The organism is Variovorax sp. GW821-FHT09A10 (assembly GCF_059418385.1).
Map to the genome: position 1 here is coordinate 452,742 of NZ_JBWKPT010000003.1, position 54,787 is coordinate 507,528.

Here is a 54,787-nt window from a genome sequence, read left to right on the forward strand (position 1 = left end):
GCTCCTTCGTGCACATCGGCTCGGCCGGCGAGGTGGTCTGGCCGGCGCGGGACGGCCTGTCGGTCATCCCCAAGGCCGCGAACGAGGCGGTGGTGCGCGGCGTGGCGCGTGAAGAGGGACGCTTCAACATCCGGGCCAACTCGGTGCTGGTCGGCGTCATCGACGCGGGCATGCACCTGGAGCTGCAACGGCGCGGCGTTTTCGATGCACAGTGGGAACGCAACACGATCGATGCGGTGCCGCTCAAGCGCATCGGCAAGGCCGAGGACATCGCCCATGCCGCGGTGTTCCTGGCCTCGGACCGCGCCAGCTACATCACCGGCCACCAGCTCCCGGTGGCCGGCGGCTTCGGTGTCTGACCACAACCGGCGCATCGGGCCACACCCCAACGAAGAGACCGAGAGAGCGAGTACGACATGAATCCGAATCAAGAGCTTGCAGGCAAGGTGGTGCTGGTCACCGGTGGCGCACAGGGCGTGGGCCGGGGCATCAGCGAGCGCTTCATGGACGCCGGCGCCACGGTGATCGTGTGCGGCCGCAAGACGCCCGCCTCGCTGCCGCAGTCGGACGGCCGCAGCGCGCAGTTCCACACCTGCGATGTGGTCGACACCGATGCCACGGCGGCGCTGGTCGCGGCCATCGTCGCGGACCACGGGCGGCTCGACGTGCTGGTGAACAACGCGGGCGGCACGCCCTTTGCCTATGCCAGCGATGGGTCGCCGCGCTTTCACCAGTCCATCCTGCGGCTGAACCTGATGGCGCCGCTGACGCTGGCGATCCAGGCCAATGCCGTGATGCAGCAACAGGCCGAAGGCGGCGTCATCGAGTTCATCGGCAGCGTTGCCGCCACGCGCGCGCAGCCGGGCACCGCGACCTACGCCGCGGCCAAGGCCGGCATCCTCAGCCTGACCAGTTCGCTGGCCATCGAATGGGCGCCCAAGGTCCGCGTCGTGGCGGTCAGCCCCGGGCTGGTGGAGACAGAGCAGTCGGCGCTGCACTACGGCGATGCCGCCGGCATTGCGGCCGTTGCCGCGACCATTCCGGCGCAGCGGCTGGCGCAGCCGCAGGACATCGGCGACGCCTGCGTCTTCCTTGCCGGCCCGCGCGCCAGCTATGTCTCGGGCACGAGCCTGCTGGTGCATGGCGGCGGCGAACGGCCGGGCTTCCTGACGGCGGCCAACGTCAACCAGGGCTGAGCAAACCCGCGTCGACTTCACGCACTGCGAGCAGTCGATGGCTGCTCGCGGTGCGTGAAGCGGCGCATGCGTGAACGAGCCCTGCGGCCGTTGCGCCTTTGCGCCTTTGCGCCCTTTCGTCTTCGCGCGTGCACAGCGTTCACCACCAGTCACTCCTAGTCCCGATGGACGATGCATGCACCGATCCCGCCCGGAAGAATGGCCCACACCAGCCATCAACCAGTACGTGACGGAGACCCAGTGACTGAAGCCTATCTTGTCGACGCCTTGCGCACCCCCACGGGCAAACGCCGTGGCGCGCTGTCCGGTGTTCACCCCGCCGACCTCGGCGCCCATGTCCTCAAGGCGCTGGTCGAGCGCAACGCCGTGCCGGCGGAAGACTACGAAGACGTGATCTTCGGCTGCGTCGATGCGGTCGGGCCCAATGCCGGTGTCATCAGCCGCACCTCGTGGCTGGCCGCCGGCCTGCCGATGCATGTGCCCGGCACCGTGATCGACCGGGCCTGCGGCTCGTCGCAGCAGGCGCTGCATTTCGCCGCGCAGGCGGTGATGAGCGGCACGCAGGACGTCATCGCCGTCGGCGGCGTGCAGAACATGAGCATGGTGCCCATCGCCTACGCCATGAGCGCGGGCCAGGCACTCGGCTACACCGACCCCTTCTCGGGCAGCCAGGGCTGGACGGCCCGCTTCGGCAACCAGCCGGTCAACCAGTTCTATGCGGCGCAGATCATTGCCGACAAGTGGCAGTGCTCGCGCCAGGACATGGAGGTCTACGCGCTGGAAAGCCATGCACGCGCGCGCCGCGCCATCGCCGAAGGCCGCTTCACGCGCGAGATCGTGCCGCTCGCGGGCCTTGCCATGGACGAGACGGCGCGGGAAACCTCGCTCGAAAAGATGGCGACGCTGGAGCCGGTCGCGCCCGAGTACCCGGGCATCACCGCCGGCGTGTCGAGCCAGACCTGCGACGGTGCGGCGGCCCTGCTGGTCGTGTCCGAGCGCGCGCTGAAGCGCTACGGCCTCACGCCGCGCGCGCGCATCCATCACATGAGCGTGCTGGCCGACGACCCCATCTGGCACCTCACCGCGCCCATTCCGGCAACGGCTGCGGCGATGAAGAAGTGCGGCCTGCGGCTGGAAGACATCGACCGCGTCGAGATCAACGAAGCCTTCGCATCGGTGGTCATGGCCTGGCACAAGGAGACCGGCTACCCGGCGGAACGCACCAACGTGAACGGCGGCGCCATCGCGCTGGGCCACCCCCTGGGCGCGACCGGCGCCAAGCTGATGACCACGCTGCTGCACGAACTCGAGCGCAGCAGCGGCCGCTACGGACTGCAGGTCATGTGCGAAGGCGGCGGGCAGGCCAACGTCACCATCATCGAACGCCTGGGTTGAGGAGCCGCCTGCCATGAAGATTTGCGAACAGCGAACCGTCATCATCACCGGCGCCGGCGGCGGCCTGGGCCGTGCCTATGCACTGGCCTTTGCCGAGGCCGGCGCACAGGTCGTGGTCAACGACATCCGCCTCGAGGCGGCACAGGAGGTTGCCGACACCATCGCCGCGGCCGGAGGCCAGGCGCTGGCCAACAGCGACGACATCGCCACGATGCGGGGCGCGCAGGACATCGTCGCGCAGGCCATCGCGCGTTTCGGCGACGTGCATGTCCTCGTCAACAACGCAGGCAATCTGCGCGACCGCATGTTCGTCAGCATGAGCGACGAGGACTGGGACGAGGTCATGCGCGTTCACCTGCGCGGCCACTTCTGCCTGTCCAACACGCTGGCACGCCACTGGCGAGACCGCAAGAAGGCCGGTGCATCCGTGGATGCACGCATCATCAACACCAGCTCGGGCGCGGGCCTGCAGGGCTCGGTGGGCCAATCGAACTACAGCTGCGCCAAGGCCGGCATTGCGGCGCTGACGCTGGTGCAGGCCGCCGAGCTGCGGCGCTACGACATCAGCGTGAACGCCCTGGCGCCCGCGGCCCGCACCGCGATGACCCAGAGCACGCAAGAGATGGCCGCCAGGGTGCGGGTTCCCACCGACGACAGCTTCGACTTCTGGGACCCGGCCAACGTCGCCTCGCTGGTGGTGTTCCTGGGCAGCCCGCTGTCCGCGCACATCACGGGACGCGTCTTCGAGGCTTCGGGCGGGCAGGTGTCGCTGTCCGACGGGTGGCGCGTGGGTGCGCTGCGCGACAAGGGCGCGCGATGGGAACCGGCCGAGCTGGGGCCGGTGATCGACGCGCTGATCGCCGAGGCGGCCACGCCGCAACCGGTGTACGGCGCATGAGCGGTTATGTCGACTTCAGCCTGAGCGCGGACCAACGCATGATCCGCGACGCCGCCGCCGACTTCCTGGCAGCGCAAAGCCCGTCGGGTGCCGTGCGACAGGCCATGGAATCCGAACGCGGCTTCGATCCCGCGCTGTGGACGCGCATGGGCGTGGAAATGGGCTGGTGCGCCCTGCCCATCGCCGAAGATTGCGGCGGCCTGGCGCTGTCCTGGGTCGAGGTGGCGCTGCTGCTCGAACAGATGGGCCGCCGCCTGGTCTGCTCGCCCTACTTCGCCACCGTGTGCCTGGCCGCGACCGCGTTGCAGCAAAGCGGCAACCCCGCGGCCTGCGAAGCCTGGCTGCCACGCATCGCGGACGGCACCCTGCGCGCCACACTGGCCTTCGGCGAAACCGGCATTAGCTGGGACCCTGCGCGCGTGACCGCCATCGCCCGGCGCACGGACAGCGGCTTCGTGCTGGAGGGGAGCTTTCGCCACGTGCCCGACGGCGCGCAGGCCGAGCTGCTGCTGGTCACGGCCCTGCTCGACCAGGCACCTGCGCTGTTCGCCGTGCCGGCCGGCACGCCCGGCCTGCGCGCCACGGAACACCGGGGCATGGACCTCACGCGCCGCACCGCCGAGGTGGTGCTGCCCGAAGTCCAGTTGCCGCCCGAGGCGCTGGTCGCCGAGGGTGCCCGGGTTGCCACGGCGCTGCAGCGCACCGAGGCGCTGGCGGCCATCGCGCTGGCCGCCGAGCAACTGGGCGGCGCGCAGCAGTGCCTGGACCTCACGCTGGCCTATGTCGCCGAACGCGTTCAGTTCGGCCGCACGCTCGCCTCGTTCCAGGCGGTGAAGCACCGCTGCGCCGAGATGATGGTGCGCATCGAGTCGACCCGCTCCGCGGTGACCGGTGCCGCACGCGCGGCCTCCGAAGCAGACGTGACGACCGCCGGACTCCTGCTGGAGGCGGCGTGCGCCAAGTCCTTTGCGTCCGATGCCTTCTTCTTCTGCGCGCAGGAAGCCATCCAGCTGCACGGCGGCGTCGGCTTCACCTGGGAATACGACCCGCAGCTGTACTTCAAGCGCGCACAGGCCGGCGCCCAATGGCTGGGCACCCCCGACCTCCTGCGCGAACGCGCGGCCGCCACCTTGCTGGGCGACGCCCGAAACCTTTCTTGCACACCATGACCCTTGCAACGACCGACACCGACGAGGCGTTCCGCGCCGAAGTGGCGCAATGGATGCAGACCCACCTCGTGGGCCGCTTCGCGTGCCTGCGCCACCGCGGCGGCCCTGGCGACGAAGACGCCTATCCCGAGCTGCGCAAGGCGTGGGAACAACTGCTGGCCGCCGGCCGCTGGACCTGCATCGGCTGGCCGCGCGCGCATGGCGGGCGCGAACTCTCCGTCGCGCGCCAGATCATCTTTCACGAAGAGTACGCACGCGCCGGTGGCCCCGGCCGCATGGGCCACCTGGGTGAAACCTTGCTGGGGCCGACGCTCATCGCCCATGGCAGTGCCGAGCAGCAACGCCGCTTCCTGCCCGGCATCGTGGCCGGCACCGACTACTGGTGCCAGGGCTATTCCGAACCCGGCGCGGGGTCCGACCTGGCCAACGTGCAGACCCGCGCCCGGCTCGATGCCGACACCGGCGAATGGGTGATCGACGGGCAGAAGGTCTGGACCTCGCTGGCGCAGGACTCGCAATGGATCTTCGTGCTGGCCCGCTGCGAGGCCGGCTCGCGCGGGCACTCGGGCCTGGTGTTCCTGCTGGTCGCGCTGGACCAGCCGGGCATCGAAGTCCGCCCGATCCGGCAGATCACCGGCACGTGCGAATTCAACGAGGTGTTCTTCGACGGTGCGCGCACACCGGCGGCGCACGCCGTGGGCGCACCGGGCGAGGGCTGGAAAGTGGCGATGGCCCTGCTGGGCTTCGAGCGCGGCCTGTCGTGGATCGACCAGCAGATGCACTTCGAGCACCAGCTGGCCCTGGTGTGCGACGCGGCCCGTGCCAACGGTGCCGATCAGGAACCCGCGCTGCGCGCGCGCATCGGCCACGCGGCGCTGGGCCTGAAGGTGATGCACTACAACACGCTGCGCACGATGTCCGCGCAATTGAGCGGCGAGCTCTCGCGCGAGGCCTACATCAACAAGCACTACTGGTCGCACTGGCACCGCGACCTCGGCAAGCTGGCCATGGACGTGCTCGGCCTGGAAGGCGACATCCTCATCGACGACTTCTCGCGCACGCGCTTGCAGCAGATCTTTCTGTTCAGCCGCTCGGACACCATCGTCGCCGGCACCAGCGAGATCCAGCTCAACATCATTGCCGAACGCGCCCTGGGCATGCCCAAGGAACCGCGCCCGGCGCGCTGAGGCCGACCGCCGGTTTCCGCACTCTCCCTTCACGCCCCATCCACAGCAGGAGCCCCCGTGGTCCCCCTTTCTCCTCCCCCCTACCCCACCACCGCACACGGCCTGGCCAAGGGCAAGTCCGTGCTGATCACCGCCGCGGCCGGTGCCGGCATCGGCTACGCGGCGGCACGCCGCTTCGCAGAAGAAGGCTGCCGCGCGCTGATGATCTCGGACATCCATCCGCGCCGGCTCGAGGAAGCCGCCGAAAAACTGCGTGCCGAAACCGGCCACGGCCACATCCACACCCAGTTGTGCGACGTGACGCAGGAAGACCAGGTGCAGGCCCTGGTCGCGGCGGCCGAAGACAAGCTCGGCGGCACCGACGTGCTGATCAACAACGCAGGCCTGGGCGGCTCCCGGCGCGTGGTCGACATGAGCGACCCCGAATGGCAGCAGGTGCTGGACGTCACGCTGACCGGCACCTTCCGCATGACCCGCGCCATGCTGGGGCCCATGCAGGCCCGCCGCAGCGGCGCCATCGTCAACAACGCCTCCGTGGTCGGCTGGCGTGCGCAGAAAGAACAGGCGCACTACGCCGCCGCCAAGGCCGGTGTGATGGCCCTCACCCGCTGCAGCGCGCTCGAGGCCGCCGAGTACGGCGTGCGCATCAACGCCATCGCGCCGAGCATCGCCATGCACGACTTCCTGCGCAAGGTGGCGCCGGCGGACATGCTCGAGAGGCTGGCGCAGAACGAAGCGTTCGGCCGCCCCGCAGAGGTCTGGGAGATGGCCAACGTCATGGTCTTCCTGGCCAGCGACTACGCCAGCTACCTGGTCGGCGAAGTCCTTTCCGCGAGCAGCCAGCATGCATGACGCCCAGGGCCTGAACGCTTCCGGCGAGGCACCGCCACGCCCCGTCTTCGCCTCGGCACAGGCGCTGGTCGCGGCGGCGGGCCATCCCCTGGGATGCAGCGACTGGCTGCGCATCACGCAGGAGCGCATCGACCAGTTCGCCGCCGCCACCGGCGACCACCAGTGGATCCACGTCGACCCGCAGCGGGCCGCCGCCGGGCCGTATGGCGCCACCATCGCGCACGGCTACCTGACCCTGTCGCTCGCCAACCTCTTCATGCCGCAGATCCTGCAGGTCGACATGCGCATGGGCCTGAACTACGGCAGCGACCGCGTGCGCTTTCCGGCGCCGGTGCGGGTCGGCTCGCGCCTGCGCGGCAGCGGGAAGATGCTCACCGTCACGCCACTGGGGGACGGCGGCGTGCAGTGCGTCATCCAGGTCACCGTCGAACTCGAAGGCAGCGAGCGGCCGGCCTGCGTCGTGGACAGCCTCAACCGCTACTACTTCTGAGGCGCCCAAGCCCATGATCGAGCCCGGCGTTCGCGAAGGAAACAGGGGCGTTGCCGAATGAACCCCGGCACCGGAAATGCCCCCGTGCTCGAACAGCCGCACCCGGTTTCGTGTTTCAAGAGACGGTAGATCGAGGCCCCATGAACACCCTCCACGCACAAGCCCGCCCCCTGCCGGACGATCGCTTTATCGAAACCTTTCGAACTACATTGGAACGGCAGGCGCCTGTAAAATTTTCACCTTCGCTCGCCCTGATTCGTACCAACCGAGGCTTGAAAGTGGAAGAAAACGACAAGCCTGTGCAGGCGCCGGTGGGCACGGGCGCTGCCATTCCTCTTTCGCTGTCGGAATTCAGCGAACTGGTGCGCCTGGTCTATCACGGCTCGACCGAAACCGTGCCCTGGCAGAGCCTGCTCAGCGAGGTCGGGCGCCTGCTGGACGCCAACTGGGTCACCCTGGTCCTGCGCCGGCCGGTCATCGACCGCTACGGGCTGGTGCTGGTGTGGAAGCAGGGTTTTCCGGTCCGCATCGCCACCGCCTACGACCAGTACGCCTGCGCCATCGACCCCTTCGTGAACCTGCCGCTGGACCGCGTGCTCAGCCTCGATGAAGTGATCAACGAGGCCGACCTCAAGGCCTGCGAGTTCTACAAGCAGTTCCTGGAGCCGGAGAACATCGGCCAGATGCTGGGCTTCGACTTCCATGCCTCCGGGCACACCCAGCCTCACACCCTGCCCCACGACGGCGGCATCCTGGATTGCCACTTCCGGATCTGCCGCTCGGACACGCAGGCGCGCTTCTCGGGCACCGATCGCGAACTCCTCAAGATCCTGCTGCCGCACCTGAAGCTCGCGGTGCATCTGCATTCGCAGGGGGACGTGCTGGAGACCGAGCGCGAGCTCTACGCGGGCACGGTCGACCGCATGCAACTGGGCATGGTGATCCTGGACGAGGCCGGCAAGCTCCTGAAGATGACGACGATCGCCTCGGAGATCCTCAAGGAGAACGACGGCCTCGGCATGTCGCAAGGCGCCATCAAGGCCGACTACCGCCAGGGGGACCGCGAGCTGCAGCAGCTGATCACCGAGGCGCTGTCGACCGCGACCAAGTGGAAGCCCGCCGTCGCCGCGGCCCTGGCCATCACTCGGCCGTCAGGTCGCGCCAAGCTCGGCGTGATCGTGCGTGCGATCCCGCTGAACGCCTGGTCCGAAGGCAAGCGCCGCCCCTCGGTCGCCGTGATGATCCGCGACCCGGAGCGCAAGTCCGAGGCCTCGCACGAGATCATGCGCAACCTCTTCGACCTCACGCCCGCCGAAGCCGCGCTGGCCATGCAGCTGGCCAACGGCCAGACGCTGGAAGAGGCCTCCGAAGAACTCGGCATCCGCAAGAACACCGCGCGCGCGCACCTGCGCTCCATCTTCTCGAAGACCGGCGTGACCCGACAGACCATGCTGGTGCGGTTGATTCTCAGCAGCCTGTCGATGGGATGAAACGCCGCGTTGCCAACGCGGTCCCTCGGGCTCGAGCACAGGCACACCTCACCGGGCCGGCTGCCGCGACACGCATGTCCAACGTCAGGTCGAAGGGAAAGCCGGCGTCGGGCACAAGGCACTTGAACGACTGCAGCTGGTGCTGGATTCAACCGGTCGCTGCAACGCATTCGCCAAACGTCTCCGCCGGTGTCTGAAGCCAGGCGTCTGGCGCGGCTTCTCATTCAATTGGCTCGCCATCGCGTTGAGCTGAAGTTGCGGGTACCGCCTTGACAGTGCCTGGTTCGGCCGAGGCGCCATACGCAAGCAGTGGGCTCTCGCACATGCGCTGAAACTCTCAGGATGAGCTTTCGCGCGACGTCCCTCCCCCTCCCCTCTCCGTCGAAGCAGGCAACAGAAAAGGAGAGACCACCACGGCCACCGTTGCGCTCGTTGGCAACCCGGCGTTCCCATTCGGCGCGTCCCTTACGGATCTCCGCGAGGTTTTCGTAACCGACGGTGCGGCCTTGGAACGCCACTGTCTTGCCAAGGAGGATGTCGGCTTCGGCGGCCAAGTAGGCTGCAAGCATGTCGGTGGAGGTACTCATAGCCCCAAAGCTATCGGCGATTCAGTCCGGTTTCTAGGGGAAATTCCGGACTAAGTGGCGCGCCCCGCCCTGCGGCATTCAGTTACGAAAACGTGACAATCAGTACAACCACTCAATTTCTTGGAAACAACATGCTGCGTTTGATCATAAAAATTGTCTCCTCGGCTGCTTTTCTTGCATCCTGCATTTGGCTTTGGGGAAATCGCTCGATGGAGCCCGTGATTGCTGCGTTCGGATCGCTTGCTGCTTTGCTAGGAAGCTTTTTAGTCCCCTCCAAAGAGGAAAAACCAAAAGAACAAACTCAACACATCAGCGGAAATGGCATAGGCATTCAGTCAAAAGGCGACGTCAATATTCGTGACTTCAACGGTCAAAACAAGAAATAAAGATGCTGAGCAAACCAAATCAAGATCAAGTAGTTGACGGCGGGGGAACTGCAATTCAATCTCACGGAAGCGTCACAATAACAACAAATGGACTTTCCTACACGGACGCTCGCACAGTCGCGCTCGATGTATTCGAAGCAAATTTCTATCGCTTAGCCAAAGTTGCCGCCGAAACTGCAAAAGAAAGAGCAAAAGAGATCACAGACGAATACTTCACACAGCTAGAGAAAGAAAATCCTGCTGGCCCAAACAACGCGGATGATCCAGACCTTCAGTTCACACTTCTATCGGCACAACGTGATTTCGCTCGTTCCGGAGAAAAGGATTTAAAGGATACACTGGTTAAGCTCTTGGTAGCAAGATCGCACCATGAGAAACGAGACCTTGTACAAATGGTTTTGAATGAAGCGATTGCGACCGCCCCCAAACTCACAAGCGGTCAGATCGCAGTTCTTGCTCTTATATTCGTTGTCAGATATTGCACGCTTCGTCACATTGGAAATCACCAAAAGCTTCGCGAGGAATTCTTAGAGCTTTACCTTGCTCCATTGCTCCCGCAACTACCCAACAACCGAGGTACGTTTCAGCATATGGAGTTTGCTGGCTGTGGCACAGTGACGGTTCTCGAAAATGGGTTTCAAAATTTCTTTGGAAAGTACTACTACGGCCTATTCTCAAAAGGATTTGATGCAAATGAATTAACAAGCATCACACTTAGTCCGCGTCTAAAGCAAAAATATTTCGTTCAATGCTTAAATGACACATCAAAAATGCAAGTCAAGATTTTGAACGAGGATCAGCTGGACGAGCAATTTAAATTAGACAACATATCCGAAGCCGATGGCGCTGTGATTCGATCCTTGTTTTCAAAAAATCAAATGAACAGCGAGGAATTATCCAATCTACTTATCTCAATGACCCCCAGCATGAAAGGAATCATGGAATTTTGGGATACTAGTGCGGCCAAAGCTTTTACTCTCACAAGCGTCGGAGTCGCAATAGCTCACGCAAAAATCCGCTCGATGAACTCCGATTTTTTCAACTTGGACGACTGGATCAATTAGCGACAGCGCGCACTTATTTGGATCCGACAATTTCATAAATTCGGGTTCTACTCAGGTTATGAGCTCTCATCAACGCCTCCAAGTTGGCACCATTAAATTCACGGCGAATCGCAGCATCGCGCTCTGACCGATTCGGCGAGGGGATGTAAACCTCTTGACCGCCCAAACGTTTTCGCATTCCGCGAACGAGGGCTTGCGCGAAGATTGTGGCGATCTCCCCGTGCATGCCGATCTCTTCGCGGACGATTTCAACGAGGTCATTTTCAAGTTGCACGGCGGCATCCTCACTTTGTCCAAGCGACAAGAAATCAAACGGTTGTGTCAAAGTCTTGAACTCCATTCATCAGACGCAAAAGAAGAAGGCGCCGACCTCGCCTGGCGCCGGAGGATAGTCGCGGGCGCTGGGGCAGTGGCCGCATGCGGCTCGACGGCCGCGACTGGGTCGTGTGCACCAGCGCGAGCCTGAAGGCGCTCCGCGGCACGTTGCCAGTCGGCACCGGTCCAACGATGGAGGCGCAATTCCTGATGGTGTGTGGCCGCATAGGCATAGCCCCACGTGTCGAGTGGCTCGTTTCGCGCACCGCGCCGCTTGACGAAGGCATTCTTTCGAGGGTCGTAGGTTTCGCTCACGAGGCCCGCGAAATAGCTTAGCTCCAGCTCATCGCTGAAGTGCGTGAGGCGCTGCTCGACGGTGCGGTCGGCATCGGTAGACAGCCGGCCGAACAGCCAGTGCTTGATGGCGACCGTGCCCACCTGGTAAATCATCACGCCCCGCTCGTCGCTGCGGCCACGCCAGTCCACGTCCGAGAGCTTCCCCTTGCCCATCACCGGCGCGTTGTTGTGCTTCGCGCCGTAAATGGCCATGGGTCGCCGGATCTGTCGGCGACGCGCATAGTCCTTCACCGCCTCGGTGCGGTGGCCCATCATGTCGATGGCGACCGCTTCCACACGCATCGTGGCAGCGCAGTCGTGCGCGATCGGCTTGTTGAGTAGCTCGGTGAGGCTGACCCACACGGCGTCGTCGGCAGGGTCGCCCATGAGCTCGATGTAGTCGATGACCCAGAAGGCTATGCCACGGCCCCAGCCAACGATCTGCACCGCGAGCCGGTTGTCCTGTGTATCCACGCCCGCTGTGATGAGCAGCACGCCGGCGGGTGCGAAGCGCAGCCGGTAGGGCTCGGCGCGCTCCGCGATGGCGTTCTGCTTGACCGAGCGCATGGCCGGGTCTTCCCAGGCTTCGGCGCGGCGGTCGTTCATGAAGGTCTTGATCGCCGCGATGTCGCCCTGCACATCGACCCACACCTGGGCCATCTCGGCCCAGCGCGGGCCGAGGGCGAATCGGTAGTAAAGGAAGCTCGCGCGGTACCCGCGGATGCTGCGCTCCGGGAAACGTGCAACCCACTCACCGCGGTCCGCCGCCCACAGCCATGGCCGTGAGGCTTGCCGACGACACGCCAGCGTTCACCGCTTTGTGCGGCTCGTCGCCGACACGCCGATGACCATGTCCAGAACGGTTCTGGCGTTCTGCGAAGACCGCATCGAACTGCGCGTGATGAAGAAGCGCAACGAAAAGGGCCACGTGACGAAGACCTACGCCATGACGCCCGACCTCTGGCGAGCACTGACGCGCGCTCTCGAGCTGCGAAAGAAGAACCGCGGCGGCGCGGCCAGTCTGCCCAGCGACTACCTGTTCATCACGAAGCAGGGCAACCCGTACGGCAAGGAAGCGTTCAAGAGCCTGTGGCGCGTGGTGCGTCGGCCTGGCGGCCCGGGAGATCACGTTCCACGACATGCGTGCGAAGGCGGCCTCAGACGCTGACTCGGACGTTGCCGCGCAGGAGCTGCTGCACCACGAAGACGTCAAGGTGACGAAACGCGTGTACCGGCGCAAGGTGCCCGTCGGGACCCCCTTGTCATCTGCAATTGGGGGGTGTGGAGAGGGATGAAAATCGCTGGGTTTGTCAGCCCCCCTCATTTGTCAGACGCAAAGAAAAACGGCCTAGGCGATTGACGCCTAAGCCGTTGATTTCATTATTGTTATTGGTCGGTGTGAAAGGATTCGAACCTTCGACCCCTTGCACCCCATGCAAGTGCGCTACCAGGCTGCGCCACACACCGAAGCTCTCGATTATAGCGGGCTAAATTCAGTGTCCGACAGTCAGCAGCTCACGAATTTCAAAGAGTTCGCGGCGAAGGTGCAACAACTGCGACAGGTCGACGGTCTGCGTGGCCGCGGCGGGCCCCGGTTCGTCCTGCACGGCGGCGTCGAATTCTTCCTGGCCGATCTCGATGGCCTCCTGGCCTTCGAGCGGCACTTCGCCTGCCTTGCGGCGGTCGCGCTCGCCCTGCGTGAGTTCCTGCAGCTTGTTGCGCGCACCGCTGATGGTGAAGCCCTGGTCGTAGAGCAGGTCGCGGATGCGGCGGATCATCAGCACCTCGTGGTGCTGGTAGTAGCGACGGTTGCCGCGCCGCTTCATCGGGCGCAGCTGCGTGAACTCCTGCTCCCAATAGCGCAGCACGTGCGGCTTCACGCCACAGAGTTCGCCGACCTCACCGATGGTGAAGTAGCGTTTGACGGGAATCGGCGGGAGCGTTTTCTCCATTGAAATCAAGACTGTGCGCGGGAAACCTCATAGATTACTCTACGCGGCCGCACAGCACCAAGCACTATTCCGCGCCCAGGCTCCACTCGACTTCGGAAGTGCCGCCCTGCGGCTCGATGCTGCCCTGGATCTGCTCCTTGAGCTTGGCGCTCGCATGGAAGGTGGCCACGCGGCGCTCGCCGATCGGAATGGCTTCGCCGGTGCGCGGGTTGCGCCCGGGACGCGGTGCCTTCACGCGGATCTGGAAGTTGCCGAAGCCCGAGATCTTCACATCCGTGCCTTCGATCAGGCTGCTGGCAACGAGCTCGAAGAACGCCTCGACCATGTCCTTCGACTCACGCTTGTTCAGGCCGATCTGCTCGAACAGCAGGTCGGCCAGATGCGCCTTGGTGAGCGCCGGCGTTTCGAGGGCTTCGAGCGTGAATTCGGCGGCGTTCATCTTCATCCTCTCAAGCGGCCGCCCAGGGTGGCGCCCAGTTGTTCGACGATTGCACGGACAGCGGGTTCGACCTGCTCGTCCGTCAGCGTGGCGGCATCGCTCTGGAAGGTCAGGCGCACGGCCATGCTCTTCTCGCCCGGTGCCAGCGCACCCGGCGCGGCCACGGCGCCTTCGCGCAACGGCTGCGGACGGTAGATGTCGAACAGCGTCGCATCGCGCAGCAGGCCCGAGGCGGACGCGCCCGCGCGGATGGCCTGCATCAGCGCGTCGTGCGACACCGCTTCGGCCACGACCACCGCGATGTCGCGTTCGACGGCCTGGTGCTTGGGCACCGGCTGCGCCACGGGCACGGGCCGCGCCGTGACGGCGTCGAGGTCGAGTTCGAACAGCACGGGCGCTTGGGTGAGGTCCCACTTCTGGCGCCAGCGCGGATGCAGTTCGCCGATGAAGCCGACGGCCTGGCCGTCCAGCAGCACGCGGGCCGAACGGCCGGGGTGCAGCGCCGGATGCTCGGCCGCTTCGAAGGTCGGCACGCGCGGGGCGAGCAGCGCCTCGACATCACCCTTGACGTCGTAGAAATCGACACGCTGCGGCTTGCCGTCCCAGCGCGACGCCTCGGCATCGCCCCAGGCCAGGCCCGCCACGCGCATGGGCTGGTTCACGCCGCGCACGGTGCTGTCGGTGGTGACGACGCTGTCGTCGCGCAGGAACACGCGGCCCAGCTCGAACACGCGCACGCGCGGTGCCTTGCGGTCGAGGTTGAACTTGAGCACCTGCAGCAGCGAGCCGAGCAGCGACGAGCGCATCACGCTCATCTGGCTGGCGATGGGGTTCAGCAGCTTGACCGGGTTGGCGTTGCCCGCGAGGTCTTGCTCCCAGTGCGCTTCGACAAAACTGAAGTTGATGGTTTCCTGGTAACCCAGCGCTGCAACGCTGCGACGCACCGCGAAGCGGCTGCGCTGCGCTTCGGGGCGCACGCGGGCCGTGATGGGCGCGAGCGGCGCGGTGGTCGGCAGGTTGTTGAAGCCGATCAGGCGCGCCACTTCTTCGATGAGGTCTTCCTCGATCAGCAGGTCGAAGCGGTGCGGCGGCGGCGTGACGGTCAGCGTACCTTCGCCTTCGGTGATCGCGAAACCGAGGCGGTGGAGCGCATCGGCGCATTGCGCCTGCGTCAGCGGCATGCCGATGACGCGCGCAGCGCGGGCCACGCGCAGCGTGACGGGCGCGGCCTCGGGCAGGCGCAGCGTCTGGTCGTCCATCTTGCCGGCTTCGCCGCCGCAGATCTCGACGACCAGTTGCGTGATGCGCTCGATGATCTGCACGGTGCGGCTCGGATCGACGCCGCGCTCGTAGCGGTGGCCGGCGTCGGTCGAGAAGTTGAAGCGGCGCGAACGGCCTTGGACGGCCTCGGGCCACCAGAAGGCAGCCTCGACGTAGATGTTGCGCGTGTCGTCGGTCACCGAGGTGGCGTCGCCGCCCATGATGCCGGCGAGCGATTCGACTTCGCGGTCGTCGGCGATGACGCCGACCTTTTCGTCGACGGTGATCGTCGTGCCGTTGAGCAACTTGAGCTGTTCGCCCGCCTTGCCCCAGCGCACCGTGAGACCGCCGTGGATCTTGTCGAGGTCGAAGATGTGGCTGGGCTGGCCGTACTCGAACATCACGTAGTTCGAGATGTCGACCAGCGGCGTCACGCTGCGCTGGCCGCAGCGCGCGAGGCGCTCGACCATCCAGGCCGGCGTCGCGACCTTGGTGTTCACGCCGCGCACGATGCGGCCGGAGAAACGACCGCACAGGTCGGGCGCCTCGACCTTGACGGGCAGCACGTCGGAGAACGACGTGGCCACGGGCGCGATGGCCGGCGTCTTCAGCGGTGCACCGGTGAGCGCAGCGAGTTCGCGCGCCACGCCGTACACACTGAGGCCGTGCGCCAGGTTGGGCGTGAGCTTGAGGGTGAGCAGCGCGTCATCGAGCTTGAGCACGTCGCGCACATCGGCACCGATGGGGGCGTCTGCGTCGAGTTCGAGCAGGCCGCCATGGTCTTCGCTCAGCTTCAGTTCGCGCGCCGAGCACAGCATGCCCTGGCTCTCGACGCCGCGCAGCTTGCCCAGCTTGATGAGGAAGGGCTTGCCGTCTTCACCCGGCGGCAGTTCGGCGCCGACGAGGGCGCACGGCACCTTGATGCCGACGCGCGCATTGGGCGCTCCGCACACGATGTTCAGCAAGGCGCCCTGCCCCACGTCGACCTGGCACACGCGCAGGCGGTCGGCATTCGGGTGCTGCTCGGCTTCCTTGATTTCGCCGACCACGATGCGCGTGAAAGGCGGCGCCACCGGACGGCGCTCTTCGACCTCGAAGCCGCCCATGGTGAGCGTTTCGGCCAGTGCGGCGCTGTCGAGGGGCGGATTGCAGAACTCGCGCAGCCAGGATTCCGGGAATTGCATCTCTTCGATCTCGATCTGGTTTTTCTATCTGTGGAAAGGACGTGCTTACTGGAACTGCGAGAGAAAACGCAGGTCGCCGTCGAAGAAGAGGCGCAGGTCGTTCACGCCGTAGCGCAGCATCGTGAGCCGGTCGGGGCCCATGCCGAAGGCGAAGCCGATGTAGCGCTCAGGGTCCAGGCCCATGTTGCGCACGACGTTCGGGTGCACCTGGCCCGAGCCGGCGACTTCGAGCCAGCGGCCGGCCAACGGGCCGCTCGCGAACTGGATGTCGATCTCGGCGCTCGGCTCGGTGAACGGGAAGAAGCTCGGGCGGAAGCGCAGCACGAGGTCGTCGCGCTCGAAGAAGGTGCGGCAGAAGTCGGTGAAGACAACCTTCAGGTCCTTGAAGCTGACGTTCTCGCCGAGCCACAGGCCTTCGCACTGGTGGAACATGGGCGAGTGGGTGGCGTCGCTGTCGACACGGTAGGTGCGGCCCGGCGCGATCACGCGGATCTCGGGCGCCTTCACGGTGCCGGTGGTGTCGGCGGCAGCAGCGGCGAATTCGGCCGCGTACTTCTTGGTGTGCTGGTGGGCGTAGCGCACCTGCATCGGGCTGGTGTGCGGACGCAGGTTGTAGGGAATGCCGTCGTCGCCCTTGAGGTCGACGTAGAAAGTGTCCTGCATCGAACGCGCCGGGTGGTTCGGCGGGTTGTTGAGCGAGGTGAAGCTGTGCCAGTCGCTCTCGATCTCGGGGCCGTCGGCCACGTCGAAGCCCATGCTCGAGAAGATTTCCTCGATGCGCTCCAGCGTGCGGCTCACGGGGTGCAGTCCGCCGCCGGCGCGGTGGCGGCCGGGCAGGCTCACGTCGAGCGCTTCGGCGCGCAGCTGCAGCGAGAGTTCTTCGTCGGCGAGTTGCTGGCGGCGGTCGGTCAGTGCGGCCTCGATGGCCTGCTTGCCGACGTTGATCGCGGCGCCGCGGGACTTCTTCTCTTCGACACTCAGCGCGGCCATGCCCTTCATCAGCTCGGTGATGCGGCCCGACTTGCCAAGGAACTGGGCCTTGGCGTTTTCGAGCTCTGCGGGCGTTTTCGCTTCGGCGAAGGCGGCGCGTGCGGTGTCGACCAGGGAGTCCAACTCGTTCATAGCAACAAAAATCTTCGAGGGGAAATAAAAAAGAGCTGGAGCCTTTTCAAGCGCCAGCCCTTGAGCCGTGGGCGCAAGAAGCCGTCCGAAGACGGCGACCTGCTGTGCAAAATCAAGCAGCCAGCTTGGCCTTGACCTGCTCCACGATGCCGGCAAAAGCGGCCTTGTCGTGCACGGCGATGTCCGCAAGCATCTTGCGGTCGATCTCGATACCGGCCTTGCGGATGCCGTTGGCGAACTGGCTGTAGGTCAGGCCCAGTTCACGCGAGGCGGCGTTGATACGCGCGATCCACAGCTGACGGAACACGCGCTTCTTGGTACGACGGTCACGGTAGGCGTATTGCCCAGCCTTCATCACCGCCTGTTTGGCGACGCGGAAGACATTACCGCGGCGACCGCGAAAACCCTTGGCGAGTGCGAGAACTTTTTTGTGGCGGGCGCGAGCCGTTACACCACGTTTGACGCGAGGCATGTGTTTACTCCTTGTTCGTCTGAATTAAATGCCACGGCCGGGCAGCATGGCGGCGACAGAAACCATGTTGGTTTCATGCACTGCGACTGCACCACGCAGGTGACGCTTGTTCTTGGTGGTCTTCTTCGTCAAGATGTGACGCTTGAAGGCTTGACCGCGCTTGACGGTGCCACCGGGACGAACGCGGAAACGTTTTTTCGCGCTGCTCTTGGTCTTCATTTTGGGCATGTAAATGCTCCTTTAGTTTGTGCTCGTGAGGCGCCGCGGATACTCCACGGACTTGTTGGCCCCGAGACACTTCTTTATCTCGCCCCCGCCTGCACTTCTTTCGAAATGCGGGCCAGGGCGAAATCCCTTCAAAACCCGTCTACTGCAAATGCCTCAGGCGGTTGCCGTGGGCGCTGCTGCCGGCGCAGCATCTGCTGTCGGCTTCGGCGCCGCGCCGCCAACCTTCTTGCGGCCCGGTGCGATCATCATGATCATCTGACGGCCTTCCAGTTTCGGGAACTGCTCGACCATGATCGTGTCGCCCAGCTCGTCGCGAATACGCTGCAAGAGTGCCAGACCGAGCTCCTGGTGCGTGATCTCGCGGCCGCGGAAGCGCAGCGTGATCTTGCATTTGTCGCCCTCTTCAAGAAAGCGCCTGATGTTGCGCATCTTGATGTTGTAGTCGCCATCGTCGGTACCGGGCCGGAACTTGATTTCCTTGACCTCGATGACCTTCTGCTTCGACTTCGCCTCGGCTGCCTTCTTCTGCTCGTGGTACTTGAACTTTCCGTACTCGATCAGGCGGCACACGGGCGGATTGGCCGCAGCAACGACCTCCACCAGATCCACGTCGGCCTCACCCGCAAGGCGCAAGGCTTCGGAAAGGCTCATGACACCCAATGGCTCGTTTTCCGGGCCGACCAGGCGGACTTCCGGGGCCATGATTTCCCGGTTCAGGCGGTGTTGGCGTTCCTCGCGGTGGCGGCGGTCGCGAAATGCAGTAGCGATGGTCAGAATCCTTCAAAGTTTGCTACAAAATCTGTAGCGATCGCCGCTCAGTCTTCGCGGACAGGCGGCACGAGATGGCAGAGAAACATATGGGGTGTTTCAGAGACAAATCAACGCTTGTCAGCAACGTCCTGGACGAGCCGTTGCGTGAACGATTCGAGGGACATTGCACCGAGGTCTTGATTGCCCCGGGCGCGCACTGCGACGGCACCTGCTTCCTTTTCCGTGTCACCCACGACGAGGATGTAAGGGAGCTTTTGCAACGAATGCTTCCGTATTTTATACGTAATCTTTTCGTTGTGCAGATCCAGCTGAACTCTAAGCCCTTGATTTTGCAGCGTTTTCGCAACTTGCGCAGCGTAATCGGCCTGCCCTTCGCTGATATTGAGCACCGCCACCTGCACCGGAGCGAGCCACGCGGGCATGGCGCCGGAGTGGTGTTCGATCAGCATGCCGATGAAGCGCTCGAGGCTGCCGACGATGGCGCGGTGCAGCATCACCGGGTGGGCGCGGCCGCTCGATTCCGTGACGTACTCGCCGCCCAGGCGCTCCGCCGTGTTGAAGTCGACCTGCATCGTGCCGCACTGCCACTGACGGCCGATGGCGTCGCGCAGCGTGTACTCGATCTTCGGGCCGTAGAAGGCACCGTCGCCGGGCGAGATGACGAAGTCCACGCCCGAGCGGCGCAGCGATTCCATCACCGCGTGCTCGGCCTTGTCCCACAGCTCGTCGGAGCCGACGCGGTTCTCGGGACGCGTCGCGACCTTGTAGAGGATGTCCGTGAAGCCGAAGTCGGCATAGACCTTCTGCAGCTGCGCCGTGTAGGCGATGCACTCGTCGAGGATCTGGTCTTCCGTGCAGAAGATGTGGCCGTCGTCCTGCGTGAAGCCGCGCACGCGCATGATGCCGTGCAGCGCGCCGCTGGGCTCGTTGCGGTGGCACTGGCCGAACTCGCCGTAGCGCAGCGGCAGGTCGCGGTAGCTGCGCAGGTCGCTCTTGAAGATCAGCACGTGGCCCGGGCAGTTCATCGGCTTCAGCGCGTACTCGCGCTTCTCCGACTCCGTCGTGAACATGTTGTCGCGGTAGTTCTGCCAATGGCCCGTCTTCTCCCACAGGCTCTTGTCGAGGATCTGCGGGCCCTTCACCTCCCAGTAACCCGTGTCGCGGTAGATGCCACGCATGTACTGCTCGACCTGCTGCCAGATCGCCCAGCCCTTTGGGTGCCAGAACACCACGCCCGGCGCCACCTCATCGATGTGGAACAGGTCGAGTTCCTTGCCCAGGCGTCGGTGGTCGCGCTTCTCGGCTTCCTCGATGCGCTGGATGTACTGGTCGAGCTGCTTCTTGTCGGCCCAGGCCGTGCCGTAGATGCGCTGCAGCTGCTCGTTCTTGGCGTCGCCGCGCCAGTAGGCGCCGGCCAGCTTCGTGAGCTTGAAGACCTTCAGGAAGCGCGTGTTCGGCACGTGCGGGCCGCGGCACATGTCGACGTATTCCTGGTGGTAGTACAGGCCCATGGCCTGCTCGTCGGGCATGTCTTCGACGAGGCGCAGCTTGTAGTCCTCGCCACGCGACTTGAAGACCTCGATGACTTCCGCACGCGGCGTCATCTTCTTGATCACGTCGTAGTCCTGCGCGATCAGCTCGCGCATGCGCGCCTCGATGGCGGCCATGTCCTCGGGCGTGAACGGGCGCTCGAACGAGATGTCGTAGTAGAAGCCTTCGTCGATCACGGGCCCGATCACCATCTTGGCCGTCGGGTACAGCTGCTTCACCGCATGGCCGACCAGGTGGGCCGTCGAGTGGCGGATGATCTCCAGGCCCTCGTCGTCCTTGGGCGTGATGATCTGCAGCCTGGCATCGCGGTCGATGACGTCGCTGGCATCGACGAGCTTGCCGTCGATCTTGCCGGCCACCGTCATCTTGGCGAGGCCGGGGCCGATGGACTGGGCCACTTCGGCCACCGAAACCGGGCCAGGGAACTCGCGGCGCGAGTTGTCGGGGAGCGTGATCTGGATCATGTGAAAACCTCGGGGAGAAAAACAAAAAAGCGCGGTGGATGCCGCGCTTTGCTTGGTTGGTGCGCTGGAAAAACCAGCGAGCGCGGGGCTACCGGCCCTTTCCTTCGAAGAAGAAAAAGCCGCTGAATCCTTGCGGGGTAGTTCGCGGTGTCATAACCAAGGTGCCTTTCTCGCTCTTGTTGAGTGCAGAGGGGGCGATTCTAGCCGCTGCCTGCTCAGGCTGTGGAAGCCGCTCTTTCGAGTCCGAACCCACGAAAAAGCCCGGCGCAGGGCCGGGCTCGGGGGTGACAGCGCAGCGCGCCGTCACTCAGCGATCAGCGAAGGCAGCTCAGTGGAACTGCTCTTCTTCCGTCGAACCGGTCAGCGCCTTCACGCTGGACGAGCCGCCCTGGATCACGGTGGTCACGTCGTCGAAGTAGCCGGCGCCGACTTCCTGCTGGTGCGACACGAAGGTGTAGCCCTTGTCGCGTGCGGCGAACTCGGGTTCCTGCACCATGTTCACGTAGTGCTTCATGCCTTCGCCGCGGGCGTAGGCGTGGGCGAACTGGAAGGTGTTGAACCAATTGATGTGGATGCCGGCCAGCGTGATGAACTGGTACTTGTAGCCCAGCGCCGAGAGGTCTTCCTGGAACGAGGCGATCTGCTTGTCGTCCAGGTTCTTCTTCCAGTTGAACGACGGCGAGCAGTTGTACGACAGCAGCTTGCCGGGGCAGGCGGCGTGCACGGCTTGCGCGAATTCACGGGCGAAGCCGATGTCCGGCACGCCGGTTTCGCACCACACCAGGTCGGCATACGGTGCGTAGGCGACGCCGCGGCTGATGGCTTGCTCCAGGCCGTTCTTGACGCGGTAGAAGCCTTCTTGCGTGCGCTCGCCGGTCAGGAAAGGCTTGTCGTTGGCGTCGTGGTCCGACGTGATCAGGTTCGCGGCTTCCGCATCGGTGCGGGCCAGAACGATGGTCGACACGCCCATGACGTCGGCAGCGAAACGTGCCGAGATCAGCTTCTCGCAGGCTTCCTGCGTCGGCACGAGCACCTTGCCGCCCATGTGGCCGCACTTCTTGACGGCGGCCAACTGGTCTTCGAAGTGCACGCCGGCAGCGCCCGACGCGATCATGTTCTTCATCAGCTCGAAAGCGTTCAGCACGCCGCCGAAGCCGGCTTCTGCGTCGGCCACGACCGGCAGGAAGTAGTCGATGAACTCCTTGTCGCCCGGGTTGATGCCGCGGCCCCACTGGATTTCGTCGGCGCGCTTGAAGGTGTTGTTGATGCGACGGACCATCGTCGGCACCGAGTCGTAGGCGTACAGCGACTGGTCGGGGTACATCGTTTCCGAGGTGTTGCCGTCGGCGGCGACTTGCCAGCCCGACAGGTACACGGCTTCCAGGCCGGCCTTGGCTTGCTGCATGGCTTGGCCGGCGGAGATCGCGCCGAAGGCGTTCACGTAGCCCTTCTTGGCACCGCCGTTGATCTTGTCCCAGAGCTTTTCAGCGCCGCGCTTGGCCAGCGTGTGCTCGATGGGGAGCGAACCGCGCAGGCGAACCACGTCGGCTGCGCTGTAGCCGCGCTTCACGCCCTTCCAGCGCGGGTTGGTGGCCCAGTCCTTTTCGAGGGCGGCAATTTGCTGTTCGCGGCTCAGTTGTTCGTTCAGGGTCTGGGGCATGGTCACTCCGTGAGGTTGATTGAAGGTTGGCGTTGCGGCCGTGGGGTTACTGTAATCCGATTGCGGACTCTTATGTCTTATAGAAGACATATTTTTGAACCAACAAAATCAACAACTTACAGAGATATTTCTCAATGAGAAATTATTTTTCTCATATCGAGAAAAAATATTGCGGCGCAGCAGTTCAAATTTTCGCGATGCGGAATCACTCTTTCGGTTGTGAAAACGAACGCGCTTCCGCCGCGATGTCCGCCGCATGCGCGATCCAGTCGCCGCCGTCGATCACGCGACGGCCCGCGATGCGCGTCGGATGGATCTCGTAGACCAGGCAGTCGACCGATTGCACTCCCACCACCACACGCACGCTGCGCCGGATGTACTCGCCCGAATCGTCGTCGGCCACTTCTTCGAGCCGGTCGAGTTCGCGCTCGACCTCCGGTGCGATGCGATAGACCTCGCCCTTCACGCGCCCTGCCCCGCCGAACACCACGCCCGGGTACGCGCCCAGGTCGTACAGCGTGCCGGCGATGAAGGCCTCGCCGACGAACACCGGCGCCGGCCGGTAGCGCGCGATGTCGTTGCGCCCGCCGCGCCGCAGCGTGCCGTAGACAAGAACGTGGGGCATCATCGAATCCATCCGATCAACAACCAGCGCCCAGTCTATTGAACCCCGCCGCTTCCACCTCCGGCCGCCTCGTGGCCTACGGCTGCCTGGCCTTGAGCATGTCGCTCGTCGGCATCTACGTCGCCCTCTCCAAGCCGCTGGTGGCAGCCTTCCCGGTGCTGCTGCTGGCCTGGCTGCGCTTCGGCATCGCGGCGCTCGCCATGCCGCATTGGCTCCAGCCCACGCCCGACGAGCCGCCCATGAGCGCACGCACGCGCGGGCTCGTCTTCCTGGAGTCCTTCCTCGGCAACTTCCTGTTCTCGATCTGCATGCTGTTCGGGGTGAGCCTCACCAGCGCCGTGTCGGCGGGCGTGATCATGGCGTCGATCCCCGCCGTGGTCGCGGTGGCCAGCTGGCTCTTCCTGCGCGAGCGCATCACGGCGCGCATCGGGCTGGCCATCGGCTGCGCCGCGCTCGGCATCGGCCTGCTCGCATTCACGCCGACGCATGCACCGGCCACCACCGGCCCTACGGTCGGCGCACCGTCGATGCCCTGGCTGGGCAACCTGCTCGTGTTCTGCGCGGTGCTCTGCGAGGCCGCCTACGCGGTGATCGGCAAGTCGCTCACCGGCAAGCTGGGCCCCAAGCGCATCGCCTCGCTCATCAACCTGTGGGGCTTCGTGCTGTCGATGCCCTTCGGCATCTGGTTCGCACTGCAGTTCGACTTCACCGCCGTGCGCTTCGGCACCTGGGCACTGCTCGTGGCCTACGCACTGGCCGCCAGCATCTGGACCGTGTGGCTGTGGATGACCGGACTTCGCCACGTACCAGCGGCACAAGCGGGTGTCTTCACTGTCTTGCTGCCCGTCAGCGCGGCCCTCGTGGGCGTGCTCGTGCTCGGGGAGAACCTCACTTCGCCGCAGCTGCTTGCGTTCGCGATCGCCCTCGTGGGCGTGGTGCTGGCGACGTGGCCGGGGCGACGAACGTGAACAACGTCCCTTCTCCCCTCTGAAAAAACAACAGCTCCCAATGAAAAAAGCGCTTTTTCCCTTGGAAACGCGTTTTTTCTCATTTAGCATCCGCATTGCCACTGGAGACGCAAGTTTTTCATTGGTGAACGTTCAACCAAAAAAGGAAATCAACCATGGCAACTGCAAAGAAGGCTCCGGCCAAGAAAGCTCCGGCAAAGAAGGCCGCTCCCGCAAAGAAGGCTGCGGCTCCTGCAAAGAAGGCCGCTCCGGCCAAGAAGGCAGCGGCGCCCGCCAAGAAGGCTGCGGCTCCTGCAAAGAAGGCTGCACCGGCGAAGAAGGCTGCTCCTGCAAAGAAGGCTGCTCCCGCCAAGAAGCGCACTCCCAACGCTGCGTTCATGAAGGCCCTGACCCCCAGCCCGGCCCTGGCCGCTGTGGTCGGTTCGACGCCTCTGCCGCGCACCGCTGTGGTGAGCAAGCTGTGGGACTACATCAAGAAGAACAACCTGCAAGACAAGGCCAACAAGCGCAACATCAACGCCGACGCCAAGCTGAAGGAAATCTTCGGCAAGGCCCAGGTTTCGATGTTCGAACTGGCTGCGCTGATTGGCAAGCACGTCAAGTAAGCGTTCGGGGGCCTCGTGCTCCTGAGTCAAAAAGCCCGCGTCATGCGGGCTTTTTTTTCGCCTGCAGCAAGCCCTCGCCCGCCTCGAAGAAACGCGCGGGCGTGCAGCTGAAGTGCTTGCGGAAGGCCTCGATGAAGGCGCTCACCGAGCTGTAGCCCACCGTCAGCGCCACGGCCGTCACCGACTCACCCAGACTCAGCAACTCCACCGCCTTCAGCAAGCGCGCCTGCTGGCGCCATTGCGCGAAGCTCCATCCGGTCTCTGCAGCGAAGCGGCGCGTGAGCGTGCGGCGGGCCATGCCGATGCGATCGGCCCAGTCGTCGATGCCGTCGGCCAACGCCGGATCGTTCGCCAGTGCGCTCGCCATCACCACCAGCCGCGGGTCCTGCGGCATGGGCAGGTGCAGCGACTCGCGCCCGCCGGCCGCCAGTTCGTCGACCAGCACCCCCACCAACCGCGCGCGGCGGGGCTCCAGCAGTGCGTCGGATGGGTCCAGCGACATCAGCCGCGCCACCAGCTCCCGCACCAGCGGCGTGGCGGCAAAGACATGCGGTCCGTCCGGCAGCGCCGCCGCAGCCGACGCATCGATGTGCAGGCTCCACCCCGACGTGGCCCCGAAGCTCTGTGCGGCATGCGCGCAGCGCGGCGCGATCCAACCAATCCATCCTGGCGGCTGCACCCAGCGACCTGCGGGCGTCTCGATGACCTGCAGGCCCTCACGCAGCGCGAACAGCTGGCCAGTCTCGTGCGCGTGATAGCCCGTGACGCGCGGTGCTTCGTGCGCGTAGCGCCAGAGCGTCGCGGGCGACTCAACCGCCATGGCTGGCCCGCAGGCGGTATCGATTGGCCCCGCGCCGCAAGCCGGGGACCGCTCCGCTGCCTAGCATCGAAGGCATCTCCACCAAGGAACCCCCATGAAAGCGCAAGACATCATCCCCGACGGACAGGACTTCACCGTCATCGACGGCCACGCCGTGCGCAAGGGCTCGGTCGGCGCCTTCCTCGCCAATGCGCGCGTGCTCGAAGACCCGAACGCCACGGCCGACGAACGCCGCGTCGCCCGCGACGACCTCGCGGCGCTGATTCCCACGCTCGACGCGCTCGGCCTGTTCGACGCCTTCGAACTGCGCTCGCCCGCGCTGCGCGACGAGGTGGCCCGCCATCGCGTGACGCTCAGCCCTGCGCCTGCTGCTTCGCCGCGCGCGTGATCGACGCCAGCGTGCCGCGCGTGGTGATCACTTCGGGGTCGAGCGGGATCTCGATCAGCGTGCCCGTGTCGGCCGCCAGCGCGCGCAGCAGCGCCGCTTCGAACTGCGCCGTCTCGGTGACGCGCTCGGCCGCGTAGCCATAGGCGCGCGCCAGCCCGCAGAAGTCCGGGTTGCGCAGCGCGGTGCCGCTGGTGCGCTCGGGGTACTCGCGCTCCTGGTGCATGCGGATCGTGCCGAACATGCCGTTGTTGAGCAGCACGACGATGCTCTTGCCGCCGTGCTGCGAGGCCGTCGCCAGCTCCTGCCCGTTCATCAGGAAGTCGCCGTCGCCCGCGATGGTGAAGGCCACGCGCCCGGTGGCGATGCTCGCGGCAATGCCCGCCGGCACGCCGTAGCCCATCGCGCCGCTGGTGGGCGCCAGCTGCGTCTTGGCGCCCTTGGCGAGCCCGTGGTAGCGGAAGTAGCGGTGCACCCAGCTCGCGAAGTTGCCGGCGCCGTTGGTGATGGCCGCATCCGCCGGCAGGTGCTTCTGCAGCAGCGCCACCACGGCCGCCATATCGACCGCACCGCGCGGCGTCTCGGCCGGCATGCCGGCGAGCGCCTGCGGCTGCAGCCAGGCTTCGTAGTCCGCGTGCAGCTGCTGCGTCCAGGCTTCCCACGGCAGCGAGGGCGGCGCGCTCAGCACCTCGAGGCTGCGCGCCGCGGCGCTCATGCCGGCGTTGATCGCCAGGTCGGCCTGGTAGACGCGGTTCAGTTCCTCGGCGCTCGCGTGGATGTGCACCAGCGTCTGCTTGGCCTTCGGTGCTTCGAGCAGCGTGTAGCCGCCGGTCGTCATCTCGCCCAGGCGCGGGCCGATGGCCAGCACCAGGTCGGCGTCCTTCACGTGCTGCGCGAGCTTCGGGTTGATGGCGATGCCCACGTCGCCCGCGTATTGCGGGTGGTGGTTGTCGAAGGTGTCCTGGAAGCGGAAGGCGTTCGCGACCGGCAGGCGCCAGTTCTCGGCGAAGCGCTGCAGCGCCTGCGCGGCCTGCGGCGTCCAGCCGCCACCGCCGGCGATCAGCAGCGGGCGTTGCGACTTCAGCAGCAGCTCGCGCAGCGTGCGCAGCGCCCCCGGGTCGCTCCACGGCTGGACCGCCTCCACGCGCGCCAGCGACCGTGCCGCCGTCTCGGTGCGCAGCATGTCTTCGGGCAGCACCAAAACGACCGGGCCCGGCCGGCCGTTCATCGCGGTGGCGAAGGCGCGCGCGATGTACTCTGGAATGCGGTCGGCGTCGTCGATGCGCTCCACGCGCTTGGCGAAACCCTTGGTGCTCGGCCCGAAGAAGCTGGCGTAGTCCACTTCCTGGAAGGCCTCGCGGTCGCGGAAGTCGCTGCCGACATCGCCCACGAACAGCACCATCGGCGTCGAGTCCTGGAACGCGTTGTGCACGCCGATCGAGGCATTGGTCGCGCCCGGCCCGCGCGTCACGAAGCACACGCCCGGGCGCCCCGTGAGCTTGCCGTGCGCCTCGGCCATGAAGGCCGCGCCGCCCTCCTGCCGGTTCACCACGAAACGCGCGCGGTCGCGGTACGCATGGAAGCCGTCGAGCACCGCCAGGAAGCTCTCGCCCGGCACGCCGAAGGCGAGTTGCATGCCTTGTTCGACCAGGCACTCGACGATCAGGTGGCCCGCGGGTTGTGATGTACTCATGGAAAGTTCGAACCTCAGTTGCAAATGTCTCCGGCGATTATGTGTGCCTGCCTTCCACGCCTTGTCTTAATTCCCCAATTGGTTAAATTCGCGTCATGAAGGCCCCCAAGGACTCTTTGCCCGAAACGCTCGAGCCGCGCTCGCGCGACGCCGACCGCTCGCAGCTGGCCATCCTCGCGTCGGCGCGCGACGAGTTCGCCGCGCGCGGCCTGGCCGGTGCGCGCATGGACAGCATTGCCGAGCGCGCGGGCCTGAACAAGCGCCTCATCTACTACTACTTCGGCAGCAAGGACGACCTGTTCCTGGCCGTGCTGGAGCGCGTGTACGCCGACATCCGCGCCGCCGAGCAGCGCCTGCACCTGGACGAGATCGAGCCCGTCGAGGCGATCCGCCAGCTGGTGTCGTTCACCTGGCACTACTACCTGGAGCATCCCGAGTTCATCACGCTGCTCAACAGCGAGAACCTGCACGGCGCGGCGCACCTGAAGCGCTCCGACCGCATCCAGGAGATGAACTCGCCGCTGGTGCAGCTGCTGGACACCGTGCTGGAACGCGGCAAGAAGGACAACCTCTTTCGCGCCGGCGTCGACCCGGTGCAGCTGTACATCTCGATCGCCTCGCTGTGCTACTTCTACCTCTCGAACAACCACACGCTGTCGGCCATCTTCGGGCGTGACCTGCGTGCCCCCAAGGCGATGGCGCAACGCCTCTCGCACATGACCGACCTCGTGCTGGGCTACGTCCTGCACTGACCTGGCCGGCCGGCGCGCGCCCCGCAGCGGGCCGCGCCACCCTCTTCCTCGCTCTCCGGGTATTCACTAGGCAGCCGCCGTTGACGCTGCGGCGCCGCCGTTTCTAAAATCGGTAATTCACTCATTGGTGAATTGATCGATCCAAGCATGCGGCCCGACCGCGCGGAGACACCCCTTGAAGCCCTTTGCCAGCACTGCACGCACCACCGTCCTTGCCTCGCTGACCTGCATCGCCGCCCTGCTGCCGGGCCTGTCTGCAGCGCAGAACGGCTACCCCACCAAGCCGATCCGCGTGATCGTTCCGTTCGCCGCCGGCAGCACGACGGACATCATTGCCCGCGCCATCGCCGACAAGATGAGCCTCAGCATGGGCCAGACGCTGGTCATCGACAACCGCGGCGGCGCCAGCGGCACCATCGGCCAGCAGGCGGTGGCCACGGCCGCGCCCGACGGCTACACGGTGATGATCCATTCGTCGTCGCACACGGTCAGCCCCTCGACCTTCGCCAAGCTGCCCTTCGACACGCTGCATGACTTCGCGGGCGTCACGCCGATCTCGTCGCTGCCCAATGCGCTGGTCATCTCGCCGAGCAAGAACATCAAGACCCTGCCGCAGCTGCTGGCCGCCGCGCGCGCCAAGCCCGGCAGCATGAACTTCGCCTCGGCCGGCCAGGGCAGCGCCACGCACCTGAACGCCGAGAAGTTCAAGATGGCCGCCAAGATCGACGCGACCAACATCCCCTTCAAGGGCTCGGGTGAGGCCGTCACCGAAGTGCTCTCGGGCCGCGTCGACTACTACTTCTCGCCCATCGCGCCCGTCATCGGCCAGATCAAGGACGGCCAGCTGCTCGCACTGGCCGTGGGTTCGCCCAAGCGCGCCGCCGCCCTGCCCGACGTGCCCACCACCACCGAGGCCGGCGTGCCCGGCTCCGAGTTCAACTTCTGGATCGGCATGATGGCGCCCGCCAAGACGCCGCGCGACGTCGTCAACCGCCTGCACGACGAAGTGGTCAAGGCCCTGGCCACACCCGAGGTGAAGGAGCGCTTCCTCAAGCTGGGCGCCGACGCCTGGACGCTCAAGCCCGAGCAGTTCGACGCCTACATCAAGGACGAGATCGCGAGCAACGCGCAGCTCGTGAAGGCCGCGGGCCTGTCGGTCCAGCCGTAGTCCGAACCCAGAGGCTCCCCGTCGTCGTCGCCACCATGTTCCGCAAGCTCCTGCTCTCCCCGGCCCTGCGCCCGTTCTTCCTCATCCTGTTGCTGCTGGTGCTGTGGGACCTTGTGATCCGCCTCTTCAAGATCCCGGCCTACCTCATTCCCCCGCCGTGGGAAGTGGTGAAGCAGCTCGTGGCCGAATGGCCGCGCCTGCTGGCCGAAAGCTGGAAGACCACGCTCGCCACGCTGGGCGGCTTCGGCCTCACGATCCTCATCGGCATTCCGATCGCGATGGTCATCGCCTACTCGCGGCTGGTCGAGTCGTACGTGTACCCGCTGCTGGTGTTCTCGCAGAGCATTCCCAAGGTGGCGATCGCGCCGCTGTTCGTGGTGTGGTTCGGCTTCGGCATCTTTCCGAAGGTGATCAGCGCCTTCCTGCTGGGCTTCTTCCCGGTGGTGGTGTCCACGGTGATGGGCTTCAAGTCGGTCGAGCCCGACATGCTCGACCTGGCCCGCTCGATGGGCGCGAGCCGCCTGCAGACCTTCTTCAAGATCAGCCTGCCGCAGGCCCTGCCCGCGATCTTCAGCGGCCTGAAGGTGTCGGTCACGCTGGCCGTGGTGGGCGCGGTGGTCGGCGAGTTCGTCGGATCGAACTCGGGCATCGGCTACGTGCTGCAGGTGGCCAACGGCAACTTCGACCTGCCCTTGATGTTCGCTGCGCTGGTGGTGCTGTCGAGCATCGGCGTCATTCTTTTCGTCGCCGTCGACCTCGTCGAGCGCGTGATGATCCCGTGGCATGCCTCCCAGCGCCACGCGCACTGAGTTCCTTCGCCATACCCAGAAAACTCCCGGAGACAACGCCATGAAGAAACTGCTTCCCTCGCTGCTTGCCGCAGCCGCGCTCGCCACCTTCGCCATCACCCCGGTCCACGCGCAGGGCGACAAGCCCAAGGACAAGGACAAGGTCACGCTGATGCTCAACTGGTACCTGTACAGCGAGCACGCGACCTTCTTCCTCGGCAAGGACAAGGGCTTCTACGCCGAGGAGGGCATCGACCTGGACATCCAGGAAGGCCGCGGCTCCGCCGTCACCGCGCAGGCGGTGGCCGCCAAGTCGGCGACCTTCGGCTACATCGACGTCACCACCATGATCAAGGCGGCTGCCAAGGGCGCGCCGCTGAAGTCGACCGGCGTGCTGTTCCAGGTGAGCCCGATGTCGGTCATGGGCTTCAGCGAGAAGAACATCAAGACGCCCAAGGACATCGTCGGCAAGACCGTGGCCGTGACGCCGGGCGATTCGATGTCGCAGATGTGGCCGCTGTTCCTCAAGGTCAACAACATCAAGCCCGAGCAGGTGAAGATCGTCTCGGGGGACGCGCAGACCAAGCTCAATGCCGTGACCAACGGCCAGGCCGACCTGCTGCTGGGCTACGTGATGGACCAGGCCATCAAGCTGCAGGACGCCACCGGCAAGCCCGTGACGCCGATCCGCTTTGCCGACTCGGGCGTGAACCAGATCAGCTCCGGGATCATCACCAACAAGAACCTGCTGACCGAGAACCCCGACCTCGTGAAGCGCTTCATGCGCGCCTCCACCAAGGCCGCCGAAGCCGCCGAGAAGAGCCCCGAGGCCGCCGTGGACGCGATGCTCAAGGCCAACCCGAAGGCCGGCGTGCGCGACACGCTCATCGTCGGCATGAAGCAGAGCGTAGCGCTGTACCACACGAAGGACACGGCCAACCAGCGCCCCTTCCGCGTGGCGATGAAGAACGTCAACGACTCGCTGGACTTGCTGGTGCAGTACGGCGGCATGGACGCGTCCACGCGCGGCAAGCCCGAGGACTACGTCACGCTCGACTTCCTGCCGAACTGATTCCCTGCCCTGCGCGCTCGCTGTTGCCCTCTCTCACGCATTCCATGTCCCAAGTCAACCTGATCGAAGCGCGCGGCGTCTCGAAGACCTACCAGAGCAAGGACGGCCCGGTCGAATCGCTCAAGCCCCTGGACTTCGCCATCCGGGAAGGCGAGTTCGTCTCGGTCGTCGGCCCTTCGGGCTGCGGCAAGAGCACGCTGCTCAAGATGGTCGCGGGCCTGCTGCCGATCAGCGGCGGCGAGCTCACGCTGGCCGGCAAGCCGATCAAGGGTCCGCAGAAGGACGTGGGCATCGTGTTCCAGAGCGCCGTGCTGCTGCCCTGGCGCAGCGTGGAAGACAACATCCTGCTGCAGGCCGAGATGCGCCACCTGCCCAAGGCGGCTTCGCAGGCCCGGGCGCGCGAGCTCATGGACATGGCCGGCCTCAAGGGCTTCGAAGGCAAGTACCCCTGGCAGCTGTCGGGCGGCATGCAGCAACGCGCGTCGATCTGCCGCGCGCTGCTGCACGACCCGTCGGTGCTGCTGATGGACGAGCCCTTCGGCGCGCTCGACGCGATGACGCGCGAGAAGATGAACCTGGAGCTGCAGCGCATCTGGATGGCCTCGAAGAAGACCGTGATGCTGATCACCCACAGCATTCCCGAAGCCATCTTCCTGTCGGACCGCGTGATCGTGATGAGCGAGCGCCCCGGCTCGATCGCCGCCGTGTACGACATCGAACTGCCGCGCCCGCGCACGCTGGACATCATGGCTTCGGCCGAGTTCGGCGCCTACACCAAGCAGGTGCGCGCGCATTTCTTCTCGCAGGGCATCCTGGACCACTGAGGCGGCCATGACCGACGCGCCCCGTTTCCACATCGAGGAGATCCGCTTCGCCGAGCGCGACGTGGCCCTGCGCCTGCCGTTCCGCTTCGGCGCGGCCACGGTCACGGCCTGCCCGCAGGTTTACGTGCGGGCACGCCTCCGCTTCGCCGATGGCCGCACCGCCGAGGGCTGCGCGGCCGAGATGATGATTCCCAAGTGGTTCGACAAGAACCCCGCGCTGAACAACGAACAGAACTTCGAGCAGCTGCGCTTTGCGCTGCGCGACGCGCGCGACGCCTACCTCGGCGAAGACGATGCGCAGACCGCCTGGACGCACTTCGCCTCGAACTACGCCGCGCTGCAGGCCCGCGCGAAGGCCAAGGGCCTGCAGGCGCTGGTGGCGAGCTACGGCCCCGCATTGATCGACCGCGCGGTGATGGACGCGCTGTGCCTGCACGCCGGCACCAGCTTCGCCACCGCCATGAGCGGCAACCTGTGCGGCATCGACATCGACGGCAGCGGCCTGGCCGACGATCTCGCGGGCTTCGACATGCCGGCCTTCCTGGCCAGCCGGTCGCCGCGCGCCAGCATCGCCGCGCGCCACACCGTCGGCCTGGCCGATGCCATCGGCGACGGCGATGCGCGGCCCGACGCGCCCACTGACGGCCTGCCCACCACGCTCACCGCGGCAGTGAAACGCTACGGCCTCACGCACTTCAAGCTCAAGCTCTGCGGCCACACCGCGCAGAACATCGACCGCCTCCAGCGCATCGCCCGCGTGATCGACGGCCGCGCGCAGCTCGTCACGCTCGACGGCAACGAGCAGTACGCCGATGCCGACGACTTCGCCGTCTTTCTCGACCGCATGCTGTCCACGCCCGTGCTGTGGAAGCTCGCGCAGAAGACCGCCTTCGTCGAACAGCCGATCCGCCGCGATGCCGCCTTGCAGCGTGACGTGTCGGCGCTCGGCAAGCGCATTGCGCTGCTCGTCGACGAGTCCGACGGCACGCTCGACGCCTTCGTGCAGGCACGCGCGCTCGGCTACACCGGCGTGTCGAGCAAGAGCTGCAAGGGCTTCTACAAGTCGGTGGTCAACGCCGCGCGCTGCGCGCACTGGAACGCGGCACTAGACAAGCCGCGCCATTTCCTCTCCGGCGAAGACCTGACCATGCAGGCCGGCATCGGCGTGCAGCAGGACCTGGCGCTCGTCGGCTGGCTCGGCCTGTCGCACGTCGAGCGCAACGGCCACCATTACGTCAACGGCCTCGCCGCCGTGCCCGAGGCCGAGCAGCAGGCGCTGTCGCAGCTGCACCCCGGCCTCTACGAAACCAGCGATGGCGCCACGCGCCTCGCCCTGCGCGACGGACAACTCGATCTGTCCTCGCTCGCCACCGCGCCCGGCTTTGCCACCGGCAAACCCGGCGCCGGCATCTCGTGGGACGCCATGCGTTCCGTCTACTGAAGCCCCCTCTCGCACCCCAAGGAAGAAAACGATGGCCACCCAACGTCTCGGAATCATCATGCACGGCGTCACCGGACGCATGGGCATGAACCAGCACCTGATCCGCTCCATCTGCGCCATCCGCGCCCAGGGCGGCGTGACGCTGTCGAACGGCGACAAGGTCATGCCCGACCCGATACTCATCGGCCGCAACGCCGAGAAGATGGAAGCACTCGCCAAGGCCCACCACATCGCGCGCTGGGGCACCGACCTCGACCAGGCGCTCGCGAACAAGGACGACACCGTCTTCTTCGACGCCGGCACCACGCAGATGCGCCCCACGCTGCTGGCCAAGGCCATCCGCGCCGGCAAGCACGTGTACTGCGAGAAGCCGATCGCCACCAACCTCAACGAAGCCGTCGAGATCGCCCGCCTGGCCGACGAAGCCGGCAAGGCCACGGGCCTGAAGCACGGCGCGGTGCAGGACAAGCTCTTCCTGCCGGGCCTGCGCAAGCTCGACATGCTGCGCCGCGCGGGCTTCTTCGGGCGCATGCTCAGCGTGCGCCTGGAGTTCGGCTACTGGGTGTTCGAGGGCGACCTGCAGCCCATCCAGCGCCCGAGCTGGAACTACCGCAAGGAAGACGGAGGCGGCATGATCCTGGACATGATGTGCCACTGGCGTTACGTGCTGGACAACCTGTTCGGCGAGGTGAAGTCGGTGTCGTGCATCGGCGCCACGCACATCCCCACGCGCTGGGACGAAGCCGGCAAGCCCTACGAGGCCACCGCCGACGACGCGGCCTACGCCACCTGCGAACTCACGGGCCACAACGGCGAGCCGGTGATCGCGCAGCTCAACATGAGCTGGGCCACGCGCGTGCGCCGCGACGACCTCGTGACCTTCCACGTCGACGGCACCGACGGATCGGCCGTGGCGGGCCTGTCGAGCTGCCGCGCCCAGTCGCGCGTGGCCACGCCGCGCCCGGTGTGGAACCCCGACGAGAAGCAGACGATGAACTTCTTCGACCAGTGGCAGGAAATTCCGGACTCGCAGGTCTACGACAACGGCTTCAAGATCCAGTGGGAACACTTCATCCGCCACGTGGTGGAAGACGCGCCCTACAAGTGGACGCTGCCCGAAGGCGCCAAGGGCGTGCAGCTGGTCGAGGCCGCGCTCGCGTCGTGGCAGGAGCGCCGCTGGATCGACGTGCCCACGCTGAAGGTCTGAGGAAGAAGAAGACAAAGCCATGGCACTGTCGCTGACCCTCCCCACCCCGAGCGGCGCGCTCGCACCCTACGCCCTGCGCGGCACCGCGCCGGTGAAGCCCGATGCGGGCGTCAAGTTCAATCGCATCGCCTACTCGGCCGCCCACGTCGTGGCCGACCCGCTCGCCGCCATCGACCCATGGCTGCAATGCGCGGTCGACTGGGACACCACCATCGCCTACCGCCGCCACCTGTTCTCGCTGGGCCTGGGCGTGGCCGAGGCGATGGACACCGCGCAGCGCGGCATGGGCCTGGATTGGCCCACGTCGCTCGAACTGATCCGCCGCTCGCTCGATGCCGCGAAGGACGTGCCCGGCGCGCTCGTCGCCTCGGGCTGCGGCACCGACCACCTGAACATCGACGACGTGAAGAGCGTCGACGACGTGATCCGCGGCTACGAGGAGCAGATGGCCGCCATCGAGGCGCTCGGCGGCAAGCTGATCGTGATGGCCAGCCGCGCACTGGCCCGCGTGGCAAAGGGCCCCGCCGACTACGAGCGCGTGTACGACCGCATCCTGAGCCAGGCGAAGCAGCCCGTGGTGCTGCATTGGCTGGGCGACATGTTCGACCCGGCGCTCGCGGGCTACTGGGGCACGAAGGATGTCGATGCGGCCATGAACACGGCGCTGGGCATCATCGCGGTGCACCCGGACAAGGTCGACGGCATCAAGATTTCGCTGCTCGACAAGGACAAGGAGATCGCCATGCGCCGCCGCCTGCCGAAGGGTGTGCGCATGTACACGGGCGACGACTTCAACTACGCCGAACTGATCGCCGGCGACGGCTTCGGCAGCGAGCCGACGCACGGCAAGAGCGATGCGCTGCTGGGCATCTTCGACGCCATCGCGCCGGCCGCGAGTGCCGCGCTGGGCGCACTGGCGCAAGGCAACACCGAGAAGTTCCACGCGATCCTCGGCCCCACGGTGCCGCTGTCGCGCCACATCTTTGCGGCGCCCACGCGCTTCTACAAGACGGGCGTGGTGTTCATGGCCTGGCTCAACGGGCACCAGAAGCACTTCACGATGGTGGGTGGCCAGCAGAGCACGCGTTCGCTGCAGCACTTCGCTGAACTCTTCCGTCTCGCGGATACAGCCAACCTGCTGGAGCAACCGGAACTCGCGGTGCGGCGCATGAAGTCGCTGCTGGCGCTGCACGGCGTGGAAGGCTGATGGCGACCATGCGCGACTTTTCGCAGAACCACGACTGGCTGTCGATCAACACGGCAACCATCCGCAAGCAGTCGGGCGCCGAGGTGCCGCTGGACCGCCTCATCGACCAGTGCGCCGAACGCGACATCCGCGCCATCAGCCCGTGGCGCGACCAGGTCGCGGCCGTCGGGCTCGACAAGGTGGCAAAGCAATTGAAGGCGCACGGCATCGGCCTCTCGGGCTACTGCCGCGGCGGCTTCTTCCCTGCGCCCGATGCGGCCGGCCTGAAGGCCGCGCTCGACGACAACCGCCGCGCCATCGACGAGGCGAAGACGCTCGATGCGCCCTGCCTCGTGCTGGTCGTCGGCGCCCTGCCCGGCGCGCTCGATGGCAAGGCCGCATACAAGGACATCGCCCGCGCGCGCAGCGAGGTGCGCGACGGCATTGCTGCATCGCTCGACTACGCACGCGAGGTCGGCATGCCGCTGGCCATCGAGCCCCTGCACCCGATGCAAGCGGCCGACCGCGCCTGCATCAACACGCTCGAACACGCGCTCGACCTGTGCGACGAACTCGATGCGGGCAAGACCGGCCTGCTCGGCGTGGCGCTCGACATCTATCACGTGTGGTGGGACCCGAAGCTGCAGCAACAGATCGCCCGCGCCGGCCGCGAACGACTGCTGGCGTACCACGTCTGCGACTGGCTCACGCCGACGCGCGACCTGCTCTCCGATCGCGGGATGATGGGTGATGGGGTTGTCGAGCTGAAGAAGATTCGCGGCTGGGTCGAGGACGCGGGGTTTGCGGGGTTCAGCGAGGTCGAAATCTTTTCGAACCTGGACTGGTGGCAGCGCCCCGGCGCCGAGACGCTCGACGTCTGCATCGAGCGACACCGCGGCGCGGTCTGATCGATCCGGCCGAAGCGAAAGGCAGCCGCTTGTGCTGCAATTCGCCCCATGGCTGACCCGACCCTCGACGACCTGCGCCGCTACGCCGTCGCGCGCACCCTCTTCACGCCGACGACGCTTCCCGCCGCCATCCGCAAGCTCGGCTTCGTGCAGGCCGACCCGATCCGTGCGCCGGCGCGGGCGCAAGACCTCACGCTGCGCCACCGCGTGAAGGACTACCGCGCGGGCGATCTCGAAAGCCGCTACGCGCGGCTCGCGATCGAGGAAGACTGTCTCGTCAACTACGGCTTCCTGCCGCGCGAACACCTGGCGCTGATGCATCCGCGCGAGGCCAGGAAAGCCTGGGACGCCGACACGCGGCGCAAGGCCGCCGACGTGCTGGCCTATGTCCGCGAGCACGGTCCGGTGCATCCGCGCCAGGTCGAGCAGCACTTCGCGCACGGCCGCATCCAGAACTACTGGGGCGGCTCCAGCAATGCCACCACGCACCTGCTCGACGGCATGCACTACCGCGGCATGCTGCGCGTGGTGCGGCGCGACAGCGGCACGCGGGTGTACGAGGCCGTGAGCCATCCGCCCGCCGACGACACCCCCGCCGGGCGCGCGCAGCGTGCGGCGGCGCTCATCGAACTGGTGGTGCGCAAGTACGCGCCGCTGCCGGCCACGAGCCTGACCTACCTCGTGCGCCTGCTCGGCTACGGCGCGCCGCACCTGGCCGCGCAGACGCAGACGGCGCTGCGGCTGGCACGCGAGGAGCTGGCCAGTTGCCGCATCGACGGCACGACCTGGTACTGGCCCTCCGACGAGAACCCCGCCTCGCGCCGCCATGCGCCCGACGATGCGGTGCGCCTGCTCGCGCCCTTCGACCCGGTGGTGTGGGACCGCCGCCGCTTCGAGCTGCTGTGGGGCTGGACGTACAAGTTCGAGGCCTACACGCCTGCGCCGAAACGGCAGTTCGGCTACTACGCGCTGCCGATGCTGTGGCACGACCGCGTGATCGGGTGGGCCAACGTGAGCGCGCCTGAAGGCCGCCTGCAGCCGGCCTTCGGTTATGCCGATGCGAAGAAGCCGCACGGCGCGCCCTTCCGCGCGGGCCTCGACGAAGAACTGCACCGCATGACGCAGTTCCTCTCGGGCCGCTGACGCTGCCTTTTATAATCGCCCGCCTCAGCCAGCCGCCCGCGCCCGCCGCGAGCCCGCCAGCCGTCTTCGAAGGAACGAAGACGCAGCAGCCCGAGCGACGACGCCCACCGTCGTCGCCCTCGGCCACTGCCCCCACGACGCCGTAGACACACAACACCAGCCGGATGCGCTTTCCTTTCGGAATGCGCCACGGCACGCGTTCGTTCGTTTCCGTTTTTTTTCGATCGCAACCGAGAAGCCATGGCGCGCCCGACTGCGCCGCAGCCACTCCCCGCCCTAGACACGCCTGACGCAGGACACAGGAGAAGCTGCACATGACACTCAAGAATCGTCGCCCCAAAACGCCGCTCGCGCGGCGGGGCTATGCCGCGCTCGCGGTCACCGCCGTGGCGCTTGCCGCCAGCGCACATGCCCACGCGCAAGAAGCCGCCGCTGCCGAAACGCGGCAGGCCCTGCCCACCGTCACCGTCTCGGGCGATGCCGGGGAGACCGCCACCGGCCCGGTGACGGGCTTCGTCGCCAGGCGCGGCAGCACCGCCACCAAGACCGACACGCCGCTGATCGAGACGCCGCAGGCCATCTCGGTCGTCACGCGCGACCAGATCGAAGCCCAGGGCGCGCTCACCCTGCGCGAGACCACCAACTACACGGCCGGCGTGGTGTCGAGCTACTTCGACAGCCGCGTGGATTCGTTCAAGGCCCGCGGCGGTGACGCCGTGCAGTACCTCGACGGCCTGCAACGCACCTACGGCACCTACAACGCCAGCCGGCCCGACCCGTACATGCTCGAACGCGTGGAGCTGCTGCGCGGCCCCTCGTCGGTGCTGTACGGCCAGGGCGGCATCGGCGGCGTGCTCAACCTCGTGTCGAAGCGCCCGCAGGCCGAGACGCAGCGCGAGGTGCAGCTGCAGCTGGGCAACAACGCGCGCAAGCAGATCGCCGCCGATTTCACCGGCTCGCTCGACCCCGAGAGCAAGTGGGTGTACCGCCTCGTGGCCGTGAACCGCGACAGCGGCACGCAGGTCGATCACGTGTCGGACGACCGCATCGCGATCGCGCCCTCGCTCACCTGGCGCCCGAACGCCGACACCTCGCTCACGCTGCAGGCGTCCTACCAGAAGGACAAGAGCGGCTCGATGATCGGCTTCTTCCCGTGGCAGGGCACGCTGCTGCCCTCGCTGTACGGCCGCATCCCGACCTCGACCTTCACCGGCGAGCCGGGCTTCGACCGCTTCGACACGCGCAGCACCTCGCTGGGCTACCTGTTCAGCCACCGCCTCAACGACACCTGGACGGTGCGCCAGAACCTGCGCTCGACCGAGAGCAAGGTCTGGTACAACACCTCGTACACCAGCTTCACGGCCAACCGCCTCACGGGCCGTCCGGCGCGCCCGGTGTTCAACGCCGACCAGCGCACCATCGAGCGCGACCTGAGCAGCGACATCAACGGCGGCAAGATGCTGCTGCTCGACAACCAGGCCGAGGCGCACTTCAGGACCGGCGAGGTCGAGCACACGCTGCTGCTGGGCGCCGACCTCCAGCGCAACACCACCTCCAAGCTCTCGGGCCGCGGCCGTGCGGGTGCGCTCGACGTGTACGCGCCGGTGTACGGCAACTACACGGCCCCCACCAGCTTCACGCGCGCCCCCGAGGTGGTGCAGAAGCAGGCGGGCCTGTACGTGCAGGACCAGGTCAAGTACGGCCGCTGGATCGGCCTGCTGGGCCTGCGCCACGACAAGGCCACCACCGACACCGAAGGCCGCCCCGCCGCGGCGGCCGACGACAAGGCCACCACCAAGCGCGCCGGCCTGGTCTACCTGGCCGACGGCGGCTGGGCGCCGTACCTGAGCTACGCCGAATCGTTCCTGCCGCTGGGCGGCGTCGACACGTCGAACAACCCCTTCAAGCCGCAGCGCGGCAAGCAGTGGGAAGCCGGCGTGAAGTGGGAGCCCGCGGGCCAGCGCACCTCGTTCCTGGCGGCCGTGTACGACCTGCGCGACACCAACCGCAAGACCACCGACCCGACCAACCCGCTCAACAGCGTGCAGCTCGGCGAAGTGCACGTGAAGGGCCTGGAGCTCGAGTACAAGGGCAGCATCGCGCGCGACTGGGACTGGATCGCTTCGTACGCCTACACCGACGCACGCGTGTCGAAGAGCAACGGCTCCGACCTGGGCAAGCGCATCTCGGGCGTGCCCAAGCACACGGCCTCGGCCTGGGTGACGAAGCGCTTCTCGATCGGCGGCCTGCACGGCTTCTCGGCCGGCGGCGGCGTGCGCTACATGGGCAAGTCGTACGACGGCATGGACAACAACCCCGTGCCCGCGGTCACGCTGTTCGACGCGATGTTCGCGTGGGACAACGGCCCGCTGCGCCTGGCGCTCAACGTGGCCAACCTGACCGACAAGGTGCAGATCACCACCTGCCTGGCACGCGGCGACTGCTTCTACGGCCAGCGCCGTACCCTGACCGCGAGCGCGACGTACCGCTTCTGAAGCAAATCCCCGCGCGCTCGAAGGTCTGGCACGCGGGCGACAACCGGCCCGGCGGCGTGCTTCTAGAATCGCGCCGTCGTCCGGTTCGCCGGACGGCAAGCGTTCTCAGGGCGGGGTGCAATTCCCCACCGGCGGTGATGGCAACGAAAGTTGCACAAGCCCGCGAGCGCCTCAGGCCTGTCACAGGTTTGAGGGTCAGCAGATTTCGGTGCGATTCCGAAGCCGACGGTCACAGTCCGGATGAAAGAGAGCGCGAAATGCGGGCATGCCCGCGCGCCTTGCTTTGCTTTTTTTGGGCAGATCGGCGCGCGAGCGGGCCTGTGGTTTCGTGCGCCCTGATTCAGGAAACCTGCTTTCAAGAGGCACACCATGAGTCAGATCAACGACCTTCCCCTTTCTGCCGTCACCGCGTCGGGTTCGCCGCGCGGCCAGCGCATCGCATTCGTCGAGGCGCAATGGCATTCCGACATCGTCCACCAGGCACGCGACGCCTTTCTCGAAGAGATGGCGCGGCTGGGCGTGGCGCGCGAGCGCATCGACATCTTCGATGTGCCCGGCGCCTTCGAGATTCCGCTGCACGCCAAGCGCCTGGCCAACTCGGGCAAGTACGCGGCCATCATCGGCTGCGCGCTGGTGGTGGACGGCGGCATCTACCGCCACGAGTTCGTCGCCAACACCGTCGTCAGCACGCTGATGTCGCTGCAGCTGGAGACCGACGTGCCGATCTTCTCGGCCGTGCTCACGCCGCACCACTTCCACGAGCACGTGGAGCACCGCAAGTACTTCCACCGCCACTTCGCGATCAAGGGCACGGAAGTGGCCGAGGCCTGCTTCAAGACGCTCGAGGCGCTGGACAAGGTCGACGCGCTGCTGGCCGCCTGACCCCCTAGTTGGCAAGCGGCGCGGGCCTGCAGTACCCTGCGCGGATGGCCTCTCCATCCGCCTCCAGCGACCGCTACACCCTCTACGGCGCGCCCGGTTCGGGCGCCACGCCGATCCACGCCGCGCTGACGCTGATCGGCGCGCAGGTCGAGACTGTCGACATGTCCCCGTGGGAGGGCGAGTCCGAACGCGAGCGCGTGGCGGGCATCAACCCGATGCGCCAGGTGCCTGCGCTCGTGCTGCCTTCGGGCGAGGTCATGACCGAGAGCGCGGCCATCCTGATCTGGCTCGGCGACCGCTACCCCGAGGCCGGGCTCTGCCCCGCGCCCGATGATCCGCTGCGCACGCGCTACCTGCGCTGGATGGTCTATCTGCCGGCGGCCATCTATTCGATGTTCTGGGTGCGCGACGACCCGCAGCGCCTCGTGCCCGACCCCGCCGCACAGGCCGCGATGCTCGAACGTTCGGCCGAGCGCATCGCGCACTGCTGGCACCTGATGGACACGCAGATCGACGAGCCCGCGCCCTACCTGCTCGGCGACAAGCTGAGCATGCTCGACCTGTACGTGACCGTGATGTCGCGCTGGACCCCAGGCCGCCGACGCTTCTACCGCGTGGCGCCACGCATGACCCCGGTGGTGCGGCGCGTGGATGCCGAGCCGCGGCTGGCGGCATTCTGGGCGGCGCGCTTTCCGTTCTCGCTGGACCCGAGTGCGCCGGGCGGCTGAACTCAGTTTTCTATCATCGACCCCATGACCGCACGCACACCGACCACCGCCTACCCGATGACGATCTACCACAAGCCCAACTGCAGCACGTCGCGCAACGTGCTGGGCTTGATCCGCGAAAGCGGCGTGGAGCCCGAGATCGTCCTGTACCTGGAAACGCCGCCCTCGAAGAAGAAGCTGCGCGAACTGGCGAAGGCCATGGGCCTGACGGCGCGCGACCTGCTGCGCACGAAGGAAGCGCCCTACGAAGAGTTGAAGCTGGCGAACGAGCAACTGACCGACGACCAGCTGTTCGATGCGATCGTCGAGCACCCGATCCTGCTGCAACGCCCGATCGTCGTGTCGCCGCGCGGCACGCTGATGTGCCGGCCGTGGGAGCGCGTGCGCGAGATCCTTCCCGCTTAAGCCGGCGAGTCCGCAGGCTGCTGCGCCAGCCCCCACGCGACATGCTCGCGCACCAACACGCTCGAGTGTTCAGCGCGCGTGGCCAGCGCTTCCTTCGCGCCGACCTCGCCTGAGCGCACCGCATTGCCCAGCGCCACCGCGATGTTGCGCAGCCAGCGCTCGTGGCCGATGCGGCGGATCGGGCTGCCTTCGGTGCGGCGCAAGAAGTCTTCCTCGCTCCACGCGAACAGCTCGGCCAGCGTGCGGCCCGTGAGCCCCTCGCGCGCGTCGAAGTCGGGCAGCGTGCTCTTCTTCGCGAACTTGTTCCAGGGACAGATCAGCTGGCAGTCGTCGCAGCCGTAGATGCGGTTGGCCATCAGCGGGCGCAGCTCCACCGGAATGGCGCCGGCGTGCTCGATCGTCAGGTACGAGATGCAGCGGCGCGCATCGAGCCGCTGCGGCGCGACGATGGCGCGCGTCGGGCACACGTCGATGCAGGCGCTGCAGCTGCCGCAGTGCGCGCTGACGGGCTCGCTCGGCGGCAGCGCCATGTCGACGTAGATCTCGCCCAGGAAGAACATCGAGCCCGCGTCGCGGTCGAGCACCAGCGTGTGCTTGCCGCGCCAGCCCTGGCCGCTGCGCGAGGCCAGCTCGGCCTCGAGCACCGGCGCCGAATCGGTGAAGGCGCGGTGGCCGAAGGGGCCGACCTCCTCGGCGATCTTCTCGGCGAGTTTGGCCAGGCGGTTGCGCAGCACCTTGTGATAGTCGCGGCCCCGCGCGTACAGCGACACGATGGCCTCGCCAGGCCGGCGCAGCCGGTCGAACTCGATGGCCTGCCACTCGGCGTCGGTGTCGCGCGGCAGGTAGTCCATGCGCGCGGTGATCACGCTCACCGTGCCCGGCACCAGCTCCGCGGGCCGCGCGCGGCGCGTGCCGTGCGTTGCCATGTATTGCATTTCTCCATGGAACCCATGGGCCAGCCATTGCATCAGACCGTCTTCGGCGCTCGACAGATCGACGCCCGCGATTCCGATTTGGGAGAATCCGAGTTCCCGGGCCAAGGCCTGAATACGAGCAACGAGTGGATGGCTGACGATCACTTGCCGATTGTAGAAACGCGCACCCTGCGCTGGCAGGGCGAAGACGACACCGACGCGCTGGCGCGCGCGCTCGCCGCATCGCCCGCATTGCGCGACGCTTTCATCGCGCTGCAGGGCGACCTGGGCGCCGGCAAGACCACCTTCGTGCGTCACCTGCTGCGCGCGCTCGGCATCACCGGGCGCATCAAGAGCCCCACCTACGCGGTGGTCGAGCCGCACGAGGCGCCCGACGGGCTGGCCATCTACCACTTCGACTTCTACCGTTTCGCCGATCCGCGCGAATGGGACGACGCGGGCTTCCGCGACATCTTCGCGGGCCCGGGCCTCAAGCTGGCCGAGTGGCCGGAAAACGCCGCGGGGCGCACCCCACCTGCCGACCTAGCTATTAAAATAGAAGCAATGACCGACGACACCCGCAGCGTGACCCTCCTGGCGAACACCCCTCGCGGCAGCGATCTGCTGGCGTGCCTGGCCGCATGAAGGCGACCGGCCTGAAACGGCGCGTGCTGCTGCAAGGCGGCAGCATCGCGCTGATGCTGGGCGTGCACCAGATCGCGCGCGGCGCCAGCATCCTCGCCGTGCGCGTGTGGCCCGCCGCCGACTACACCCGCGTGACCATCGAGTCCGACGCCCGCCTCAACTCGCAGCAGCTGGTGGTCGGCAGCCCGCCCCGGCTGGCCGTGGACATCGAGGGCATCGACCTGAACACCGAGCTGCGCGACCTGGTCGGCAAGATCAAGCCCGGCGACCCGTACATCAACGGCCTGCGCATCGGGCAGAACGCACCGAAGGTGGTGCGCATCGTGTTCGACCTGAAGCAGACCGTGCGCCCGCAGGTGTTCTCGCTGGCGCCCGTGGCCGCCTACAAGCACCGGCTGGTGCTCGACCTGTACCCCGAGCAGGCCATCGACCCGATGGAAGCGCTGATCGCCGAGCGGCTGCGCGATGCGCCCAAGAACGGCACCACCACCACCACCACCGCCCCGAGCAACGGCCCGGTCGTCGCCACCGCCCCGCCCGCCGCACCATCACCAGCCCCCGCGCCCGTGCGCCCCGCCATGCCGCCCGTCGACCCGCTGGGCGACCTGATGGCGCAGCAGGCCGCGCGCCCCGCGCCCTCCGGGCCCGCGCCGGCCCTGCCCCCTGGCGGCATGCCGCTGCCACTGCCGCCGGCACCGCCGCCCGTGGTGGCTGCAGCGCCTCCGCCGGCGCGCCCCGTGACGCCGCCCGGCCCGCCGCCGCGCGCCACGGCCAGCCGCACCGACCGCATCATCATCGTGGCGCTCGACCCCGGCCACGGCGGCGAAGACCCCGGCGCCATCGGCCCGAACGGCACGCGCGAGAAAGACATCGTGCTGCAGGTGGCGCACCGCCTGCGCGACCGCATCAACGCAGCCAGCGTCAACGGCAGCCCGATGCGCGCCTTTCTCACGCGCGACGCCGACTTCTTCGTGCCGCTGGGCGTTCGCGTGCAGAAGGCGCGGCGCGTGCAGGCCGACCTGTTCGTGAGCATCCACGCCGACGCCTTCACCACGCCCGCCGCGCGCGGCGCCAGCGTATTCGCCCTGAGCCAGAGCGGCGCCTCCAGCAGCGCCGCGCGCTGGCTGGCCAACAAGGAGAACGACGCCGACAAGGTCGGCGGCGTGAACGTGGGCAACCACGAGGCGCAGGTGCAGCGCGCGCTGCTCGACATGAGCACCACCGCGCAGATCAACGACAGCCTGAAGCTCGGCGGCGCGATGCTCGGCGAGATCAAGGGCATCGGCGCGCGGCTGCACAAGGCGCAGGTCGAGCAGGCCGGCTTCGCGGTGCTGAAGGCGCCCGACATCCCGAGCGTGCTGGTCGAGACGGCCTTCATCAGCAACCCCGAGGAAGAGGCCAACCTGCGCCGCGCCGACTACCAGGAGAACCTGGCCGACGCGCTGATGCGCGGCATCCAGCGCTACTTCGCGCAGAACCCGCCGCTCGCGCGCAGCCGGCAGCTCTGACCTAGAAGCCCGCCACGCGGGCGACCCACGCGGCCAGATAAAGGCCGACGCCGAAGACGCTGTGCGTGACCACGCTCTGGAACCGCGCCATCGCAGGACGCGGCGTGCGGCGCGCCGCGAAGCCCGCGCCCATCGCCGGCTGCATCACGCAGAACGGCACGAGCACGGTGCCGATGCCGACGATCAACGCGGGCACCAGCGTCGGCTGGCGCGCCCACGCCAGCCCCCAGCCCGCGAGCAGCACGGCCGCGAACGCGATGCCGAGCAGGTAGTGCGCGGTCCAGCCGATGACGCCCTCGCCGGCCACGCGCGGCGACTTGCCGATGGGGTCGTGAAAGAAGCGCCCGCGCGTCAGGTGCACGAGCCAGCGGCCCACGAGCGCGTAGTCCAGCGAGGGAATGCCGAACAGGCGCTGGCGCAGCACGGCCCACAGGTCCATCACCACGGTCGCGCCGGCGCCGACCCACAGCGTGCGCAGCGCGAGTTCGACGGCTTCAGACATGGCCACGCTCCCGCGTCGGCGCGCGCGCCGCGATCATCCAGCAGGCCGCGACAAAGCGCACGTCGTCGCCCTGCACATAGGGCGCGAACGCGGCGTGCAGCGTCTCGACGACCTGCGCGCGCGTCGCGGCATCCACCTCCTGCAGGGCCAGGCCGACCGGCCCGAGCCGCGTGAAGTAGTCGGCCAGCGCCGTCGCGGGGAACGCGCATTCGACCTCGAAGGGCTGGATATTGACCTCGCCCCATCCGCTCGCCGCGAGGATGCCCGCGACCCGCGCGCGGTCGGCGAACGCGAACTGGCCCGGTGCGTTCGGCAGGCGCGGCGGCAGGCCGGGCAGCAGCGGCGCGGCGGCGCGCTCGGCCGTTGTCATGAACGGGTTGTCGGCCCCGCCGCGCCAGGCGATGCAGCGCAGGGCCGCGCCGTCGGTCGCCGCGCGCCGCAGGTTCGCGAAGGCTCGCACCGGGTCGTCGAAGAACATCACGCCCAGGCGCGAGATCACCGTGTCGAACGCGGCGGGCTCGAAGGCGTGGCCCTGCACGTCGGCGCAGACGAAGCGGGCCGACGGGAGCACCTCGCGCGCAGCGCGGGCCTTCGCCGCCTCGATCATCGGCGCCGAGATATCGACGCCGAGGCACTGGCCCGCCGGGCCGAGCTGCCGCGCCACGGCGAGCGTCGTGCGGCCGGTGCCGCAGCCCACGTCGAGCACGCGGTGGGCGCCCACGGCGCGCACCGCGTCGCTCAGCCGTGCTTCGAGCGGCTGGAACATCGCGTCGAGCACGGCCTGCGTGTGGACCCAGGCGCTGCCGGCGTGGCCGTTCCACAGGGCGGCCTGCTCGGCATTGGCGGGAGATGTGTCGTCCATGATCGTTTTCCTTCAGGTGCCTTCAAGCGGCGAGAGCTAGACTGTGCCAATTCAAGTCGACTTGAAGTCAAGAGGGGCCGGCACATGGACATTTCGGAAGTCGCGCAACGCGCCGGCGTTCCCGCCTCGACGCTGCGCTTCTATGAAGAAAAAGGGCTGATCGCCTCGACCGGCCGGCACGGCCTGCGCCGCGTGTTCGCGCCCGAGGTGCTGGAGCGGCTGGCGCTCATCGCGCTGGGGCGTGCCGCCGGTTTCTCGCTGGAGGAAATCGGCCACATGTTCTCGCCCGAAGGCAAGCCGCGCATCGACCGGCAGGTGCTCGCGGACAAGGCGCAGGACCTCGACCGCACGATCCGCCAGCTCACGGCGATGCGCGATGGCCTGCGGCATGCGGCGGTCTGCCCCGCGCCCAGCCATATGGAATGCCCCACCTTCCGCCGCATCCTGCGGGCCGCGTCGTCGGGCGCGCTGGAAGCCCCGAAGAAAAAGGCGCCGACGCCGCGCAAGCCGCGCGCTGCTTGACCCCACGCGTTTGCTTGCAGGCCTTGCGTCCCGCAACACGCGCCCTGTCCCACGCGGTGCGGCCCACGACCGCGCACAGGCAAGCGCGGCAGGCTCCTACACCGCGAAATGCATACTTTTGACCATGATGGGTCATCACTCTCGAAAGGTGGACCTCATGTTGAAGACACGTCTCTGGATCGCCGCTGCAGCTGCCACTTCGGTCATGACGCTGGCAGGTTGTGCGAGCGGTCCGAACCAGAACCTCGGCACCGGCATTGGCGCACTCGGCGGCGCGGCGGTGGGCCATGCGATCGGCGGCAACACGGGCAGCACGCTCGGCGGCGCGGCCATCGGCGGCATCATCGGCAACCAGGTGGGCCGCAACGTCGACGAGCGCAACTACTACAACCAGCAGCGCTACCCGCGCGGCAGTGGCTACTACCCGGACAACGGGCCGCGCTACTGATTGATCGTTCCAACCCCCAACGAAAAAACGCGCCCTCGGGCGCGTTTTTTCTTGGGGGCGAGCCGGGAACGGCTCAGGACTGCGAGGCCGCCGCCCGCGCCTTCTCGGCCTTCGAGGCGCGCCACGCGCCGAAGATCGCCAGCAGGCCGGGCACGAAGATCAGCGCCCAGATGATCTTGTCCAGGTGCTGGCGCACGAACGGCAGGTTGCCGAAGAAGTAGCCCGCGGTGGCGATGCCCAGCACCCAGAGCAGCGCGCCGCCCACGTTGTAGGCCGTGAACTTGGCGCGGTTCATCTCGGCCACGCCGGCCACGAAAGGCGCGAAGGTGCGGATGAACGGCATGAAGCGCGCCAGCACGATGGTGATGCCGCCGTAGCGCTCGTAGAAGCTGTGGGCCTGGTCGAAGGCCTTTCGGTTGAAGAAGCGCGAGTTCTCCCACTGGAACACCTTGGGCCCGAAGTAGCGCCCGATCGAGTAGTTGCACTGGTCGCCCAGGATGGCCGCCGCGATCAGGATGCCGCAGGCCAGCGGAAAGCTCATGAGCCCGATGCCGCACAGCGCACCGACGATGAACAGCAGCGAGTCGCCCGGCAGGAAGGGCATGACCACCGCGCCGGTCTCGACGAACACGATCAGGAACAGCAGCGCATAGACCCAGGGGCCGTAGGCGACCACGAAGGCCTCGAGGTGTTTGTCGACGTGAAGGATGAAGTCGACGAGAAAGCTGATGATTTCCATGGGCGCGGATTATCCTTGTTGGCATGCCGCACCCTTTCCGAATCACCCCATGATCCAGATCCGCGAAGCTCTCGATGCCGACTGGCCTGCCATTTGGGCCATCCTCGAACCGACGTTCCGCCGCGGCGACACCTACACCTACCCGCCCGATGTGACGGAAGAACAGGCCCGCCATTCGTGGATGAAGGTGCCCACCCTGACCTTCGTGGCCTGCAGCGACGAAGGCGCCGTGCTCGGCACCTATGTGATCCGCCCCAACCAGCCCGGCCAGGGCGCGCACGTGAGCAACTGCGGGTATGTGGTGTCCGAGGCGGCGCGCGGCCTGGGCGTGGCCTCGGCGCTGTGCGAACACTCGCAGCAGCAGGCCCTGCGCATGGGCTTCCTGGCGATGCAGTTCAACTTCGTCGTGTCCACCAACGAGCGCGCGGTGCGGCTGTGGCAGCACATGGGCTTCGCCATCGTCGGCACCTTGCCGGGCGCATTCAGGCATCCGCAGCTGGGCTTCGTGGACGCGTTCGTCATGTACAAGCAGCTGCAGCCTTTCCCCGGCGCGGCATGAAGAAGATCGAGCCCCGGCTCCTGCAGGCCTTCGTGGCCGTGGCCCGCGAGGGCTCGGTGTCGCGCGGCGCGCAGCGCCTGTTTCTCACGCAACCGGCCGTGAGCCTGCAGCTCAAGGAGCTGGGCGCGCTGGTCGAGCTGGAGCTGTTCCAGCGCACGCCCACCGGCCTGCTGCTCACGCGCGACGGCGCAGCGCTGCTCAACCACGCGGAGCATGCGCTGGAGAGCCTGAACGATTTCGCGGTGGCCGCCGAGCGGCTCAAGGGCGGCGTGCGCGGCTCGCTGCGCATCGGCACCATCCTCGACCCCGACTTCACGCGGCTCAGCCCCTTCCTCACCGAACTGGTGGCGCTGGCGCCCGAGCTGGAGACCGAGCTGCACCAGGGCACGAGCGGCGACGTGCTCGCCCAACTGCTCAACAAGGAACTCGACATCGGCTTCTACCTCGGCGACCCCGAGGCCACCGACCTGCCGCAGGCCAGCGCCGCGTCACGGCGCCACGACGGCGCGCTGTTCCATTCGCAGGTGCTGGCGCGCTTCAACTACCAGGTGATCGGCCCGAGCGGCTGGGCGCCGCAGGTGCTGGGCCGCGACTGGCCCGAGCTGGCCTACCTGCCGTGGGTGCTGGCGCCGCCGACCTCCTCGCATTCGCGGCTGCTGGCGCCGGTGCTGCAGGCCCACAAGCTGGTGCTGAAGAAAGCCGCGCAGGCCGACCAGGAGATGTCGATGCTGGCGCTGGTGCGCGCCGGCGTGGGCATTTCGCTGGCGCGCGACGCGCTGGCGCTGCAGGCCAGCCAGCGCGACGGCCTGGTCATTGCCGACCGCGTGAGCATCGGCTGCGACCTGCGCTTTGTATGCCTGGCCGGCGCGCTCAAGCGGCCGGAGGTGGACTGCGCGTGGCAGGCCCTGTCGCGCGTCTGGCGACAGGCCTTCTGAACGACTAGGCGCGTGCCCGGCCGTCGAGCACGGCCGCCGGCGCCGCCGCAGCCCCACTCTTCTTCGCCACGCGCCAGCCCTTGGGCATCAGCGCCAGCATCAGCGCGGCCAGCAGCGCCGCGCTGCCCAGCGTGTACAGACCCGCGGCCGAGCCGCCGTGGTTCTGCTCCACGTAGGTCCGCAGGTTGGGCGCCACGAAGCCGCCGAGGTTGCCGATGGAGTTGACCAGTGCGATGCCCGTGGCAATGCCCAGGCCCGACAGCCGCTCCGACAGGAAGGCATAGAAGATCGGCGTGCCCGACAGGTAGGTCGACGCGCCGATGGACAGCGCCGCGATCGCGAAGATCGGCGAGCCGTGCGCCGACAGGCACACGCACACGCCGAAGATCGTGTACAGCGTGGCCACGGTGACGCGGCGGCGGTCGTGGTGGCGGTCGGACCAGCGCGTGACGAAGTACACGACGAACAGCGCCAGCAGCCACGGAATGCTGGTGACGAAGCCGACCAGCAGGCCGATCTTCTGGCCCAGGATCTGCCCCACCTGGGTCGGGAGATAGAAGATGAGGCCGTAGGCGGCGATCTGCACGATGAAGAAGTTCAGCGCGAAGAACATGACCCGCGGATTGCACAGCGTCTGCCACACGGTCTGCGGGCTGTCGGCCGACTTCTCCGCCGCTTCCTGGTCGAGCACGGCCTGCAGCGCGTTCTGCTGCGCGCTCGTGAGCCAGGGCGCGTTGTGCGGCCGATCGACGATGACGAAGAAGGCCACGATGCCCACCACCACGGCCATCAGGCCCTCGATGAGGAACATCCACTCCCAGCCCTTGAGCCCGCCGATGCCGTTCATGTCGAGCAGCGCACCGGAGATCGGCCCGCCGATGACGAGCGCGCCCGCAAAGCCGAACAGCAGGATGCCGTTGGCCTGCGCGCGCACCTTGGCCGGGAACCAGTAGGTCAGCGTGAGCAGCACGCCGGGGTAGAAGCCCGCCTCCGCGATGCCGAGCAGGAAGCGCAGCACGTAGAAGGAGGTCTCGGTGGTCGCGAACATCATGGCCGAGGCCACGAGCCCCCAGGTGACCATGATCCGGCACAGCCAGATGCGCGGGCCGACGCGCGACAGGATCACGTTGCTCGGCACTTCGAAGATCGCGTAGCTCACGAAGAAGATGCCGGCGCCGAGCGCGAAGGCGCTGTTGCTCAGGCCGGTGTCGATCTGCAGCGCCTGCTTGGCGAAGCCGACGTTCACGCGGTCGAGGATCGACATGATGTACATGACGATCAGCATGGGCAGCAGGCGCCAGCGCGCCTTGTGGATGGCGCCTGTGACCAGTTCGCCGTAGGGACTCGTGGTTGTCATTGTTGTTGTCTCCTGAATAGGTATGTCTGTCTGGAAGCCGTGGAGGCTAGCCGCGTGCTAACCGCGTGCGATGGCGCCGTGGACCGGGTTCGTCACCGAACCCAGCCCGTCGATCTCGACCGAGACCACGTCGCCGCGCTTCAGGAAGCGTGGCGGCTTGAGGCCCAGGCCGACGCCGGCGGGCGTGCCGGTGAGGATCAGGTCACCCGGCTCCAGCGTGATGGCGCGCGAGAGGTACGCGATGAGAAACGCGACCGAGAAGATCATTTCGCTGGTGTTGGACGACTGCACGGCCTCGCCGTTGACGAGGCAGCGGATGCCCAGCGATTGCACGTCGGCCACTTCGTCGCGCGTGACGACGGTGGGCGCCAGCGGGCAGAAGCCGTCGAGCGACTTGCCGCGCACCCATTGCGCCTCGCCCAGTTGCACGTCGCGCGCGCTCACGTCGTTGGCGGCGACGTAGCCGAACACGTGCGAGAGCGCGTCAGCTTCGCTCACACCCTGTGCGCGCTTGCCGATGACGACGCCGAGTTCGGCTTCCCAGTCGACCTTCTCGGTGAAGCCTTCGGGCCAGGTGATCGCGTCACCGTCGGCTGCCAGCGTGTTGCTGAACTTGGCGAAGACGACGGGCTTCTCGGGGATGGCCAGGCCGGTCTCGATGCAGTGGTCGCGGTAGTTGGCGCCGATGCAGATGATGTTTCTTGGGGCGAACGGCAAGGTGGGCTTGACGTCGGCGAGGGGGATCGGATTGCCTGCATCGTTCCAGGCTTTCCCTTCGACGATCTCCTGCATGCGGCTCACATTGACGGGCTGCAGTGCGCCGTCCTTGATGTAGCCCACGCGGGGGCCCTGCGGCGTTTGAACGCTCATCCACTTCATGTCTGACTCCTTCTTTTGAATTGAAAAAATTCTGGTTGCAGGTGTGGCTTCAGGGCGCGTGCACAGGACATCGGGTACTCCCCTCCGCGAATGTCCCCCGGCCTGCGGCCTCCTCCTTGATTTCGCTGCGGGGAGCACCCAATGCCCTGCGCACGAGGGCACGCTGCGGGTGCTCGCCGATCAACGACGGCTGCGAACAACGATCACGCTGATGGGGTGCCTTGCGCAGCGAAATCAAGGAGGAGCCCGAAGGGCGGGGGACATTCGCGGAGCAAGGTGCCCCGTCGGCGTGATCGCGCCCTGAACAGCAACAGCCCTCAGTGGTTGCGACGCGGAATCCCCGCCGTCTGCGCCACCCGCTGGTACTTGGTCGCCGGCTTCAGCACCATGCCTTCGGACAGCGTGTCCACCATCGCGCGCTGGATCTCCTGCCACGGCGTCTGGCTCGCGGGAATCGGGTAGCCGCCCTTCGCTTCGAGGTCACGGGCGCGCGCTTGCAACACCGCGTCGTCGACGAGCATGTTGACGGTGCGTTCCTTCAAATCCACGCGCACCTTGTCGCCGGTCTGCAGCAGCGCCAGGCCGGCGCCTGCGGCGGCTTCGGGCGAGGCGTTGAGGATCGACGGCGAGCCCGAGGTGCCCGACTGCCGGCCGTCGCCGATGCAGGGCAAGGCCGACACGCCGCTCTTGAGCAGGTGCGACGGCGCGCGCATGTTGACCACTTCCGACGAGCCCGGATGCCCGATGGGGCCGACGCCGCGCATGAACAGGATGCAGCTGGCGTCGATGTCCAGCGACGGGTCTTCGATGCGGGCTTCGAAATCTTCCGGGCCGTCGAACACGATGGCGCGGCCCACGAAGGCATCGAGGTCGCCGGCCTGGCTCAGGTAGCGCGCGCGGAACTCGTCGGAGATCACGCTGGTTTTCATGATCGCGCTATCGAAGAGGTTGCCCGACATCACGAGGAAGCCGGCGTTCTCGCGCAGCGGCTGGTCGAAGGGGCGGATCACGTCGGCGTCTTTCACCGGCGCGTCGGCGCAGTTGGTCGCCAGGGTGTGGCCGTTGACGGTGCGCGCGTCGGTGCGGATCAGGCCGTGGCGATGCAGCTCGGCGACCACCGCCGGCACGCCGCCCGCGCGGTAGAACTCCTCGCCGAGGTACTTGCCGGCGGGCTGCATGTCGAGCAGCAGCGGCACGTCGAGGCCGACCGTTTCCCAGTCCTGGATGTTGAGTTCGACACCGGCGTGCTTGGCGATGGCGATGAGGTGGATCGGCGCGTTGGTCGAGCCGCCGATGGCCGAGTTGACGACGATCGCGTTCTCGAAGGCCGAGCGCGTGAGGATGTCCGAAGGCTTGAGGTCTTCGCGCACCATGTCGACGATGCGCCGGCCGGTTTCGTAGGCCATCTGGCCGCGCTCGCGGTACGGCGCGGGAATGGCCGCGCAGCCGGGCAGGCTCATGCCCAGGGCTTCGGCCAGGGCGTTCATGGTCGAGGCGGTGCCCATCACGTTGCAGTGGCCCGCCGAGGGCACGGTGGAGCCCACGAGGTCGATGTAGCCGGGGAAGTCGATGCTGCCCTTGGCGAACAGCTCGCGCGCCTTGAACAGCGTGGTGCCGGTGCCGGTGCGCTGGCCTTCGTGCCAGCCGTTGAGCATCGGGCCGCCCGACAGCACGATGGCGGGGATGTTGGCGGTGGCAGCAGCCATCAGCGCGGCGGGCGTGGTCTTGTCGCAGCCGGTGGTCAGCACCACGCCGTCGATCGGGTAGCCGGTGAGGATCTCGACGAGCCCCAGGTAGGCCAGGTTGCGGTCGAGCGCGGCCGTGGGGCGGCGGCCGTTCTCCTGGATCGGGTGCATCGGGAACTCCATCGCGATGCCGCCCATCTCGCGGATGCCTTCGCGCACCCGCAGCGACAGCTCGCGGTGGTGGCGGTTGCAGGGCGTGAGGTCGGAGCCGCTTTGCGCGATGCCGATGATCGGCTTGCCCGATTGCAGCTCTTCGCGGGTGAGGCCGTAGTTCAGGAACCAGGCCAGGTGCAGGACCGAGAGTTCGCTGTGTTCGGGGTTGTTGAACCAGGCGGCGGAGCGCAGGGGGCGGGGTGTCGTCATGGCGTCGGCTTTCAGGGTGGTCGGCGAACGCGCGCGGCGGCCCCCTGCGCGGCATGGCGGTGGGCCATGGCGGTGTCCTGGGTGTCTCCGGTGCGTTCTTGTTGTGCGAATACGTTGGCGAAGGGGAGCTTAGGTTTTCGCCTTCGCCAAAGCCAATGAGATCGGTTGAGGATCGGTATAAGCGCGCCAAATACACCTCCCGAACACCTCGATACCCTGTAGAAAGTCCGGTCCGCGCCCCCGCTT

General features: G+C 66.8%; 57 protein-coding genes, 1 tRNA gene and 1 riboswitch (1 of these 59 running past the window's edge). Of the genes, 35 read left to right on the forward strand and 23 right to left on the reverse strand.

Annotated features, from left to right (window positions below):
- From AC07Q9_RS15360 to AC07Q9_RS15400, 9 genes are all read left to right on the forward strand, one after another.
- On the forward strand, positions 1-359 hold the final stretch of the coding sequence (locus tag AC07Q9_RS15360; RefSeq protein ID WP_495310520.1) for an SDR family NAD(P)-dependent oxidoreductase. 415 nt of this gene lie to the left of the window's left edge; only the last 359 of its 774 coding nucleotides appear in the window; its start codon lies beyond the left edge, outside the window; it ends in the stop codon at positions 357-359.
- Between the two features lie 57 nt (positions 360-416).
- Complete coding sequence (locus tag AC07Q9_RS15365) at positions 417-1,196, forward strand: SDR family oxidoreductase (RefSeq protein WP_495310522.1); 780 nt, start codon at positions 417-419, stop codon at positions 1,194-1,196.
- A 240-nt stretch (positions 1,197-1,436) separates the two neighbouring features.
- Positions 1,437-2,591, forward strand: a complete 1,155-nt coding sequence (locus AC07Q9_RS15370) for an acetyl-CoA C-acetyltransferase (protein ID WP_495310523.1) — start codon at positions 1,437-1,439, stop codon at positions 2,589-2,591.
- A 13-nt stretch (positions 2,592-2,604) separates the two neighbouring features.
- A complete protein-coding gene (locus tag AC07Q9_RS15375; protein WP_495310524.1) occupies positions 2,605-3,489 on the forward strand; it encodes an SDR family oxidoreductase in 885 nt (294 codons plus the stop codon).
- Positions 3,486-4,658 carry an acyl-CoA dehydrogenase family protein gene (locus AC07Q9_RS15380; RefSeq protein WP_495310526.1) on the forward strand — a complete coding sequence of 391 codons (1,173 nt, stop codon included), beginning with the start codon at positions 3,486-3,488 and terminating at the stop codon, positions 4,656-4,658. The genes AC07Q9_RS15375 and AC07Q9_RS15380 overlap by 4 nt, the downstream gene beginning before the upstream one ends.
- Positions 4,655-5,845 carry an acyl-CoA dehydrogenase family protein gene (locus AC07Q9_RS15385; RefSeq protein ID WP_495310527.1) on the forward strand — a complete coding sequence of 397 codons (1,191 nt, stop codon included), beginning with the start codon at positions 4,655-4,657 and terminating at the stop codon, positions 5,843-5,845. The genes AC07Q9_RS15380 and AC07Q9_RS15385 overlap by 4 nt, the downstream gene beginning before the upstream one ends.
- A gap of 57 nt (positions 5,846-5,902) precedes the next feature.
- Positions 5,903-6,697 carry an SDR family oxidoreductase gene (locus AC07Q9_RS15390; protein ID WP_495310528.1) on the forward strand — a complete coding sequence of 265 codons (795 nt, stop codon included), beginning with the start codon at positions 5,903-5,905 and terminating at the stop codon, positions 6,695-6,697.
- Entirely contained in the window at positions 6,690-7,187 is a 498-nt protein-coding gene (locus AC07Q9_RS15395) for a MaoC family dehydratase (protein WP_495310530.1), read from the forward strand. Before AC07Q9_RS15390 ends, AC07Q9_RS15395 begins: the two co-directional genes overlap by 8 nt.
- Positions 7,188-7,465: 278 nt before the next feature.
- Positions 7,466-8,677 (forward strand): helix-turn-helix transcriptional regulator, encoded by a 1,212-nt coding sequence (locus tag AC07Q9_RS15400; protein ID WP_495310804.1) that lies wholly within the window; start codon positions 7,466-7,468, stop codon positions 8,675-8,677.
- A 224-nt stretch (positions 8,678-8,901) separates the two neighbouring features.
- On the opposite strand, the gene AC07Q9_RS15405 is transcribed toward AC07Q9_RS15400, so the two are convergent.
- Positions 8,902-9,264, reverse strand: coding sequence for a DUF6148 family protein (locus tag AC07Q9_RS15405; protein ID WP_495310531.1), 363 nt, complete (start codon positions 9,262-9,264; stop codon positions 8,902-8,904).
- A 131-nt stretch (positions 9,265-9,395) separates the two neighbouring features.
- On the opposite strand from AC07Q9_RS15405, the gene AC07Q9_RS15410 reads away from it, so the two are divergent.
- Complete coding sequence (locus AC07Q9_RS15410; RefSeq protein ID WP_495310533.1) at positions 9,396-9,650, forward strand: hypothetical protein; 255 nt, start codon at positions 9,396-9,398, stop codon at positions 9,648-9,650.
- Between the two features lie 2 nt (positions 9,651-9,652).
- Positions 9,653-10,714 (forward strand): LPO_1073/Vpar_1526 family protein, encoded by a 1,062-nt coding sequence (locus AC07Q9_RS15415; RefSeq protein WP_495310534.1) that lies wholly within the window; start codon positions 9,653-9,655, stop codon positions 10,712-10,714.
- Positions 10,715-10,727: 13 nt separating this feature from the next.
- Here AC07Q9_RS15415 and AC07Q9_RS15420 read toward each other — a convergent pair whose 3' ends face one another.
- Positions 10,728-11,054, reverse strand: a complete 327-nt coding sequence (locus tag AC07Q9_RS15420; RefSeq protein ID WP_495310536.1) for a Mor transcription activator family protein — start codon at positions 11,052-11,054, stop codon at positions 10,728-10,730.
- Entirely contained in the window at positions 11,036-12,172 is a 1,137-nt protein-coding gene (locus AC07Q9_RS15425; protein ID WP_495310806.1) for a terminase gpA endonuclease subunit, read from the reverse strand. The genes AC07Q9_RS15420 and AC07Q9_RS15425 overlap by 19 nt, the downstream gene beginning before the upstream one ends.
- A gap of 43 nt (positions 12,173-12,215) precedes the next feature.
- Here AC07Q9_RS15425 and AC07Q9_RS15430 point away from each other — a divergent pair, with 43 nt between their 5' ends.
- Entirely contained in the window at positions 12,216-12,533 is a 318-nt protein-coding gene (locus AC07Q9_RS15430; protein WP_495310538.1) for a hypothetical protein, read from the forward strand.
- Positions 12,534-12,755: 222 nt separating this feature from the next.
- Here the strand turns inward: AC07Q9_RS15430 and AC07Q9_RS15435 are convergent.
- The 11 genes from AC07Q9_RS15435 to AC07Q9_RS15485 all read right to left on the reverse strand — a co-directional run bounded on the left by AC07Q9_RS15435 (position 12,756) and on the right by AC07Q9_RS15485 (position 23,096).
- Positions 12,756-12,832: transfer RNA gene (locus AC07Q9_RS15435), tRNA-Pro, on the reverse strand.
- A gap of 26 nt (positions 12,833-12,858) precedes the next feature.
- The gene (locus tag AC07Q9_RS15440; RefSeq protein ID WP_495310540.1) at positions 12,859-13,317 is read right to left on the reverse strand and encodes a MerR family transcriptional regulator; all 459 of its coding nucleotides are present in this window, start codon (positions 13,315-13,317) and stop codon (positions 12,859-12,861) included.
- A gap of 64 nt (positions 13,318-13,381) precedes the next feature.
- Complete coding sequence (locus AC07Q9_RS15445; protein WP_062473498.1) at positions 13,382-13,756, reverse strand: integration host factor subunit alpha; 375 nt, start codon at positions 13,754-13,756, stop codon at positions 13,382-13,384.
- A 2-nt stretch (positions 13,757-13,758) separates the two neighbouring features.
- On the reverse strand, positions 13,759-16,200 hold the full coding sequence (gene pheT / locus AC07Q9_RS15450; protein WP_495310542.1) for a phenylalanine--tRNA ligase subunit beta: 2,442 nt from the start codon (positions 16,198-16,200) through the stop codon (positions 13,759-13,761).
- Between the two features lie 45 nt (positions 16,201-16,245).
- Positions 16,246-17,322: a phenylalanine--tRNA ligase subunit alpha gene (pheS, locus tag AC07Q9_RS15455; RefSeq protein WP_056579739.1), complete on the reverse strand. Its 1,077-nt coding sequence runs from the start codon at positions 17,320-17,322 to the stop codon at positions 16,246-16,248.
- A 112-nt stretch (positions 17,323-17,434) separates the two neighbouring features.
- Positions 17,435-17,794 carry a 50S ribosomal protein L20 gene (rplT, locus tag AC07Q9_RS15460; RefSeq protein WP_007832499.1) on the reverse strand — a complete coding sequence of 120 codons (360 nt, stop codon included), beginning with the start codon at positions 17,792-17,794 and terminating at the stop codon, positions 17,435-17,437.
- Between the two features lie 24 nt (positions 17,795-17,818).
- Positions 17,819-18,022, reverse strand: coding sequence for a 50S ribosomal protein L35 (gene rpmI / locus AC07Q9_RS15465; RefSeq protein ID WP_007832497.1), 204 nt, complete (start codon positions 18,020-18,022; stop codon positions 17,819-17,821).
- A 153-nt stretch (positions 18,023-18,175) separates the two neighbouring features.
- Positions 18,176-18,799 carry a translation initiation factor IF-3 gene (infC, locus tag AC07Q9_RS15470; protein ID WP_492683754.1) on the reverse strand — a complete coding sequence of 208 codons (624 nt, stop codon included), beginning with the start codon at positions 18,797-18,799 and terminating at the stop codon, positions 18,176-18,178.
- 101 nt (positions 18,800-18,900) lie between these two features.
- Positions 18,901-20,808 (reverse strand): threonine--tRNA ligase, encoded by a 1,908-nt coding sequence (thrS, locus tag AC07Q9_RS15475; protein ID WP_495310544.1) that lies wholly within the window; start codon positions 20,806-20,808, stop codon positions 18,901-18,903.
- 328 nt (positions 20,809-21,136) lie between these two features.
- Entirely contained in the window at positions 21,137-22,468 is a 1,332-nt protein-coding gene (gene aceA / locus AC07Q9_RS15480) for an isocitrate lyase (RefSeq protein ID WP_099790869.1), read from the reverse strand.
- A gap of 205 nt (positions 22,469-22,673) precedes the next feature.
- Positions 22,674-23,096, reverse strand: coding sequence for a gamma-glutamylcyclotransferase family protein (locus AC07Q9_RS15485; RefSeq protein ID WP_495310547.1), 423 nt, complete (start codon positions 23,094-23,096; stop codon positions 22,674-22,676).
- A gap of 35 nt (positions 23,097-23,131) precedes the next feature.
- Between AC07Q9_RS15485 and AC07Q9_RS15490 the strand changes: the two genes are divergently transcribed.
- Entirely contained in the window at positions 23,132-24,061 is a 930-nt protein-coding gene (locus tag AC07Q9_RS15490) for a DMT family transporter (protein WP_489058679.1), read from the forward strand.
- Positions 24,062-24,216: 155 nt separating this feature from the next.
- A complete protein-coding gene (locus tag AC07Q9_RS15495) occupies positions 24,217-24,666 on the forward strand; it encodes an SWIB/MDM2 domain-containing protein (RefSeq protein ID WP_153283126.1) in 450 nt (149 codons plus the stop codon).
- 40 nt (positions 24,667-24,706) lie between these two features.
- Here the strand turns inward: AC07Q9_RS15495 and AC07Q9_RS15500 are convergent, their stop codons facing one another.
- Positions 24,707-25,486, reverse strand: a complete 780-nt coding sequence (locus AC07Q9_RS15500; protein WP_495310550.1) for a helix-turn-helix domain-containing protein — start codon at positions 25,484-25,486, stop codon at positions 24,707-24,709.
- A 94-nt stretch (positions 25,487-25,580) separates the two neighbouring features.
- On the opposite strand from AC07Q9_RS15500, the gene AC07Q9_RS15505 reads away from it, so the two are divergent.
- Entirely contained in the window at positions 25,581-25,874 is a 294-nt protein-coding gene (locus tag AC07Q9_RS15505; protein ID WP_495310551.1) for a hypothetical protein, read from the forward strand.
- On the opposite strand, the gene AC07Q9_RS15510 is transcribed toward AC07Q9_RS15505, so the two are convergent.
- Positions 25,840-27,564, reverse strand: coding sequence for a thiamine pyrophosphate-binding protein (locus AC07Q9_RS15510; protein WP_495310553.1), 1,725 nt, complete (start codon positions 27,562-27,564; stop codon positions 25,840-25,842). The two genes, AC07Q9_RS15505 and AC07Q9_RS15510, sit on opposite strands and share 35 nt — an antisense overlap.
- Positions 27,565-27,659: 95 nt before the next feature.
- On the opposite strand from AC07Q9_RS15510, the gene AC07Q9_RS15515 reads away from it, so the two are divergent.
- From AC07Q9_RS15515 to arsC, 14 genes are all read left to right on the forward strand, one after another.
- Positions 27,660-28,316, forward strand: coding sequence for a TetR/AcrR family transcriptional regulator (locus AC07Q9_RS15515; RefSeq protein WP_095946946.1), 657 nt, complete (start codon positions 27,660-27,662; stop codon positions 28,314-28,316).
- Between the two features lie 175 nt (positions 28,317-28,491).
- Positions 28,492-29,484 carry a tripartite tricarboxylate transporter substrate binding protein gene (locus AC07Q9_RS15520; protein WP_492683736.1) on the forward strand — a complete coding sequence of 331 codons (993 nt, stop codon included), beginning with the start codon at positions 28,492-28,494 and terminating at the stop codon, positions 29,482-29,484.
- A gap of 35 nt (positions 29,485-29,519) precedes the next feature.
- A complete protein-coding gene (locus AC07Q9_RS15525) occupies positions 29,520-30,293 on the forward strand; it encodes an ABC transporter permease (protein WP_495310556.1) in 774 nt (257 codons plus the stop codon).
- Positions 30,294-30,333: 40 nt separating this feature from the next.
- Positions 30,334-31,344 carry an ABC transporter substrate-binding protein gene (locus AC07Q9_RS15530; protein WP_495310558.1) on the forward strand — a complete coding sequence of 337 codons (1,011 nt, stop codon included), beginning with the start codon at positions 30,334-30,336 and terminating at the stop codon, positions 31,342-31,344.
- A 44-nt stretch (positions 31,345-31,388) separates the two neighbouring features.
- Positions 31,389-32,168, forward strand: coding sequence for an ABC transporter ATP-binding protein (locus AC07Q9_RS15535; protein ID WP_495310560.1), 780 nt, complete (start codon positions 31,389-31,391; stop codon positions 32,166-32,168).
- 7 nt (positions 32,169-32,175) lie between these two features.
- Positions 32,176-33,609 (forward strand): enolase C-terminal domain-like protein, encoded by a 1,434-nt coding sequence (locus tag AC07Q9_RS15540; RefSeq protein ID WP_495310562.1) that lies wholly within the window; start codon positions 32,176-32,178, stop codon positions 33,607-33,609.
- Positions 33,610-33,640: 31 nt separating this feature from the next.
- A complete protein-coding gene (locus tag AC07Q9_RS15545; RefSeq protein WP_495310564.1) occupies positions 33,641-34,816 on the forward strand; it encodes a Gfo/Idh/MocA family protein in 1,176 nt (391 codons plus the stop codon).
- A gap of 19 nt (positions 34,817-34,835) precedes the next feature.
- The gene (locus AC07Q9_RS15550) at positions 34,836-36,023 is read left to right on the forward strand and encodes a dihydrodipicolinate synthase family protein (RefSeq protein ID WP_495310566.1); all 1,188 of its coding nucleotides are present in this window, start codon (positions 34,836-34,838) and stop codon (positions 36,021-36,023) included.
- Between the two features lie 8 nt (positions 36,024-36,031).
- Positions 36,032-36,910, forward strand: a complete 879-nt coding sequence (locus tag AC07Q9_RS15555; RefSeq protein WP_495310568.1) for a sugar phosphate isomerase/epimerase family protein — start codon at positions 36,032-36,034, stop codon at positions 36,908-36,910.
- 48 nt (positions 36,911-36,958) lie between these two features.
- Entirely contained in the window at positions 36,959-38,053 is a 1,095-nt protein-coding gene (locus AC07Q9_RS15560) for a DNA glycosylase AlkZ-like family protein (protein ID WP_495310570.1), read from the forward strand.
- A 314-nt stretch (positions 38,054-38,367) separates the two neighbouring features.
- The gene (locus AC07Q9_RS15565) at positions 38,368-40,548 is read left to right on the forward strand and encodes a TonB-dependent siderophore receptor (protein ID WP_495310572.1); all 2,181 of its coding nucleotides are present in this window, start codon (positions 38,368-38,370) and stop codon (positions 40,546-40,548) included.
- A 97-nt stretch (positions 40,549-40,645) separates the two neighbouring features.
- A riboswitch (FMN riboswitch) is annotated at positions 40,646-40,804 on the forward strand.
- Between the two features lie 113 nt (positions 40,805-40,917).
- Entirely contained in the window at positions 40,918-41,430 is a 513-nt protein-coding gene (locus AC07Q9_RS15570; RefSeq protein ID WP_489058692.1) for a 6,7-dimethyl-8-ribityllumazine synthase, read from the forward strand.
- 44 nt (positions 41,431-41,474) lie between these two features.
- Entirely contained in the window at positions 41,475-42,158 is a 684-nt protein-coding gene (locus AC07Q9_RS15575) for a glutathione S-transferase family protein (protein WP_495310573.1), read from the forward strand.
- A 24-nt stretch (positions 42,159-42,182) separates the two neighbouring features.
- Positions 42,183-42,563 (forward strand): arsenate reductase (glutaredoxin), encoded by a 381-nt coding sequence (gene arsC / locus AC07Q9_RS15580; RefSeq protein WP_390342810.1) that lies wholly within the window; start codon positions 42,183-42,185, stop codon positions 42,561-42,563.
- Here the strand turns inward: arsC and queG are convergent.
- Positions 42,560-43,642, reverse strand: coding sequence for a tRNA epoxyqueuosine(34) reductase QueG (gene queG / locus AC07Q9_RS15585; RefSeq protein ID WP_495310575.1), 1,083 nt, complete (start codon positions 43,640-43,642; stop codon positions 42,560-42,562). The genes arsC and queG overlap by 4 nt on opposite strands.
- Here queG and tsaE point away from each other — a divergent pair.
- The gene (tsaE, locus tag AC07Q9_RS15590) at positions 43,628-44,122 is read left to right on the forward strand and encodes a tRNA (adenosine(37)-N6)-threonylcarbamoyltransferase complex ATPase subunit type 1 TsaE (RefSeq protein ID WP_056579690.1); all 495 of its coding nucleotides are present in this window, start codon (positions 43,628-43,630) and stop codon (positions 44,120-44,122) included. The two genes, queG and tsaE, sit on opposite strands and share 15 nt — an antisense overlap.
- The gene (locus AC07Q9_RS15595; protein WP_495310576.1) at positions 44,119-45,630 is read left to right on the forward strand and encodes an N-acetylmuramoyl-L-alanine amidase; all 1,512 of its coding nucleotides are present in this window, start codon (positions 44,119-44,121) and stop codon (positions 45,628-45,630) included. Before tsaE ends, AC07Q9_RS15595 begins: the two co-directional genes overlap by 4 nt.
- Before the next feature lies 1 nt (position 45,631).
- On the opposite strand, the gene AC07Q9_RS15600 is transcribed toward AC07Q9_RS15595, so the two are convergent.
- Both AC07Q9_RS15600 and AC07Q9_RS15605 read right to left on the reverse strand, forming a co-directional pair.
- Positions 45,632-46,132, reverse strand: coding sequence for a DUF2938 domain-containing protein (locus AC07Q9_RS15600; protein WP_495310578.1), 501 nt, complete (start codon positions 46,130-46,132; stop codon positions 45,632-45,634).
- Complete coding sequence (locus AC07Q9_RS15605) at positions 46,125-46,994, reverse strand: class I SAM-dependent methyltransferase (protein WP_495310579.1); 870 nt, start codon at positions 46,992-46,994, stop codon at positions 46,125-46,127. The genes AC07Q9_RS15600 and AC07Q9_RS15605 overlap by 8 nt, the downstream gene beginning before the upstream one ends.
- Positions 46,995-47,078: 84 nt before the next feature.
- On the opposite strand from AC07Q9_RS15605, the gene AC07Q9_RS15610 reads away from it, so the two are divergent.
- Both AC07Q9_RS15610 and AC07Q9_RS15615 read left to right on the forward strand, forming a co-directional pair.
- Positions 47,079-47,516 carry a helix-turn-helix domain-containing protein gene (locus AC07Q9_RS15610; protein ID WP_489058698.1) on the forward strand — a complete coding sequence of 146 codons (438 nt, stop codon included), beginning with the start codon at positions 47,079-47,081 and terminating at the stop codon, positions 47,514-47,516.
- Between the two features lie 157 nt (positions 47,517-47,673).
- A complete protein-coding gene (locus tag AC07Q9_RS15615; protein ID WP_223301444.1) occupies positions 47,674-47,964 on the forward strand; it encodes a YMGG-like glycine zipper-containing protein in 291 nt (96 codons plus the stop codon).
- A gap of 73 nt (positions 47,965-48,037) precedes the next feature.
- Here the strand turns inward: AC07Q9_RS15615 and AC07Q9_RS15620 are convergent, their stop codons facing one another.
- A complete protein-coding gene (locus tag AC07Q9_RS15620; protein WP_495310581.1) occupies positions 48,038-48,703 on the reverse strand; it encodes a DedA family protein in 666 nt (221 codons plus the stop codon).
- Between the two features lie 49 nt (positions 48,704-48,752).
- Between AC07Q9_RS15620 and AC07Q9_RS15625 the strand changes: the two genes are divergently transcribed.
- Together AC07Q9_RS15625 and AC07Q9_RS15630 are read left to right on the forward strand one after the other, a co-directional pair.
- Positions 48,753-49,262, forward strand: a complete 510-nt coding sequence (locus tag AC07Q9_RS15625; RefSeq protein WP_495310582.1) for a GNAT family N-acetyltransferase — start codon at positions 48,753-48,755, stop codon at positions 49,260-49,262.
- Complete coding sequence (locus tag AC07Q9_RS15630; protein ID WP_495310583.1) at positions 49,259-50,197, forward strand: LysR family transcriptional regulator; 939 nt, start codon at positions 49,259-49,261, stop codon at positions 50,195-50,197. The genes AC07Q9_RS15625 and AC07Q9_RS15630 overlap by 4 nt, the downstream gene beginning before the upstream one ends.
- 4 nt (positions 50,198-50,201) lie before the next feature.
- Here AC07Q9_RS15630 and AC07Q9_RS15635 read toward each other — a convergent pair whose 3' ends face one another.
- The 3 genes from AC07Q9_RS15635 to AC07Q9_RS15645 form a co-directional block, all read right to left on the reverse strand.
- A complete protein-coding gene (locus AC07Q9_RS15635; protein ID WP_082818212.1) occupies positions 50,202-51,554 on the reverse strand; it encodes an MFS transporter in 1,353 nt (450 codons plus the stop codon).
- 57 nt (positions 51,555-51,611) lie between these two features.
- Entirely contained in the window at positions 51,612-52,433 is an 822-nt protein-coding gene (locus AC07Q9_RS15640) for a fumarylacetoacetate hydrolase family protein (RefSeq protein WP_495310585.1), read from the reverse strand.
- Between the two features lie 317 nt (positions 52,434-52,750).
- Positions 52,751-54,541: an IlvD/Edd family dehydratase gene (locus tag AC07Q9_RS15645; protein WP_495310587.1), complete on the reverse strand. Its 1,791-nt coding sequence runs from the start codon at positions 54,539-54,541 to the stop codon at positions 52,751-52,753.
- Positions 54,542-54,787: the final 246 nt, after the last annotated feature.

What these genes read in the sequence shown, in the direction of transcription:
- AC07Q9_RS15365 (WP_495310522.1), top strand. Translation starts at nt 417, where the DNA reads ATGAATCCGAATCAAGAGCTTGCAGGCAAGGTGGTGCTGGTCACCGGT.
- AC07Q9_RS15375 (WP_495310524.1), top strand. Translation starts at nt 2,605, where the DNA reads ATGAAGATTTGCGAACAGCGAACCGTCATCATCACCGGCGCCGGCGGC.
- AC07Q9_RS15380 (WP_495310526.1), top strand. Translation starts at nt 3,486, where the DNA reads ATGAGCGGTTATGTCGACTTCAGCCTGAGCGCGGACCAACGCATGATC.
- AC07Q9_RS15385 (WP_495310527.1), top strand. Translation starts at nt 4,655, where the DNA reads ATGACCCTTGCAACGACCGACACCGACGAGGCGTTCCGCGCCGAAGTG.
- AC07Q9_RS15395 (WP_495310530.1), top strand. Translation starts at nt 6,690, where the DNA reads ATGCATGACGCCCAGGGCCTGAACGCTTCCGGCGAGGCACCGCCACGC.
- AC07Q9_RS15405 (WP_495310531.1), bottom strand. Translation starts at nt 9,264, where the DNA reads ATGAGTACCTCCACCGACATGCTTGCAGCCTACTTGGCCGCCGAAGCC.
- AC07Q9_RS15410 (WP_495310533.1), top strand. Translation starts at nt 9,396, where the DNA reads ATGCTGCGTTTGATCATAAAAATTGTCTCCTCGGCTGCTTTTCTTGCA.
- AC07Q9_RS15415 (WP_495310534.1), top strand. Translation starts at nt 9,653, where the DNA reads ATGCTGAGCAAACCAAATCAAGATCAAGTAGTTGACGGCGGGGGAACT.
- AC07Q9_RS15420 (WP_495310536.1), bottom strand. Translation starts at nt 11,054, where the DNA reads ATGGAGTTCAAGACTTTGACACAACCGTTTGATTTCTTGTCGCTTGGA.
- AC07Q9_RS15430 (WP_495310538.1), top strand. Translation starts at nt 12,216, where the DNA reads ATGTCCAGAACGGTTCTGGCGTTCTGCGAAGACCGCATCGAACTGCGC.
- AC07Q9_RS15440 (WP_495310540.1), bottom strand. Translation starts at nt 13,317, where the DNA reads ATGGAGAAAACGCTCCCGCCGATTCCCGTCAAACGCTACTTCACCATC.
- AC07Q9_RS15445 (WP_062473498.1), bottom strand. Translation starts at nt 13,756, where the DNA reads ATGAACGCCGCCGAATTCACGCTCGAAGCCCTCGAAACGCCGGCGCTC.
- pheT (WP_495310542.1), bottom strand. Translation starts at nt 16,200, where the DNA reads ATGCAATTCCCGGAATCCTGGCTGCGCGAGTTCTGCAATCCGCCCCTC.
- pheS (WP_056579739.1), bottom strand. Translation starts at nt 17,322, where the DNA reads ATGAACGAGTTGGACTCCCTGGTCGACACCGCACGCGCCGCCTTCGCC.
- rplT (WP_007832499.1), bottom strand. Translation starts at nt 17,794, where the DNA reads ATGCCTCGCGTCAAACGTGGTGTAACGGCTCGCGCCCGCCACAAAAAA.
- rpmI (WP_007832497.1), bottom strand. Translation starts at nt 18,022, where the DNA reads ATGCCCAAAATGAAGACCAAGAGCAGCGCGAAAAAACGTTTCCGCGTT.
- thrS (WP_495310544.1), bottom strand. Translation starts at nt 20,808, where the DNA reads ATGATCCAGATCACGCTCCCCGACAACTCGCGCCGCGAGTTCCCTGGC.
- aceA (WP_099790869.1), bottom strand. Translation starts at nt 22,468, where the DNA reads ATGCCCCAGACCCTGAACGAACAACTGAGCCGCGAACAGCAAATTGCC.
- AC07Q9_RS15485 (WP_495310547.1), bottom strand. Translation starts at nt 23,096, where the DNA reads ATGATGCCCCACGTTCTTGTCTACGGCACGCTGCGGCGCGGCGGGCGC.
- AC07Q9_RS15495 (WP_153283126.1), top strand. Translation starts at nt 24,217, where the DNA reads ATGGCAACTGCAAAGAAGGCTCCGGCCAAGAAAGCTCCGGCAAAGAAG.
- AC07Q9_RS15500 (WP_495310550.1), bottom strand. Translation starts at nt 25,486, where the DNA reads ATGGCGGTTGAGTCGCCCGCGACGCTCTGGCGCTACGCGCACGAAGCA.
- AC07Q9_RS15505 (WP_495310551.1), top strand. Translation starts at nt 25,581, where the DNA reads ATGAAAGCGCAAGACATCATCCCCGACGGACAGGACTTCACCGTCATC.
- AC07Q9_RS15510 (WP_495310553.1), bottom strand. Translation starts at nt 27,564, where the DNA reads ATGAGTACATCACAACCCGCGGGCCACCTGATCGTCGAGTGCCTGGTC.
- AC07Q9_RS15515 (WP_095946946.1), top strand. Translation starts at nt 27,660, where the DNA reads ATGAAGGCCCCCAAGGACTCTTTGCCCGAAACGCTCGAGCCGCGCTCG.
- AC07Q9_RS15525 (WP_495310556.1), top strand. Translation starts at nt 29,520, where the DNA reads ATGTTCCGCAAGCTCCTGCTCTCCCCGGCCCTGCGCCCGTTCTTCCTC.
- AC07Q9_RS15530 (WP_495310558.1), top strand. Translation starts at nt 30,334, where the DNA reads ATGAAGAAACTGCTTCCCTCGCTGCTTGCCGCAGCCGCGCTCGCCACC.
- AC07Q9_RS15535 (WP_495310560.1), top strand. Translation starts at nt 31,389, where the DNA reads ATGTCCCAAGTCAACCTGATCGAAGCGCGCGGCGTCTCGAAGACCTAC.
- AC07Q9_RS15540 (WP_495310562.1), top strand. Translation starts at nt 32,176, where the DNA reads ATGACCGACGCGCCCCGTTTCCACATCGAGGAGATCCGCTTCGCCGAG.
- AC07Q9_RS15545 (WP_495310564.1), top strand. Translation starts at nt 33,641, where the DNA reads ATGGCCACCCAACGTCTCGGAATCATCATGCACGGCGTCACCGGACGC.
- AC07Q9_RS15550 (WP_495310566.1), top strand. Translation starts at nt 34,836, where the DNA reads ATGGCACTGTCGCTGACCCTCCCCACCCCGAGCGGCGCGCTCGCACCC.
- AC07Q9_RS15555 (WP_495310568.1), top strand. Translation starts at nt 36,032, where the DNA reads ATGCGCGACTTTTCGCAGAACCACGACTGGCTGTCGATCAACACGGCA.
- AC07Q9_RS15560 (WP_495310570.1), top strand. Translation starts at nt 36,959, where the DNA reads ATGGCTGACCCGACCCTCGACGACCTGCGCCGCTACGCCGTCGCGCGC.
- AC07Q9_RS15565 (WP_495310572.1), top strand. Translation starts at nt 38,368, where the DNA reads ATGACACTCAAGAATCGTCGCCCCAAAACGCCGCTCGCGCGGCGGGGC.
- AC07Q9_RS15570 (WP_489058692.1), top strand. Translation starts at nt 40,918, where the DNA reads ATGAGTCAGATCAACGACCTTCCCCTTTCTGCCGTCACCGCGTCGGGT.
- AC07Q9_RS15575 (WP_495310573.1), top strand. Translation starts at nt 41,475, where the DNA reads ATGGCCTCTCCATCCGCCTCCAGCGACCGCTACACCCTCTACGGCGCG.
- arsC (WP_390342810.1), top strand. Translation starts at nt 42,183, where the DNA reads ATGACCGCACGCACACCGACCACCGCCTACCCGATGACGATCTACCAC.
- tsaE (WP_056579690.1), top strand. Translation starts at nt 43,628, where the DNA reads ATGGCTGACGATCACTTGCCGATTGTAGAAACGCGCACCCTGCGCTGG.
- AC07Q9_RS15595 (WP_495310576.1), top strand. Translation starts at nt 44,119, where the DNA reads ATGAAGGCGACCGGCCTGAAACGGCGCGTGCTGCTGCAAGGCGGCAGC.
- AC07Q9_RS15600 (WP_495310578.1), bottom strand. Translation starts at nt 46,132, where the DNA reads ATGTCTGAAGCCGTCGAACTCGCGCTGCGCACGCTGTGGGTCGGCGCC.
- AC07Q9_RS15605 (WP_495310579.1), bottom strand. Translation starts at nt 46,994, where the DNA reads ATGGACGACACATCTCCCGCCAATGCCGAGCAGGCCGCCCTGTGGAAC.
- AC07Q9_RS15610 (WP_489058698.1), top strand. Translation starts at nt 47,079, where the DNA reads ATGGACATTTCGGAAGTCGCGCAACGCGCCGGCGTTCCCGCCTCGACG.
- AC07Q9_RS15615 (WP_223301444.1), top strand. Translation starts at nt 47,674, where the DNA reads ATGTTGAAGACACGTCTCTGGATCGCCGCTGCAGCTGCCACTTCGGTC.
- AC07Q9_RS15620 (WP_495310581.1), bottom strand. Translation starts at nt 48,703, where the DNA reads ATGGAAATCATCAGCTTTCTCGTCGACTTCATCCTTCACGTCGACAAA.
- AC07Q9_RS15625 (WP_495310582.1), top strand. Translation starts at nt 48,753, where the DNA reads ATGATCCAGATCCGCGAAGCTCTCGATGCCGACTGGCCTGCCATTTGG.
- AC07Q9_RS15630 (WP_495310583.1), top strand. Translation starts at nt 49,259, where the DNA reads ATGAAGAAGATCGAGCCCCGGCTCCTGCAGGCCTTCGTGGCCGTGGCC.
- AC07Q9_RS15635 (WP_082818212.1), bottom strand. Translation starts at nt 51,554, where the DNA reads ATGACAACCACGAGTCCCTACGGCGAACTGGTCACAGGCGCCATCCAC.
- AC07Q9_RS15640 (WP_495310585.1), bottom strand. Translation starts at nt 52,433, where the DNA reads ATGAAGTGGATGAGCGTTCAAACGCCGCAGGGCCCCCGCGTGGGCTAC.
- AC07Q9_RS15645 (WP_495310587.1), bottom strand. Translation starts at nt 54,541, where the DNA reads ATGACGACACCCCGCCCCCTGCGCTCCGCCGCCTGGTTCAACAACCCC.